Source organism: Psychromonas sp., assembly GCF_047632955.1.
Taxonomy (GTDB): domain Bacteria; phylum Pseudomonadota; class Gammaproteobacteria; order Enterobacterales; family Psychromonadaceae; genus Psychromonas.
Genome location: NZ_JBLIED010000004.1, coordinates 1 through 57,671, shown reverse-complemented (window position 1 = coordinate 57,671; position 57,671 = coordinate 1). Strand labels below are relative to the sequence as shown.

General features: G+C 41.5%; 50 protein-coding genes (1 of these 50 running past the window's edge). 21 read left to right on the top strand and 29 right to left on the bottom strand.

The features are described from left to right. The 14 genes from ACJAZP_RS04525 to gspC form a co-directional block, all read right to left on the bottom strand. Positions 1-136: the start of an SCO family protein gene (locus ACJAZP_RS04525; RefSeq protein WP_415229548.1), read on the bottom strand. The gene continues 503 nt to the left of window position 1, outside the view; 136 of the gene's 639 nt are visible here — the first part of the coding sequence; its start codon is at positions 134-136; its stop codon lies beyond the left edge, outside the window. A 94-nt stretch (positions 137-230) separates the two neighbouring features. Further along, positions 231-860, bottom strand: coding sequence for a transcriptional repressor LexA (lexA, locus tag ACJAZP_RS04520; protein WP_415229547.1), 630 nt, complete (start codon positions 858-860; stop codon positions 231-233). A 129-nt stretch (positions 861-989) separates the two neighbouring features. Beyond that, positions 990-1,742 carry a type II secretion system protein N gene (locus tag ACJAZP_RS04515; protein ID WP_415229546.1) on the bottom strand — a complete coding sequence of 251 codons (753 nt, stop codon included), beginning with the start codon at positions 1,740-1,742 and terminating at the stop codon, positions 990-992. Between the two features lie 37 nt (positions 1,743-1,779). Then, a complete protein-coding gene (locus ACJAZP_RS04510; RefSeq protein WP_415229545.1) occupies positions 1,780-2,262 on the bottom strand; it encodes a type II secretion system protein M in 483 nt (160 codons plus the stop codon). Between the two features lie 203 nt (positions 2,263-2,465). After that, on the bottom strand, positions 2,466-3,677 hold the full coding sequence (gene gspL / locus ACJAZP_RS04505; RefSeq protein ID WP_415229544.1) for a type II secretion system protein GspL: 1,212 nt from the start codon (positions 3,675-3,677) through the stop codon (positions 2,466-2,468). Positions 3,678-3,743: 66 nt separating this feature from the next. Next, positions 3,744-4,706 (bottom strand): type II secretion system minor pseudopilin GspK, encoded by a 963-nt coding sequence (gene gspK, locus ACJAZP_RS04500; RefSeq protein WP_415229543.1) that lies wholly within the window; start codon positions 4,704-4,706, stop codon positions 3,744-3,746. Next, positions 4,703-5,341, bottom strand: a complete 639-nt coding sequence (gene gspJ, locus ACJAZP_RS04495) for a type II secretion system minor pseudopilin GspJ (RefSeq protein WP_415229542.1) — start codon at positions 5,339-5,341, stop codon at positions 4,703-4,705. Before gspJ ends, gspK begins: the two co-directional genes overlap by 4 nt. After that, positions 5,328-5,690, bottom strand: a complete 363-nt coding sequence (gspI, locus tag ACJAZP_RS04490) for a type II secretion system minor pseudopilin GspI (protein WP_415229541.1) — start codon at positions 5,688-5,690, stop codon at positions 5,328-5,330. The genes gspJ and gspI overlap by 14 nt, the downstream gene beginning before the upstream one ends. Before the next feature lie 20 nt (positions 5,691-5,710). Further along, positions 5,711-6,316, bottom strand: coding sequence for a type II secretion system minor pseudopilin GspH (gene gspH / locus ACJAZP_RS04485; protein WP_415229540.1), 606 nt, complete (start codon positions 6,314-6,316; stop codon positions 5,711-5,713). Between the two features lie 8 nt (positions 6,317-6,324). Further along, a complete protein-coding gene (gene gspG, locus ACJAZP_RS04480; RefSeq protein WP_415229539.1) occupies positions 6,325-6,771 on the bottom strand; it encodes a type II secretion system major pseudopilin GspG in 447 nt (148 codons plus the stop codon). A gap of 83 nt (positions 6,772-6,854) precedes the next feature. Beyond that, on the bottom strand, positions 6,855-8,069 hold the full coding sequence (gene gspF, locus ACJAZP_RS04475; RefSeq protein WP_415229538.1) for a type II secretion system inner membrane protein GspF: 1,215 nt from the start codon (positions 8,067-8,069) through the stop codon (positions 6,855-6,857). 1 nt (position 8,070) lies between these two features. Next, entirely contained in the window at positions 8,071-9,603 is a 1,533-nt protein-coding gene (gene gspE / locus ACJAZP_RS04470; protein ID WP_415229537.1) for a type II secretion system ATPase GspE, read from the bottom strand. Beyond that, positions 9,603-11,513 (bottom strand): type II secretion system secretin GspD, encoded by a 1,911-nt coding sequence (gspD, locus tag ACJAZP_RS04465; protein WP_415229536.1) that lies wholly within the window; start codon positions 11,511-11,513, stop codon positions 9,603-9,605. Before gspD ends, gspE begins: the two co-directional genes overlap by 1 nt. 153 nt (positions 11,514-11,666) lie before the next feature. Beyond that, entirely contained in the window at positions 11,667-12,521 is an 855-nt protein-coding gene (gspC, locus tag ACJAZP_RS04460) for a type II secretion system protein GspC (protein ID WP_415229535.1), read from the bottom strand. Between the two features lie 312 nt (positions 12,522-12,833). Here gspC and hslR point away from each other — a divergent pair, with 312 nt between their 5' ends. From hslR to pckA, 3 genes are all read left to right on the top strand, one after another. Beyond that, positions 12,834-13,238, top strand: a complete 405-nt coding sequence (gene hslR / locus ACJAZP_RS04455; RefSeq protein WP_415229534.1) for a ribosome-associated heat shock protein Hsp15 — start codon at positions 12,834-12,836, stop codon at positions 13,236-13,238. 103 nt (positions 13,239-13,341) lie between these two features. After that, positions 13,342-14,202 (top strand): Hsp33 family molecular chaperone HslO, encoded by an 861-nt coding sequence (gene hslO / locus ACJAZP_RS04450; protein WP_415229533.1) that lies wholly within the window; start codon positions 13,342-13,344, stop codon positions 14,200-14,202. 235 nt (positions 14,203-14,437) lie between these two features. Further along, the gene (pckA, locus tag ACJAZP_RS04445; RefSeq protein WP_415229532.1) at positions 14,438-16,069 is read left to right on the top strand and encodes a phosphoenolpyruvate carboxykinase (ATP); all 1,632 of its coding nucleotides are present in this window, start codon (positions 14,438-14,440) and stop codon (positions 16,067-16,069) included. Between the two features lie 83 nt (positions 16,070-16,152). Here the strand turns inward: pckA and ACJAZP_RS04440 are convergent, their stop codons facing one another. Continuing rightward, positions 16,153-17,244: a hypothetical protein gene (locus ACJAZP_RS04440; RefSeq protein ID WP_415229531.1), complete on the bottom strand. Its 1,092-nt coding sequence runs from the start codon at positions 17,242-17,244 to the stop codon at positions 16,153-16,155. A gap of 529 nt (positions 17,245-17,773) precedes the next feature. Between ACJAZP_RS04440 and ACJAZP_RS04435 the strand changes: the two genes are divergently transcribed. Further along, on the top strand, positions 17,774-18,769 hold the full coding sequence (locus ACJAZP_RS04435; protein ID WP_415229530.1) for a 2-hydroxyacid dehydrogenase: 996 nt from the start codon (positions 17,774-17,776) through the stop codon (positions 18,767-18,769). Positions 18,770-19,306: 537 nt separating this feature from the next. Here ACJAZP_RS04435 and ACJAZP_RS04430 read toward each other — a convergent pair. From ACJAZP_RS04430 to ACJAZP_RS04420, 3 genes are all read right to left on the bottom strand, one after another. Further along, on the bottom strand, positions 19,307-19,846 hold the full coding sequence (locus ACJAZP_RS04430; protein ID WP_415229529.1) for an MltR family transcriptional regulator: 540 nt from the start codon (positions 19,844-19,846) through the stop codon (positions 19,307-19,309). A 53-nt stretch (positions 19,847-19,899) separates the two neighbouring features. Then, positions 19,900-21,048, bottom strand: coding sequence for a mannitol-1-phosphate 5-dehydrogenase (locus ACJAZP_RS04425; protein WP_415229528.1), 1,149 nt, complete (start codon positions 21,046-21,048; stop codon positions 19,900-19,902). A 94-nt stretch (positions 21,049-21,142) separates the two neighbouring features. Continuing rightward, positions 21,143-23,023, bottom strand: coding sequence for a PTS mannitol transporter subunit IICBA (locus tag ACJAZP_RS04420; protein WP_415229527.1), 1,881 nt, complete (start codon positions 23,021-23,023; stop codon positions 21,143-21,145). 986 nt (positions 23,024-24,009) lie between these two features. Here ACJAZP_RS04420 and ACJAZP_RS04415 point away from each other — a divergent pair. The 7 genes from ACJAZP_RS04415 to pyk all read left to right on the top strand — a co-directional run bounded on the left by ACJAZP_RS04415 (position 24,010) and on the right by pyk (position 34,788). Continuing rightward, positions 24,010-24,999 (top strand): sugar-binding transcriptional regulator, encoded by a 990-nt coding sequence (locus tag ACJAZP_RS04415; protein WP_415229526.1) that lies wholly within the window; start codon positions 24,010-24,012, stop codon positions 24,997-24,999. Between the two features lie 324 nt (positions 25,000-25,323). Continuing rightward, positions 25,324-26,274: a transaldolase gene (gene tal, locus ACJAZP_RS04410; protein WP_415229525.1), complete on the top strand. Its 951-nt coding sequence runs from the start codon at positions 25,324-25,326 to the stop codon at positions 26,272-26,274. A gap of 70 nt (positions 26,275-26,344) precedes the next feature. Beyond that, positions 26,345-28,339 (top strand): transketolase, encoded by a 1,995-nt coding sequence (gene tkt / locus ACJAZP_RS04405; protein ID WP_415229524.1) that lies wholly within the window; start codon positions 26,345-26,347, stop codon positions 28,337-28,339. A gap of 378 nt (positions 28,340-28,717) precedes the next feature. Further along, on the top strand, positions 28,718-30,820 hold the full coding sequence (locus ACJAZP_RS04400; RefSeq protein ID WP_415229523.1) for an alpha-galactosidase: 2,103 nt from the start codon (positions 28,718-28,720) through the stop codon (positions 30,818-30,820). A gap of 185 nt (positions 30,821-31,005) precedes the next feature. Next, positions 31,006-32,064 carry a UDP-glucose--hexose-1-phosphate uridylyltransferase gene (locus tag ACJAZP_RS04395; protein WP_415229522.1) on the top strand — a complete coding sequence of 353 codons (1,059 nt, stop codon included), beginning with the start codon at positions 31,006-31,008 and terminating at the stop codon, positions 32,062-32,064. Between the two features lie 42 nt (positions 32,065-32,106). Continuing rightward, complete coding sequence (galK, locus tag ACJAZP_RS04390; RefSeq protein WP_415229521.1) at positions 32,107-33,267, top strand: galactokinase; 1,161 nt, start codon at positions 32,107-32,109, stop codon at positions 33,265-33,267. Positions 33,268-33,357: 90 nt separating this feature from the next. Continuing rightward, positions 33,358-34,788 carry a pyruvate kinase gene (gene pyk / locus ACJAZP_RS04385; RefSeq protein WP_415229520.1) on the top strand — a complete coding sequence of 477 codons (1,431 nt, stop codon included), beginning with the start codon at positions 33,358-33,360 and terminating at the stop codon, positions 34,786-34,788. A 1,067-nt stretch (positions 34,789-35,855) separates the two neighbouring features. Here the strand turns inward: pyk and ACJAZP_RS04380 are convergent. Beyond that, positions 35,856-37,646, bottom strand: coding sequence for a solute:sodium symporter family transporter (locus ACJAZP_RS04380; protein WP_415229519.1), 1,791 nt, complete (start codon positions 37,644-37,646; stop codon positions 35,856-35,858). A gap of 541 nt (positions 37,647-38,187) precedes the next feature. On the opposite strand from ACJAZP_RS04380, the gene ACJAZP_RS04375 reads away from it, so the two are divergent. Both ACJAZP_RS04375 and ACJAZP_RS04370 read left to right on the top strand, forming a co-directional pair. Next, positions 38,188-40,032 carry a DUF294 nucleotidyltransferase-like domain-containing protein gene (locus ACJAZP_RS04375; protein ID WP_415229518.1) on the top strand — a complete coding sequence of 615 codons (1,845 nt, stop codon included), beginning with the start codon at positions 38,188-38,190 and terminating at the stop codon, positions 40,030-40,032. Beyond that, positions 40,032-40,745 carry an exonuclease domain-containing protein gene (locus ACJAZP_RS04370; RefSeq protein ID WP_415229517.1) on the top strand — a complete coding sequence of 238 codons (714 nt, stop codon included), beginning with the start codon at positions 40,032-40,034 and terminating at the stop codon, positions 40,743-40,745. The genes ACJAZP_RS04375 and ACJAZP_RS04370 overlap by 1 nt, the downstream gene beginning before the upstream one ends. A 36-nt stretch (positions 40,746-40,781) precedes the next feature. Here ACJAZP_RS04370 and ACJAZP_RS04365 read toward each other — a convergent pair whose 3' ends face one another. Both ACJAZP_RS04365 and glmS read right to left on the bottom strand, forming a co-directional pair. Next, complete coding sequence (locus ACJAZP_RS04365) at positions 40,782-41,852, bottom strand: LacI family DNA-binding transcriptional regulator (protein ID WP_415229516.1); 1,071 nt, start codon at positions 41,850-41,852, stop codon at positions 40,782-40,784. 695 nt (positions 41,853-42,547) lie between these two features. After that, positions 42,548-44,383 (bottom strand): glutamine--fructose-6-phosphate transaminase (isomerizing), encoded by a 1,836-nt coding sequence (glmS, locus tag ACJAZP_RS04360; RefSeq protein WP_415229515.1) that lies wholly within the window; start codon positions 44,381-44,383, stop codon positions 42,548-42,550. Between the two features lie 310 nt (positions 44,384-44,693). Between glmS and ACJAZP_RS04355 the strand changes: the two genes are divergently transcribed. Together ACJAZP_RS04355 and ACJAZP_RS04350 are read left to right on the top strand one after the other, a co-directional pair. Next, a complete protein-coding gene (locus ACJAZP_RS04355) occupies positions 44,694-45,209 on the top strand; it encodes a GNAT family N-acetyltransferase (RefSeq protein ID WP_415229514.1) in 516 nt (171 codons plus the stop codon). An 89-nt stretch (positions 45,210-45,298) separates the two neighbouring features. After that, complete coding sequence (locus tag ACJAZP_RS04350; protein WP_415229513.1) at positions 45,299-45,715, top strand: MAPEG family protein; 417 nt, start codon at positions 45,299-45,301, stop codon at positions 45,713-45,715. 69 nt (positions 45,716-45,784) lie between these two features. On the opposite strand, the gene ACJAZP_RS04345 is transcribed toward ACJAZP_RS04350, so the two are convergent. From ACJAZP_RS04345 to ACJAZP_RS04330, 4 genes are all read right to left on the bottom strand, one after another. After that, positions 45,785-46,843 carry a glycosyltransferase family 9 protein gene (locus ACJAZP_RS04345; protein ID WP_415229512.1) on the bottom strand — a complete coding sequence of 353 codons (1,059 nt, stop codon included), beginning with the start codon at positions 46,841-46,843 and terminating at the stop codon, positions 45,785-45,787. 155 nt (positions 46,844-46,998) lie between these two features. Beyond that, positions 46,999-47,730 (bottom strand): 4-hydroxy-tetrahydrodipicolinate reductase, encoded by a 732-nt coding sequence (dapB, locus tag ACJAZP_RS04340; RefSeq protein WP_415229511.1) that lies wholly within the window; start codon positions 47,728-47,730, stop codon positions 46,999-47,001. Between the two features lie 61 nt (positions 47,731-47,791). Further along, entirely contained in the window at positions 47,792-48,124 is a 333-nt protein-coding gene (locus ACJAZP_RS04335) for a DUF2956 domain-containing protein (RefSeq protein WP_415229510.1), read from the bottom strand. Between the two features lies 1 nt (position 48,125). Then, positions 48,126-48,347: a DUF1289 domain-containing protein gene (locus ACJAZP_RS04330; protein WP_415229509.1), complete on the bottom strand. Its 222-nt coding sequence runs from the start codon at positions 48,345-48,347 to the stop codon at positions 48,126-48,128. A gap of 296 nt (positions 48,348-48,643) precedes the next feature. Between ACJAZP_RS04330 and ACJAZP_RS04325 the strand changes: the two genes are divergently transcribed. Next, the gene (locus tag ACJAZP_RS04325) at positions 48,644-49,099 is read left to right on the top strand and encodes an HIT family protein (RefSeq protein WP_415229508.1); all 456 of its coding nucleotides are present in this window, start codon (positions 48,644-48,646) and stop codon (positions 49,097-49,099) included. On the opposite strand, the gene ACJAZP_RS04320 is transcribed toward ACJAZP_RS04325, so the two are convergent. Next, on the bottom strand, positions 49,083-49,643 hold the full coding sequence (locus ACJAZP_RS04320) for a GTP-binding protein (RefSeq protein WP_415229507.1): 561 nt from the start codon (positions 49,641-49,643) through the stop codon (positions 49,083-49,085). The genes ACJAZP_RS04325 and ACJAZP_RS04320 overlap by 17 nt on opposite strands. A gap of 279 nt (positions 49,644-49,922) precedes the next feature. Here ACJAZP_RS04320 and ACJAZP_RS04315 point away from each other — a divergent pair, with 279 nt between their 5' ends. The 4 genes from ACJAZP_RS04315 to ACJAZP_RS04300 all read left to right on the top strand — a co-directional run bounded on the left by ACJAZP_RS04315 (position 49,923) and on the right by ACJAZP_RS04300 (position 54,302). Then, positions 49,923-50,786: a YicC/YloC family endoribonuclease gene (locus ACJAZP_RS04315; protein WP_415229506.1), complete on the top strand. Its 864-nt coding sequence runs from the start codon at positions 49,923-49,925 to the stop codon at positions 50,784-50,786. A 265-nt stretch (positions 50,787-51,051) separates the two neighbouring features. Continuing rightward, positions 51,052-51,396 (top strand): YggL family protein, encoded by a 345-nt coding sequence (locus ACJAZP_RS04310; protein WP_415229505.1) that lies wholly within the window; start codon positions 51,052-51,054, stop codon positions 51,394-51,396. A 425-nt stretch (positions 51,397-51,821) separates the two neighbouring features. Beyond that, positions 51,822-52,424, top strand: a complete 603-nt coding sequence (locus ACJAZP_RS04305; RefSeq protein WP_415229504.1) for a PEP-CTERM sorting domain-containing protein — start codon at positions 51,822-51,824, stop codon at positions 52,422-52,424. A 453-nt stretch (positions 52,425-52,877) separates the two neighbouring features. Further along, positions 52,878-54,302, top strand: a complete 1,425-nt coding sequence (locus ACJAZP_RS04300; protein ID WP_415229503.1) for an amino acid permease — start codon at positions 52,878-52,880, stop codon at positions 54,300-54,302. Between the two features lie 123 nt (positions 54,303-54,425). Here ACJAZP_RS04300 and punC read toward each other — a convergent pair whose 3' ends face one another. Continuing rightward, entirely contained in the window at positions 54,426-55,643 is a 1,218-nt protein-coding gene (punC, locus tag ACJAZP_RS04295) for a purine nucleoside transporter PunC (RefSeq protein ID WP_415229502.1), read from the bottom strand. A gap of 102 nt (positions 55,644-55,745) precedes the next feature. Here punC and punR point away from each other — a divergent pair, with 102 nt between their 5' ends. Next, positions 55,746-56,648 (top strand): DNA-binding transcriptional activator PunR, encoded by a 903-nt coding sequence (punR, locus tag ACJAZP_RS04290; protein ID WP_415229501.1) that lies wholly within the window; start codon positions 55,746-55,748, stop codon positions 56,646-56,648. Positions 56,649-56,690: 42 nt separating this feature from the next. Here the strand turns inward: punR and ACJAZP_RS04285 are convergent, their stop codons facing one another. Beyond that, positions 56,691-57,347 carry an HAD family hydrolase gene (locus ACJAZP_RS04285; protein ID WP_415229500.1) on the bottom strand — a complete coding sequence of 219 codons (657 nt, stop codon included), beginning with the start codon at positions 57,345-57,347 and terminating at the stop codon, positions 56,691-56,693. Between the two features lie 2 nt (positions 57,348-57,349). Then, positions 57,350-57,671 (bottom strand): TOBE domain-containing protein (locus ACJAZP_RS04280; protein ID WP_415229499.1); only part of this gene is annotated, 322 nt, incomplete at its 5' end.

Genomic DNA, 57,671 nt, shown 5'->3' with positions numbered 1-57,671 from the left:
AGTCGGTTAAACTTTTCCCCTCCTTAAACAAAATCAGAGATTCATTCTTAGTTAAGTCATCGTGAAACTGTGCTCGACCTAATAATAAAAAGGATAAAAGAAACAATGGCACTATAAATAGTAATATTTTTTTCATTTTTATAATCCATTATATTAAAAATAAATTTTATCCACTCAGACTATTAGACGATTATTAATAAAACAGGCGATTGTTAATAAAACAGTCCGTTTTACATCCAGTCAGCTGTTCGAATGACACCAACGGCTATGCCTTCGATATCAAAAGATTGATATGCCAGGTCTATTTTAATCGGATCAAAGTGATTATTTTCTGCTTTTAAAATTACCTGACGACCTTCCCGATAAAAACGTTTTACGGTAACATCATCTTCAACGCGGGCGACGACAACTTGCCCATTTTTGATATCTTGGGTTTTATGTACAGCCAGAAGATCACCATCCATAATACCGATATCTTTCATGCTCTCACCCTGTACACGCAGTAAAAAATCGGCACTGGGGTGAAATAAAGCAGGATCAACGTCATAGAATGCTTCAATATGCTGCTCAGCTAAAATAGGCTCACCTGCAGCGACTTGACCAATAAGAGGTAACCCTTCTTCCTGTACTTTTTCATTATGTTGATGCTCACCCAGAAGGCGAATTCCACGAGATGTCCCGGCTAAAATTTCAATCGCACCTTTACGTGCTAAGGCTTTAAGATGCTCTTCTGCCGCATTAGCGCTTCGAAAACCAAGAATCTTGGCTAATTCAACCCGGGTCGGCGGCATTCCCGTCTTGGATATTTGCTCTTTGATCACATCCAACACTTCATTTTGACGCTTGGTTAGCTCTTTCATTATTTAATCTCCACGCTAAATTCAACTGTAATTATGAACAGTGTATATTCATACATAAAGTTAATCTAGTTACAAACTATATTTTTCAGTCAATCCATGAAAAATAATTTTTTCGTTCTTTTATTACCCCTACAAACGACCATTAAAGCGAACTACAGTAGCACCAGAGGCATTTTTTGGACCCAAATATGAGAGGGCCTGATTTATCTCAGGAGCAAGCTTATTAGTGCCTTTTACAGTTCCATCCAGCTTGTACGCTCCACCTTGTTCTAATAAGGCGTTAATGTTGCTGCTTAGCTGATCTGATTGCTGTTGTAAAATAGCCACTGCATCTCCATTATCACAACTCAAATCAATGTTCACCGTGTTCAAATCTATTTTACCAAGGTCACTGTTGACCTGTGCATTTTTCCAAACCAAAACACCATCCAATGTATCGCAATAGGGATCCCCCTGTGAAGCCTCTTTTACTACCAGGCTAACATCGCCAGAGGCATCAACAGGAACGGGTAAATCTGCATAGGAGAGCAGTTCCTGGGCGCTCATATCAAGCAGCATGTTTTCAATCATTAGCCCGGCAAAACCTAATTTAACCGACCCTTTACCTGACATGGCATTCTGACCATTATTAAATTTAACATCCAGTTTAATCTGCAGAGCAGTCAATGCAAACCAGTCAACATCCCATGAGAGCCGCTGCAGATTGATTTTTTTGTTATAGGATATAAGCGCAGCTTGGCCCTGCCATGCGGAGCCGGAAACACCACTGATTTGGAGCCCCGAACTTTGAGGAATAAAACGCAATAATGCAGTGGCAGGTAAGGTGACCAGCAACGCGAGCAGATACAAAGATACAAATAATACAATAAACTTAATTTTCATGAAGATAGGATCTCTTTAGCAGAGTTAAAGGCATTATTTAATACCCAAGGGAGAGACGATTGACTTTAATATAACCTTCTGTGCCTGCTGGTGATATATCCGCATTGATAACTGACATTGAGTATTGGGCGCTTAACTCAGACAACCAGTTAATGAAAAGATCAAATTCAACATCACTGATCTGCACTTCAACTTGCTCATTACGGTTGATAATACGCGAGAAAATGATGCCCTTTTGTCGTGCGCTTATATTGACTATCTGAGTTACATTCTGGTTTTGACTAACAGCAGACTGTTGCCCTACTCCAGCGCTAACTAACAGGGTTGCGCGTTGCTTGGTGGAGAATAATATTTGCTGGCTTCGTTGCAATTGATTTTGACTGTGCTCCAGCCCGGTAGACAACGGCTGCCATATACCCCAGTAAATAATGGCGATCAATAGCAGAAAAGCGGCAACTAATGACAATTGCTGCTCTTTTTCACTAATACTTTCCCACCAAGAGTTAAAACGCTCAACCATTATTTTTTCCTTATTATAAATACGCCATTAGCGTCAATCATATTTTCCCAACAAAAGTTAAAACGCTCAACCATTATTTATCCCTTATCATAAGTACATCACTCATACTTTCCCAACAAAAGTTAAAACGCTCAACCATTATTTTTTCCTTATCATAAGTACTTCACTCATACTTTCCGAGCAAAAATTAAAATACTCAACCATTATTTTTGCGTTATCGTTAGTACTCCACTAACGCCCGTCTTACTGTTATTTAACGCGCCTTGCTCTGCGCTTAAATGCTCAGGCAGATCCGTTGTAAACGTTTCAAAGGATTGAAAACTCGGCGCGGTGAGTGCTAGCTGCAGCTGTTGTTTTTTACTGTCAAATTTCAAACTGTTAATTTGAAATTTTTTGAGAGATGTCAGCGCAGGTGAAAGGTCATTCAGAACAGTTAAAAAATCAAACTCCCGACTGCTCCCTTGAAGTTGTTTTTGCATTACTTCAAGCTTGTGACGGATCCGTGCATATTTTAATTTACTTTCCCCAGGGAAGGCTTGACTATAAATAGTTTCAACCTGCTGCTGGATCAACTCAGTTTCGGCCTGAACCTGTAAGGTTTTGCTATAAATATTGATCACAGATACGGTAAACAGTATAGCGCCAACAATGGCCGGCACTCGCCATTTTTTAATATACGGGTTAGCCGCTTTTGCGGGTTTAAATTCACCCGTCAGCATATTAACGGTATTGTTTTTAGTTCCTACCGCTAACAACTCCATCGGTAAAATAGCATCATGAGCAGACCACTGACCCACGGCGTTTTCAATAATCGGGCTGTAACTTTCTATTCGGGGTGCAGAAACTCCATCTGCTAAATTTGTTAACTTGCTCGTTAAAATTGTATTGAGCATAGAGACATCGCAACTCCAGGTGATATCCGCAGTTTCTCTTATTAACCACTGCTCTCCAAGCTGCACCGCCTGCCAAGGTCCGGACTCAGACAGAGGTAAAGTTAACCCCTCCGGAATAAACTGTTTACACTGAACTTGTGCATTTTCTAACCATTCAAGCCAGTGATGCATTTGTTGTTTATCACAAATAGCCACATGGACAGAATGAGTCTCTTTGGCAATGACGTTAAAATGCAGTTTTTCCACATCAGAGGCTAACTCTTCTTCAACTAAATAAGGCAAAGCCTGCTGCATTTGACGATTAAAAGCGCCTTTAATGACCACTTTTTTGATACAGACATCGACTCCCGGTAATAAACAGATGACTCGTCGTTGCAATGCTTTTTCTGTCAGCGTGCTCAACTGCTCGGCATTATCCACTTCACCCGATGCAATAATTTCATTTTCACTGTCAGACCATATCAGCCAATAATTTTTTTGTGATGCACTGCTTGCTAAGCGAATAACTAATCGTTCAGTCACTAAGAACCTCCACATTATCAGTGGTCATTGGCGCATCTAATATCGATTGAATGTGTAATGCTAAATTCATTTAAATCCACCTGATTTGTAACGGATGACGGTTGCATTCTCTGATTCAATTTGGTACAAAAAATTAACCGCCATTAATCTATCTTCAAATTCAACAATTCCATTTAATTGAAAAAACTCACTACTGACAGCTAATTTTGACTTTAAAGATGACGATACAGACAAACCATCAAATAGGCTATTATCTAAAAAATCAGAAATGCTGAGCCAACCACTGATTGGCCGGTTTTCTAATAAGGTTTTAAAATCAGAAACAGCCAGATCATGATCCGCCTTAAATAAAGCGTATAAGATCTCAGACTGCTCCACACTAACAGTGTTCACATTAATTGTTTGTTTAGTAGAGGGAACAGCACATAAATAGGGCGCTATTTTTTCATATGTTTTTTGTCCTACCCCCTGCACGGCACGCAGTTCACTAATATCAACCATTAAACTGTTCGCAGCTAAATATGCAACACTCAAGCCTTGATAAAAGCTATCTTCAGCACCTTGGGATGCCTCACTTTGATCATCACTATCAATCCAATCTCGAGTTGATTCAGCAATCATCTCAGCACCATAATCATTTACGCCAAGCGCTTCTAATAAGTACTGAAACTGAGTTACCGCCACATCTGTGGTAACGTTATTGACATTAAAACAACTACGCAGATCCTTAATCTCTAATGCCAGAGAGCCGTTATCAAGCGGGAAGACAGCATTAGGTGTTGCCCATATTTGATCCAAACTAACCACGTCACTATCTGAAAAATCCTGATTTAAAATCATTTTCCCAAAGTCTGCCGAAGCCTGCCCGTACCAATAGACTTTTTGTGAAAAAACTAATCCTTCAGTACGCTTTAAACTCATGGTCAGCCGACCAGTCATAGTGCCTGCCACGGTTACCATAATCGCCAAAATCAGCATCACAGTAATAAGCGCAACACCGCTTTGCTTTTTATTTTTAGCCGGCATCATTGTTTAATAACCCCGCCTGCAGAGATTAAAAAAGCACGGCGAATTTCATCATAGCGTTTGCTGGTAAAAGTAATTTCAATACCTTCCGGAAGGCTTGTGTCAGGGCTCCAGACACTTTTCCATCCGTTATTCCAAAAACGGAAACTGAGCGTACTGATATCATTTAATAATACTTGAACTTCTGGTTCTTGCCCTGTAACCAGATCTGGATAAAGAAAATACAGACGTTGTAATTGCCCTTCTTGAAGTCGGTAACGTACCCGCACGATATTAGAGCGGGGCAGTAAATTAAGCGGATTTTGCCACCCGAGACGATTAAATTCAATGCCCTGATCTTCTGAACCATACAACGATCTACCTGCTGTGATAGCGCGTAATGTTTCATCATCGCTACTGCCGTCACGGGAAGCACGCGCAACAATCTGTGTAAAATCTTGTTCAATAATAAGCATTGCACGTTGCAATTTGGTTAATGCATCACTGTGCTCTTTACTTATTTCACTGCTACGTAATACTCCCTGTAAGACTTGATAAGCGGTCAAACTAAGCATTGCAAAAATCATGATCGCCACCAGGACTTCCAGCAGCGTAAATCCCTTTATTGACTTTTTACCTGCTCGGTTACTCTGCGACAATGTAAGTCCTAATATAAGCGAGTGCGCTCCCTTCTTTTTTAGTGCTCACTTCAATATCCAATGCTTGCAAACTATCATTACTGGTTTTCACTGTCTGATAACGTAAATACCAAGTATTTCCAGCAAACTCTTCAGTATCATTTTGCCAATCTGCAGAGGGCCAGGTTTGTTGTAATTTCAAGTCTACCAAACGGTTACTGGCAACCCACAAGGCAAACGTTTTATCCTGCAGATAAGCCTGATTATTTAATGTGCCTGAAGCCGCGTTCATCACCGCGAGTCCTGCTGTCGCTAAAATAACCAGGGCCAGCATAACCTCAAGTAAAGTCATACCTCTGTGTTTAGACATAACCGAGTATCGTTTTACCTTCATTCGGTGCTCAGCTCGGCAATAGAAATTGCACCATTCATACTCACTGAAACTGTCATTGCTTGCTCTTCAGCATCATTATCGACCTTTGAAAAGATCAATGAAAAAGGGGATACCTCACCACTGGACATCACATAGACCTGAGGCGCTAAGGTTTCCAATGTATTATCAGCTTCAATCTCAATAAGTTCTGATTCTTCAATAAAACTGTCCTGCTCAAGGTTGTTGAGATCACCCCAAACCGAATCAGACAGCCTATATTCGAGAGCAATCGACTCGGGTAATCCGATTGCTCTCTCTATTTCACCGACCCGAGCAGCTAACCAGCGTTGCTTCGCATAATTATAAACAGCAAATTGGTAACTGTTATTTTTCATCACTAACCCGAGCTCATTACCGGAAATCAGCGCCTCATCTTCGGCAAATTGTAATAACGTTGCAAAGCGCTGTGCCTGCCAGCTGACATTGTTTTCAGAGTTTAAATTATTAGGCAAAGTCATTACCACCGCAAGCGAAGCCATGCCTATTAATAACACCACCAACATCACCTCCAGCAGAGTGAAGCCGGACTGCCGAATATTTTTAAAATGCTTTTTATAGAGCAAAATCGGGCTTATTTACCATCCAAGTTCCAGTTGCCAATATCATCATCGGTGTCTTCCTCACCATCTCGGCCAACAGAAAAAACATCAATTCTTCCCTGCTCTCCGGGGCTGACCAGCAGATAATCATTACCCCATGGGTCTTGCGGTAGGCGTCTGATGTAACCATCTTCCCTATAATTACGGGGGGTTGGTGTGCCACTCGGCTCTTCGACCAAAGCATTCAACCCTTGATCCGTAGTTGGATAATAACTGTTATCTAAGCGATACATATCTAAAGCATTTTCTAGTGCAACCAGATCTGATACCACTTTTTGACGATCGGCTTTGTCTTTATTGCCCATCAGATTAGGCACTACCAGGGAGGCTAATATTCCTAAAATAACAATAACCACCATGATCTCAAGTAAGGTAAAACCTTTTTGGTTATTTCTGTGTTTTTTATTGTTGCTCTTCACTATCTTGCCCCTAAATTTTGTTATTTAAATTTAAACTTGCTGTTAGACCAGCACTATCTAGCTAAGTTCGATTCTCATCTTATTTAACCCGATACCATATTATTCAGCTGTAAAATGGGTTGCAATATTGCCATTACGATAAACAAAACGATACCAGCCATCGAGACTACCAGAGCGGGTTCAAAAATACCCAGTGCAATTGTCACCTGCGCTGCAAACTGCTTGTCCTGATTATCAGCAGATCGTTCAAGCATACTGCCAAGTTCTCCACTGCGCTCTCCACTTTTTATCATATGTAACATCATTGGCGGAAACAATTTTGTACTGTCTAAGGCTTGCCCTAGACTTGTGCCTTCGCGAACATGCTCCGTCGCCTCTCCTACTTTAAGACGTATAAATTGATTGCTTAATACATTCCCGGCTATCGACAGAGCCTCTAATAACGGCACGGCACTGCTGTTTAGAATACTCAAGGTGCGAGCAAAACGAGCGGTATTGAGTTCGTTGGCAACCCCTCCGATAACCGGAAACTTGAGCAATTTTTGATCAAATAATAGCTGGTTTTGCGGTTTTTTAAGTAATCGTTTGATAATTATCAGCGCAGCGCCTAAAAGGATCACCACGTATAACCCATAACTGTTTAAACCATCACTGGCGGCAATTAAAAATCTAGTTGAAGCCGGCAGCTCCGCGCTCATATGCTCAAACTGCCCGACCACTTGCGGGACTACCGAAGTCAATAAAATTGCCACCACAGAAATCGCAACCAGGGTTAATATCAACGGATAAATCAACGCCTGCATCATTTTGCTTTTCATCTCCTGACGTTGCTCAGCGTAATCTGCCAAACGATCCAGCACCTGGTCCAGATGTCCTGATTTTTCACCCGCCGCGACCATCGAACAAAACAGGTTATCAAAAATCAAGGGAAATGCGCGCATACTGTCTGCCAGACTATGTCCTTCAAGTACCCCGCCGCGCACAGATACTATCATGGCCTTTATTTTAGGTTTATCACACTGCTCAGCCACGGCATATAGACACTCCTCGAGGGGAATGGCTGATGCAACCAGAGTCGATAATTGACGCGTCATTAAGGCTAAATCCGCGGTTTTTATTTTATGGTTGAATAAACTTCCTGCTTTTTTTGGAGATTCACTGCTAACGACTTCAATTTCAAGGGGCGTTAAACCCGTTGTGCGTAACTGTTGCCGTAACAAGCGTGCCGAATCGGCCTCTTGTGTGCCTTTTTTCAGCTTTCCCCGTTGATCAATTGCTTTATAAGAAAACGTTGCCACATCAATCCTCTCTGCTTACACGTAGAACTTCTTCCAAGGTGGTCACTCCTGCTAACACTTTGGCTAAACCATCATCACGAATACTGGGAGTGCGTCGGCGAATTAATTTTTCGACCGCCTGCTCTCCTGCTTCAGAATGAATTAATTCGCGAACATGCTCATCAACGATTAATAACTCATGGATACCGGTACGCCCTCGATAACCCGTTTGATTACAGTAAGAGCATCCAACCGCTTGATAGATAATTGTATTATCAGTTTCCTGTAATCCTAAAATCTCATTTTCTTGGGTTGTTGTGCTGTGCGCTTGTTTACACTCAGGGCATAAACGCCTGACTAATCGTTGCGCTAAAACCCCCAATAAACTTGAAGATAATAAAAACGGTTCAACCCCCATATCACGCAAACGCGTAACCGCGCCAACAGCACTATTGGTATGCAGAGTTGATAAAACCAGATGTCCGGTTAAACTGGCTTGTACGGCGATCTGCGCAGTTTCTAAATCACGAATCTCCCCAATCATAACAACATCGGGATCCTGACGTAAAATTGCCCGCAATCCCCGCGCAAACGTCATGTCTACTTTGGTATTTACCTGGGTTTGTCCAACACCATCAATGGCATACTCAATAGGGTCTTCAACGGTGAGGATATTACGATCTTTAGAGTTTATCTCCAATAAACCGGCGTACAAGGTTGTACTTTTACCTGAACCTGTCGGTCCCGTGACCAGAATGATGCCATGGGGTTTATGGATCAGATCGCGCACCAGCTGGTGATTTTTTTCCGTCATGCCTAAGGTTGCAAGATCTAGTTTAATGACATTCTTATCTAATAAACGCAGTACAACTCGCTCCCCATGACTCGAAGGCATGGTTGAAACACGCACATCAACCGCTCGACCACCAATACGGATGGAAATACGGCCATCCTGTGGCACCCGCTTTTCAGCAATATCTAACTTCGCCATTACTTTAATACGAGAAACCAATAAGTTAGCCAACTTACGTTGCGGTTTGAGAATTTCTCGTAAAACACCATCAATACGGAAGCGGATAACTAAACTATTTTCAAAGGTTTCGATATGAATATCAGAAGCTTCTTCTTTAATCGCTTCACCCAACATGGCGTTAATTAATTTAATAATCGGAGCATCATCTTGGGTTTCTAATAAATCCTCATCCCTGGGCAATTCATCTGCCAGGGTAAAAAGATTATCACTACCAATATCTTCCATCAATTGCTGCGCTTGCGAAGAGGAAGTTTGATAAGCGATTGTCACTAACTTCTCAAAACGGACATTGTCGACCTGTTTTAAAGTAAATTCACAACCTATGGCTCGACGTACTTCAAGTATCAAATCAGCTGCAGGTGGGATCTTGTAACAAAGCTGCACATCGTCATTTTCATAAAAAAGCACTAGCTCATGTTTTTTTGAGAACTGAAAAGGTAACTGGCCACCCGGCGTGACTTCAATAAACTCAGGTTCATTAATGCTCGCCGTTTGCAGCGTTTTGTGTTCAACCTCGACCATTAGTTCACTCTTTCTGTTGTTGGTTGTGTGCTTTTACTTTCTGCCCTGTTGAAACTATCCGGGTTAATTTCATAACTTTGTCCCCATTCAGGCAGCACCGGAGGAATAGCGTTAGGCATCAAATTAACACCCACATCACGCTGCCTTTCCTGAATCGCTCGAATTAAACTGTATTTTCGCGTACTGAGCTCCATCATGGTCTGATCATCCCGAATAATAGACGCGCGCAGGAAAACCATTAGATTACGTTTCTCTGTAGTACTTTCTGTGGACCTGAACAGAAATCCCACCAGGGGGATATCCCCCAATAAAGGGACTTTCTGAACAGTCTCATTGACTTCTTCGTTAATCAAACCACCTATGACTATCGTTTCACCTGATTTTGCTAATACGGTGGTTTTCACTGAACGAGTTGCAAAAATAACATCCACCGCCGAGGTATCATTTTTAATATTTGAAACTTCCTGTTCAATGACCATCTGCACTGAATCCCCTTCATTAATTTGCGGGGTTACGGTGAGTTTGATACCGACCTCTTTGCGTTCAATTGTTTGGAATGGATTATCATTAGTTGCGCTGGAAGTTGAGCCGGTTAAAACCGGCACTTCATCACCGACAATAAAACTGGCTTCCTGATTATCCATGGTTGTGATGCTCGGGGTCGCTAATATATTGGAGGTTGTAGCTGTACTCAATGCTTGTAATACGGCACCCCAATCGTTGTCAATAAACCCAAAAATCCCTCCAGAAATTTGGGATATAGCAGAAATAGCAGAATCATCGTCCTGTGAACCCGCGACAATATCACCGGTCGTAACAGCACTATCCTGAAATTGTGTTCCACCATAGGACGATCCCCACTGAACGCCAAGATTAATGCCATCACCTTCAGAAACCTCTACGATAATCGCTTCAACTAAAACTTGTGCACGGCGAATATCTAATTGACGAATAATACTGGTTAATGATGACATCAGAGCCGGTTGTGCAGAAACAACGATCGCATTAGTTCCTTCGTGCGCTTCGATACTGAGATTCGATTGTTCCGCGGCTGTGCTTCCCTGAGGACTATCAATACTTTGGCTAACGCCCTTTAATACATCAACCACTTTTTGGGCATTCGCATATTTAAGATAAAAAACACGCGTATTACCCTCATTTAAGAGCTCAGCATCTAGTGATTTAACTAATTTAACGATCCGTGCTCGAGTTTTAGGTTCACCGCTGATAATAAGAGAGTTAGTACGTTCATCGGCCACCAGTCGAGGTTGTAAGACAGTCGGCGTAGTACTTTTTGTACCGCTTCCTGATTTTTGAATAGAATCGACAATTTTAACCATTTCCAGTGCGCTGGCATATTTAAGTTTGATGATATCAACTTCCTGGTCGCCTGCTTTATCGACCCGATTGACAATCTCTACCAAACGATTAACAACCGCAGCGCGACCGGTGATCATTAATACGTTAGAAGGGTCATAATGCACCACATTACCACCGCCGGCATTATCATTTAATTGCCGTAATAGAGGAGCTAACTCACGGACGGAAACGTTAGTAACAGGGACTACCCGCGTCACCATTTGGTCACCGGAGAACATTGTACCGTCGTCAACAACCGGAATAGCGGCTGTTTTAGCATCTTTAGATTTAACCACTTTGACTATGCCATTATCCATTTCAACAACAGCAAAACCATACACCTCTAATACATTTAAGAAAAACTGATAATACTGCTTTTCATTCAATAAATCATAACTACGAACATTGATGCTGCCACGCACCGACGGATCTAATATGATGGTTTTATTTAAATTTTTACCAACAATGTTGATAAATTCATTAATATCCGCATTTTTGAAACTGGCTGAATATTCAGTGGCAGATGCACGCCCTAAATTTAACGCGCACATCAATAAAACCAATAAACTTACAATTAATCGCTTAGATAATTTTTTTTGTATCCTGAAAGTGATCATCTTTATTAAAACTCCAAATTATTACTGTCACGGCAAATTAACGAGTTACACTCTAAAATAGAGTGCTGCAAAATCATTCTAGTATAATTATGGAATACTAAAATACAGTTCATATAACTGACCCTCGCGATCAACTGTTAAGCTAATATCTGTCATGGTTGGGAACTCTTTCATTAAAGACATCGACTCTGCCAAATTTGTCAGATCAACACCATTTAACTCGACGACTAAATCTCCAGCTTCTAAACCTGCTTGTTCAAATAATTCAGGATCTTTACCTGGATTTATGCGGTAGCCTTTAATTTCGCCATTCTCCCGCACAGGTGAAATACTCACGTAGTTAGTTAACTTACCGGGATCTTTTAATATCTCATCACGGTCTAAGTCAATGGTGTTTGATTCGCTAACGCGAGTTACTTGTTCTGCAACAGGTTGAACGTTTCGGGCTGATTGTGCTTTATCCGCTTCAAGTCCATCCAGCATTAATACCTGATAAACACCATTTTCATCGAGAACGATGTGATCCTCATAAATTTCATAAACAGAAGCGCTGGTACCTTCAATCTTGGAGTCAATAAAATAGCTGTCCTGTTTGCCTTTGTAGGAAATAATTGCACTGGAATAGCGTGGTTCAGAAGCCGCGACCACGCCGGCCAAACTTAAGTTCAGTTTCGTTACCTTCATGGTCTCAGGCGGTAATTTCTTCTTAGGCCTCACACTGGATACCACTTTTTTCCCAAAAAGCTGAAGATCCTTAATCTGCTCACTATTAACTTTATTAGCGCTGTTTAGCCCGGTGATTTGGGGAGCAGTCCACTGCACCTCATATTTTTCCACAGGCAATAAAGACCAGGTAAATAAGGCAAACTGGTATGCCAGTAAAGCTCCTAACAAGAGCAATGTCATATTTGGCAGTTTTTGTACAAAAATGGATAATGGCACTAAAATATCCTGTTTAATTTAAAATTATTGATTAGAGAAGAAAATATAAAATTAAGGATTATACCCTGCTACATTTTTATTTATAAGAGGAGCCCGCCTTCCTAAGTTAACTAATTCTCGCACGTTGTGCTTTAAAATGCATATTAACCTTATATATCATACAAGTATATAAGTGGAAAACGGCAGATAAGAAAAAGTCAAATGCACCTGAACAATAAATAGACTATGGTTTATTTATTAAGTATAGGCAAAAAAATCATGGTGAAAAATGCTAATTTGTTATACTCAATGTTCATCAACAAAGGTTGAAAAATGACTGATAAAAAGATTCGTTTAGATAAGTGGTTATGGGCAGCCCGTTTTTACAAAACCCGCAGCACGGCACGAGATATGATTCAGGGCGGCAAAGTACGCTTTAACGGACAGCGTGCTAAAGCAAGTAAGATAGTTGAACTAGATGCAATATTATCAATCCGTCAGGGAGATATAACAAAACAGGTTTCAGTGGAGATTTTGTCTGAACAACGCCGCGCAGCACCTATTGCCGAAACATTATATAAAGAAACAGCTGACAGTATAAAAAAACGTGAAGAATACCAAACCTTGCGTAAACTCAGTTTACAAAATGCACCGCATCCCGATAAAAAACCAAATAAAAAACAGCGTCGAGAGTTAATTCAGGCAAAAGTACAACGTAATACAGCTAACTTCGATTAATATTATCCGGCGATTTGCGAATACAAAGCCCAATAACAGCAGGCGCAACACCAATTTAATTCTGAGCAAATATAAAACGACTTTAACAGAGAGTAAAAAGATCATGAGTGACCAACTACAACGCTTTATTTTTGATGATTACCAAATTCGGGGTGAAATAGCCCGGGCTCATAATAGTTTTAACGAAATTATTGAAAAACATGACTATAGCGCTGAAGTCGCTAATCTTGTTGGTGAGTTATTAATCGCAACTAGCCTGATAACGGCAACATTAAAATTCGCTGGCAAAATCACCGTGCAGTTACAGGGTGATGGTCCCTTAAAGACGGCGGTTATAAACGCCAATCAAAATCTCGAAGTGCGCGGCACAGCCACTGTGACAGGCGACACTTCGGGTTTGTCTTTTAAACAACTGGTTGGTAAAGGGCATTTAATGATTACTATCTCACCTGAAGAGGGTGAGCGTTACCAAGGCATTGTTGCTTTGGAGAAAGATTCCTTAAGTACATGTTTAGAGGATTATTTTATTAAATCGGAGCAATTAGCAACGCGCATCATTTTACACGCCAGTGTTGAAGACTCAGCACAAGCTGCCGGATTATTATTACAGACATTACCTGCAGTTAATGAAAATCATGAGCAGGACTTTCAACACGTTTCTGCATTAGCTTCTACGGTGAAAGAAGAAGAACTTTATACTCTGGAAAACGATGAATTACTGTATCGTTTATACCATCAGGAAAAAGTGACCTTGTTTACAGCTCAATCAATTAGCTTTAAATGTAGCTGCTCAAAAGAACGCTGCTTAACATCGCTCGCTTCAATCACAGCGAAAGAAATCCTTGAAATGTTGAATGAACAGGGCAGTATTGATATGCACTGTGAATATTGTGCCAGCAATTATCATTTTGAGAAGGATGATTTACAAATATTGCTGCATGACCAACAGGGTATACAGCACTAATAGTCAATAACCAAGGAACAGCTGCTTTAACTGAAAAAGCAGCTGAATAACACAAAAACCGAGGAACCTTTACATTATATTGACGTAAACGCTCTTTTTTAACAAAAACCTCCCATTATTTGAACTAGATCGACTAAACACAACCTCTAATACCTTACCCTGTCAGTACCATTTTTATCCAATCTAATGGGCCGATAATATTCATTAGATAAACACTACCCGAGGGAAATTGAACATGGCAATGACGAACACATTTTCTGCTGAACAATTAAGTAAATACGGCATCACGAACGTTCCTGAAGTTATCTATAATCCGAGTTATGAAAAGATATTTGCAGAGGAGATGGCAGAACATTTACAGGGGTTTGAAAAATGTACCGTCACTTCAAATGGTACTGTAGCGGTTGATACGGGTATTTTTACTGGTCGCTCTCCAAAAGATAAATATATTGTCAAAGATGATACAACTCGCGATACGGTTTGGTGGAGTGACCAGGGTAAAAATGATAATAAAGCTATCGATCAGAGCACTTGGAATGATTTAAAAGAAATAGTAAGTAAAGATCTTTCCTCTAAACAACTCTTTGTTGTTGACGCTTTTTGCGGTGCCAATGAAAACTCCCGCTTAAAAGTTCGTTTCATTATGGAAGTTGCCTGGCAGGCACATTTTGTAACCAACATGTTCATCCGCCCTACACAAGATGAACTTGTTGATTTTGAACCTGATTTTGTTGTAATGAATGGCTCTAAAACCACCAATCCAGGGTGGCAGGCTCACGGATTAAACTCTGAGAACTTCGTTGCTTTTAATCTTACGGAAAAAATTCAATTAATAGGAGGCACCTGGTACGGCGGAGAAATGAAAAAAGGGTTATTTTCAGTAATGAATTACCTGTTACCCCTTAACGGCATGGCATCTATGCATTGTTCTGCAAATGTCGGTGAAGCCGGCGATACTGCCATTTTCTTTGGTTTATCGGGTACCGGTAAAACCACGCTGTCAACGGATCCAAAACGTAAATTAATTGGTGATGATGAACATGGCTGGGATGATCAGGGTGTGTTTAACTTTGAAGGTGGCTGTTACGCTAAAACCGTCCGTTTAAGCGAAGAAGCTGAACCTGAGATTTTTAATGCGATTAAACGTGATGCATTACTTGAAAATGTGGTTGTTGGCCCTGACGGTGTGGTCGATTATGATGATGCCAGTAAAACTGAAAATGGCCGTGTTTCATACCCCATTTATCATATTGAAAATATTGTTAAACCGGTATCGAAAGCCGGTCATGCACAGAAAGTCATTTTCTTAACTGCCGATGCTTTTGGTGTTTTACCTCCGGTTTCCAAGCTGACTAAAGAACAGGCGCAATATCACTTCCTATCGGGTTTTACCGCAAAATTAGCGGGTACCGAGCGTGGTATTACAGAACCAACACCGACCTTCTCTGCTTGTTTTGGAGCTGCATTTTTAAGCCTGCACCCAACCCAATATGCTGAGCAGTTAGTTAAACGTATGGAAGCGAGCGGTGCAGAAGCATACCTGGTTAATACCGGTTGGAATGGCTCAGGTAAACGGATCTCAATCAAAGATACGCGTGCCATTATTAGCGCTATCTTAGACGGATCAATTGAAGAAGCACCGACTAAAGTCATTCCATACTTTAACTTGGAAGTGCCGCTAGCTTTACCAGGTACACGCAGCGATATTCTTGATCCGCGCGATACCTATGCAACGCCTGCCGAGTGGGAGACAAAAGCGGAAGAGTTATCCAATCTGTTTATTACTAACTTTGCCCGTTATACCGATAAACCAGAGGGACTGGCTCTTGTTTCTGCAGGACCACAATTAAGTAAAGTATCAGCTTAATTTATAATAAAAGTTTCCATTTCAGCCAGTTAAGTTGCCAACTTAACTGGTTTTTTATTGATCAAAAAATACCAATATAATATTTACAACTGCTCAAGCAGATCACTGACTAACTGCACCGCCCCATCATCACAAGCCTGAACCGCTGGATAAGCAAGCATCTGCAATTGCTTAACGACTGTGGTTAAAGGTTCACCGCTTAGCTGCGCAAGCTTAACTTCGACAAAAGGCACCCGCGCACTTAAAAACTGGTTTAAAAAGGGTGTTTCCGGCCAGTCCGGACGTTCGAGACTAATGACCCTTGCCTTTTGATATTTAGCGAGAGCCGCAATTTCACAATAGGTACCATATCCAGGTTTAGTTAAAATAAGATCGCAGCTGCTAAGCAACCATAAAAAAGAAAAGGGTAACTCGGTTATTTGACTCATATCATCGCGTAACGGATCCGCATCTTGATCGATCAACCAATGCCACCCTGTTATACGGGGCCAATTTTCAAGATCCAGGCTAGTCGGCAAACCGCCCAGTGCCACCAAACCAATTTTATCCGTACCCGCAGGTAATTTTTGCAATAACTGCGCACCGGGGGCCGGTGGTTGGCTACAGATACTCGCTACACGTATCTCCTTTTCCAGCATAAACGGCACCGAGGGTAAAGGTTTATAAATAAAATCAACACGTTCATAAATAGAAACCATTTTATCAAAAACAGATTTTGCCTTGGATATCTCTGCTTGTTGGGGATCAAGGCAATATGCTTGATAAATTTGCGCCCAATTAAAAGGTGCCACCGAAGCAGTGGGGATATTCAATTGCAGCGCCGCATCCAAACTGACAGGTGAAATATTGCTGATCAGGCAGTCAGGTTTAATCTTTTCTAAAATCCGCTTCTCTTGCTCAACAGCTTGCTGCCAATTGTTATAAAGCGCTAAATATTTAAGTGCACTGGCTTTTACATCCACCTCAATCGGAGAAACCATCAACATACCAAAATCATTACCCTGCGGTATCAGCTCAAACTCGCAGCAGAGGCGCGATTGTAAATAAAGCTTAGAGACCAAACTGAGCACGGTGATTTTTATATCAGGATGTTGCTTTTTTACCTGGTTAATAACAGCGCATGAAATTGCTGCATGCCCAAAACCATGTGCGGTTATCGAAAAACACAGATGCATAAAAAACTCCATTTAGAATGGTTATAAAAAACGTCACAAAGTATCCCTCTGCTGGACAATAATTTCCGTAACAGCTTTACAGATAAAATTTCAGGCAGTATGGTTAGCTAAAGTATACCATTATGTTTTTATGAGGTTTACCTATCAAAAATCAGTAACATCAGGAAGCTACTCCAGAGGAGATCAGCCTGATAAACAGGCTCCTGCTCTAGACCTTCTTTTACAAATTTATTTGTTTTGCTCCATGTTCTAATAGCAAAAGGATTAATGAAGTAATCAATGATTGCGAAGGAAAAATCAGCACTAATAAGGCGAGAGCTGCATTCGATCATTGTTTTCACTTCTCAAAAATCGTATGCAACGATTTTGAACAGCTTCAGCTGGCCACTAAGTGGTGAAGAACAGGATGTTCTGAATAAAACTCACAACGCAATTAAGGACAATTTTAACCTGCAAGGCTGATCACCTTTTTAGCTTTTTTTGGTATAACAGCAGTATCTTATTTTTTATCTATCTTAGGAATTCTATTATGAAAGTTGCCATGTTCAGTACACGCAATTATGATATTAAACATTTCGATCCACTCTTAACCGTTCAACAGGATCCAATACAGATAAAGTATTTTGATACCCGCTTGGATTTTCACACCAGTCGGCTGGCTAAAGGTTATGATGCGGTCTGTGCATTCGTAAACGATGATCTTTCCGGCCCGGTATTAACTGAACTTGCAAACCTGGGTATCAAGTTAATCCTGATGCGCTGTGCAGGTTTTAACAATATAGATTTAGCGGTTAGCAAACAATTGGGCCTGACTATTATGCGCGTTCCCGCATACTCTCCGGAAGCCGTTGCCGAACACGCTATCGCCTTAATGATGACCTTAAACAGACGTATTCATAAAGCTTATCTGCGTACTCGTGATGCCAATTTTGCACTCGATGGATTGGTTGGGTTTAATATGCATGGCAAAACCGTAGGTATTATCGGCACGGGCAAAATTGGCGTTGCAACCATGCGTATCCTAAAGGGATTTGGCTGTGAGATATTAGCCTATGACCCATACCCTTGTGCACAGGCCATTGAACTTGGCGCTAACTATGTTTCACTAACAGAATTATTTACCCAAAGTGATGTAATCACTCTGCATTGTCCGTTAACTGACGATAATCATCACCTGCTGAACAGTGACTCTTTTGCACAAATGAAAGAGGGAGTGATGATCATTAATACCAGTCGCGGTGCTTTAATAAATGCCAAAGATTCAATTGATGTGTTAAAAAGTGGGCAAATAGGCGCTTTAGGTCTGGATGTTTACGAAGAAGAAGACTCTCTGTTTTTTAACGATCACTCCAATGAAATTATCACTGATGATGTGTTTCGTCGTTTATCTTCGTGTCACAACGTCATCTTTACGGGCCATCAGGCGTTTTTAACCAAAGAAGCCTTAACCAGTATTGCCCAAATAACGCTGTCGAACTTAAACTGTTTTGTTGCAGGTAAGGTTAATGGTCATGAAATAAATTAACAATGATTATCAAATCCAAATATTTCTATGCATTTATGAAGACTAAAACAGATGCTGAAGAGAGCTAAATTGATGGAATTGGTATAATACCAATTCCACTGATTAGATGATCTATTTAGGCGCCGGAAAAACGCATGAAAGTGAGGCATTGATTGCAGTAACTAGTTATACCAAACACATCAAATAAGTGATCAGCCTTGCTGGTTAAAATCAACCCTATCTTTGTTATGAGTCTTGAAAGGAGAATAACTACTTCCTGCAACTCATGCCTTGCTAGTGTTGATTTTTCCTGCGCAATACAAGATCACATCTTTAATACACTTGGTATTATTCTAAATATACAAAATCGTATGCAACGATTTTGAACAGCTTTAGCTGGCCACGAAGTGGAGAATAACAGGATGTTATGAATCAAATTAATATCAAAGACTAAAACGTAGTTTTATGTCTAGCTAGCATGTGTTTTAACAAGTATAAATGGCATGAATTTAATGGATTTGGTATAACACTAAAAATAGATATTTTTTTGCTGAGGGATTAGCTTAACGGGGTATCTCTATGCAGTTCTTTGATGATTTCAGTGATTGCCAGAATCAATGATGACTTAACGATCTGTTTATTCTGCTCCTGTTTCATTTGCACTATATAATGAGAACTTTCTTCTAATTGATTTTCACTTAAGTTGGCTGGCAGAATTTTATTCACCGCACTAATAGCATGCAAGCGTTCAATGAGTACAGATGAAAGAAACGCTATTGATTCACCTTCTGACTGAACAAACTCTTTTAACTCAATAAACTTCTCAATATCTTTATAGGAATCCTGAGATAACAGCCCCAGCCCATATAACAGTTTGATCCGGATAGGTAAATGAGCCAATGGACCATCACTGCTTAATAAAGGTTCAACAGCATATTTTACTGCATAATCATCTTTTCTAAAGACATTTTGAATTAGAATATCAACGGCATCTTCAAAGAGATCAAAACTGGCGGTAAAAAAATCATAGGCTGTTTGTGCTTCCGAAAGTGTTTCGACAATATCTATATCAAACTTTAAACGCGCAAATTTTGTCATAATTTTCTAATGGAATAAAAAAGTGCCGCAAAAGCGGCACTGGGATTGAGTCATTATTTTAAGCTTTCATAAGCTTGTTCGACTAGTTTAACAGTTTCACTGTCAACAGCCAAACCAGAATAATGTGCTAATGTTTCTGCTAATCCCTTCTCAGCAAACATCGCTTGTAACTCGACAGCTTGAGGGTCTTGATCATTTTTATAAAGGAATGCCGCAGCGATACCTTTAATCAAATGTCCATTAGGTAAGTTATACTCTAATGTGCCATTAAGCGGCTTAATTAAACGATCGTTGGCGCTTAATTTACGAATTGGCTGACGACCAACACGATCCACTTCATCGCGTAAATAAGGGTTAGCAAAACGACCTAATATTTTTTGAATATAAGCCGCATGAGCTTTAGGATCAAAATCATAGCGACGTATTAGAACTTCACCGCTTTCTTCCATGGCAGCTGTTACATCTGCACGGATAGCATCATCTTCAATCGATTCTTTAATGGTTTCGTGACCGGCAAGCACACCTAAGTACGCAGTGATTAGATGTCCGGTATTTAAAGTAAATAATTTACGCTCAACAAATGCCATTAAATTATCAGTGCATTCCATTCCTTTAATGGTTGGAATTTCACCTTTAAACTGAGTTTGATCAACAATCCATTCGCTAAAGGTTTCAACGGTCACCGCTAAAGGGTCGGTTTCTCCCGCTTCAGCTGGCGGCACAATACGGTCAACAGCACAATCAACAAAACCGATTGTCTGGTCGGATTTAGCATGCAAAGACTCAGGAAGATATTTAAATACCTCCGCTTTTAGCTGGCTAGTACCACGGACCATATTTTCACATGCAATAATATTCAACGGGGAATTATTACCGCTGTTTAAACGCAGTTCAATCGCATTAGCAATTGTTTTTGCAATAATATTCAATACGGTAGGACCTACCGCTGTGGTCACTAAATCAGACTCTGCAATAAGTTTAACAATCTCAGGACTCGTTGAATTGATTGCAGTAACATTGCTGACTTTTTCAACAACACACTCTGCACCAACAACATTTACATCATATTCATTTCGCGCTATCAGGGCATTAACAACCGTTTCATTAACATCGGCAAAGGTGACTTGAATACCAGCATCCGATAAAACTTTACCAATAAAACCACGGCCAATATTACCCGCGCCAAAATGTATCGCTTTCATAATAAATATTTCCCTAAATTTAAAATAGGCTAGAAAATCCAGCCTTGAATATTTAGTCGGCAACCTCAACTGAAGTTGCCGCCTTAAGAAGCATCTAGTTAGTTAAAATTTTCAGTACATCTTCTTTATTGACTGTTGTTTTTAAACATTCTATTGCTTCTTCATCATCAAGTGCATTGGTGATGGCAGTGATAACATGAATATGTTCATCACCCTGCGCTGCAATACCAATAACTAGAATTGCAACATCATCTTCATCTTCACCCCATTGAATGCCTGCCGGATACTGACAAAATACGATGCCGGTTTTCAGAACATGTTTTTTTGTTTCAATGGTACCGTGAGGAACCGCAATTGATTCACCTAAATAGGTTGATACTAATTTTTCTCTATTATACATGCCCTGTAAATATTCAGGCTCCACATAGTTTAAAGCAATCAACTGCTCACCGGCAAATTTAATCGCTTCTTCTTTGGTCGCAGGCTTCAGACCCAAGAAGATATTTTTTTCAGTTAACTTTAAAGGACCTTCAGACTTTTTTTCTTCACTTACCGGTGCTTTTGCGGCAGGTGCACTGTTGGCAGATTTAAGCTCTACAACCAAACCATCATACATTGCATTATCTAAAAAGTTAGTTAATGAAATATGATGTGCATTTGGTGCATGTTTACGCGCTCTGTCGGTTAAGTCTTTATGGGTAACAACAATATCAACATCACCGGGAAGATCATTGATAGCCGTATTAATAACTTCAATATTTAAATTTGCAGCCAATACTTTTTTACGTAATAGACTGGCACCCATTGCACTTGATCCCATACCGGCGTCACAAGCAACAATTATTTTGTTAACGGCAGACATATTAACACTAGCGGTTGCTTGGCCTTTAGATTCCTGCTTCATATCGCGTATTTTGTTTGCAGCTTCTTCTAATGCATCTTCTTCACCTTCAACAATTTTCTGTGTTTTCATCAACACCGAGGCGATTAAGAAGGAAACCACAGTAGCAGCAATAACAGCAAGAATAACACCCAAATATGCGCCTTTAGGCGTCATAACCAAAACGGCAAAGATAGAACCGGGAGATGCAGGAGAGATAAGACCGGCATTAAACACGGTAAGTGTGAATACACCCGTCATACCACCACCGATAACGGCTAATAGAAGACGTGGATTCATTAATACATATGGGAAGTAAATTTCGTGGATACCACCAAAGAAGTGGATGATTGCAGCACCAGGAGCAGATTGTTTTGCAGAACCTTTACCGAAAAACATATAAGCAAGTAAAAGACCTAAACCAGGACCCGGATTTGCTTCAATTAAGAAGAAAATAGATTGACCAATAGACTCTGACTGAGCAATACCCAGTGGTGTGAATATACCATGGTTAATGGCGTTATTTAGAAATAAAATCTTAGCAGGTTCAACAAATACAGAGGTCAAAGGAAGCAAGTTATTTTCAACTAAGACATTTACACCCGCAGCAAGCGCAGTAGATAACATCTTAACAGCAGGACCGACAACCATATATGCGATAATGGCAAGGATCATACCAAGGATACCGGCAGAAAAGTTGTTAACCAACATCTCAAAACCGCTTTTCACTTTACCGTGAATGGCAGCATCAAATTTCTTAATTGCCAGACCACTTAATGGACCCACAATCATCGCACCCATAAACATTGGAATATCAGTACCAACGATTACACCCATTGTCGCGATTGCACCTACAACAGCACCACGCTCTCCGGCTATAATTTTACCACCTGTATAACCAATCAAGAGTGGCAGCATGAATTTAATCATCGGCCCAACCATAGTGGCTAATGTTTCATTTGGTATCCATCCCGTCGGAATAAATAGAGCTGTTATTAAGCCCCAGGCGATAAAAGCGCCAATATTCGGCATAACCATATTTGATAATAGGCGGCCAAAGTTTTGCACTCCGACCTTAGATTTTGATGACAGCATAATTTGCTCCGTGTGTATTTTTCACCTAAATAGGCAAGTTAATTAATTTGGTTGAAACTGCACCGCTAAACTTACCACATTATTTCAATAGTGCACGGCACGCGCAACAATACGTGACAATCACCACACAACCAACACCAAAACAAGGTAAAATATAGACGCGGATCACAAATACCACAGTAAGATTAAAACATACCATCTAGAATCGACCAATACACTCCAGATTTAGTGATGCAGATCACACCAACAGAAAAGCAAACAACCAGATACAATGAGATATGCGTCACGAAAATGAGAAATAGTGCTCAAGGAACATACTTCCCATAGGATAAAAACCATGAAAAAACGCGCAAAAAACAACCCAAAACACTCGCCACGAGAAAACATGTAATTTTATTACAAAACCAGATTCTAGGATAATAACAGACTTTTTTTTGAATATGGAAACTCAGAATGGCGTATTTCCGACTATCAGACAAGAAGGAATAGACGATTTTTTAAGCGCAGTCGGGGCCTGAAAAGCAGACGCATTTTAAGCTGAAATAGGCACAAAAAAGGAGCTAAACAACTCCATTTTAATTTATGACAAAGAGATCAATTGATTAATAACAATCGCCACCTTTATCTGACGTTCTTAATGTTGTACCAAAGGACTCTGCTCGCACATCCTTATCCATTGACCGAAGGGAAATTTACGATAAGCACGAAAACAGTTGAGCTAGTATCTGCTTTTTATCTTGAGGTGAAAAAGCTTTAAATCGCGGGATTAAAAATTTGCAGCTCGCTTTTTCAGGAAGAAAGCGCATTTTATAAACTAATAAAATGCTTCAAAATCCGATTCTATCGGGCAAGAACAGACAATCTTCTAAGGTGATTTAGCCCCTATTAATCACACTGTTCTATTGCCAAACAGCACTAAACTATGGGAACATCTGTGCTAACGATGACCATTTGTATGCAATTTAATTAACTAACGAGTAATCAAAATGTCTCAAGTAAAGACCACTTCTCCTGCACCTGCTACTGACGATCGTGAAATGTTAACCGAGATTGCGATCCTCTATTATCAAGAAGGTGCGACTCAAGAAGAGATATCAAAAAAGTTTTCTCTCTCCAGAATTAAAATCGGACGCCTTCTGAAAAGAGCACGAGAAGAGGGGATTGTTGAGATTAATGTACGTTATCACCCTATCTATAGTGCCCAACTTGAGCAACGCTTAATCAATAAATTCAATCTCAAACGTGTTCTTATAGCCCTGGACCAACCCAATAACCAGGAGCAGCGCAAACAGGTCGCAGTACTTGTCTCGGCCTTTCTTGCAAGTAACCTGAAGGACAACAGCACCGTTGCGGTTGGCCAAGGGCAAAATGTCGCCGCCATTGCCGACCATGTCGGTCTGGTGACGCAACGCAAGGCACGCTTTGTTTGTGCTATTGGTGGTACTCATCGCAGCGGAGATAGTATTAATGCTGACCATATCTGTCGTCAGCTTGCGAAAAAATTTGGCGGCACAAGTGAAACATTGTATGCACCCGCTTATGTTGATAGCCCGCAGACGCGTGCCGCTTTTCTTGCCCATAACACCATTTCTGAAACATTAAAACAGGCAAGAAATGCAGATTATGCTCTGGTGGGCGTCGGTGATATGAATGAAAACAGTCATATGATTAAGCTCGGCTGGTTTACTCGGCAAGAATTTGCAGAGGCACGTATCAATGAAGGTATTATTGGTGACATTGGTGGTTTTGATTTCTTTAAATGTAACGGCCAAAGTGCGAACACTCGACTAAGAGATCGGGTAATTGGTTTGAGCACCGAGGATTTACGCCGCATTCCAAATGTCATTGCCATTGCCAGCGAAGAAAGAAAAGCCTTAGCACTGGCGGGTGCTCTGCGCACTGGCAGTATAGATATCTTAGCCACTAGCGTAAGTTGTGCAATGACCTTATTGAATATGGACGACAGCCCCTCGTAAAACTAATTTAGCGACTTTTATATTGATGAGTGTGTTTTTGCAGCACTGCCAAAGAAAATATCCAAGCTCAATATAGTGTAATTGGTATAAGGCAGAAGAGCGCACAGCAATCCAGATAATAACATGCTTAAAAAGTGACCTAGATCGTATTATCCGCTTTTTATATTGACATTTTATGATAAAAAAACGAATATCTACTAAACAAATGTTCCGTGTCTATTCATATGTTCAGCCTTCCCTGCAGGGCTGCATAATAATAAATCGCTGCTATTGAAGTAAACCCTACTGAATGTAGTTCAAGCACAATATTAAGGCAGAATAAAGATGAGCAATAAATTAGAACAACTTCGTAAATTGACCACCGTTGTCGCAGATACCGGTGATGTTGAAGAAATCGCTAAATACCAGCCTGAAGATGCGACCACCAATCCATCGTTAATTTTAAAAGCGGCACAACTGGCAGATTATAAATACCTGATCGATTCAGCTATTGCCTACGCAAAATCTAAAAGTGCAGATAAAGCGCAACAGGTTGTTGATACCTGCGACATGCTCGCGGTAAATATCGGTAAAGAAATTCTTAAAATAGTACCGGGACGCATCTCTACAGAAGTTGATGCACGCTTATCCTATGATACTGAAAAAAGTGTTATTAAAGCACGTCAGTTAATTAAAATGTATAACGATGCCGGCATAAAAAATGACCGTATTTTAATCAAACTGGCTTCCACCTGGGAAGGCATCCGTGCCGGTGAGATCCTCGAAAAAGAAGGGATCAACTGTAACCTGACACTTTTATTCTCTTTCGCTCAGGCGCGCGCCTGTGCAGAAGCGGGTGTATTCCTTATCTCTCCCTTTGTTGGCCGTATTATGGACTGGTATAAGGCAAAAGAAGGCCATGGTTTTAGCGGCGCAGACGATCCGGGTGTTATCTCAGTTTCTAATATTTACAACTACTTTAAAGAGCATGGTTACAAGACCGTTGTGATGGGTGCAAGCTTTCGAAATTTAGATGAAATCCTGGAATTAGCCGGTTGTGATCGCCTCACCATCAGCCCGCAATTTTTACAGGAACTACAAGACAGCACGGGTGACGTTGTTGAAAAACTAAGCGCCAATGTAACGCTCAAAGCGTGTCCGGAAAAAATGACTCATACTGATTTCATGTGGCAGCACAATCAAGATCCGATGGCCGTTGAAAAATTAGCCGAGGGGATTCGAAATTTTGCGGTTGATCAGGGTAAGCTTGAAACCATGATTGCAGATCTTCTTTAACAACCTCAATAACAAAGCGACTAATAAGTCGCTTTTTTTTACTTTAAATTAAGTTTGAATAGGTGCCAATATGCAACGAAAAATGTTAGCCAACGCGATCCGTGCCCTAAGTATGGATGCAGTACAAAAAGCCAATTCAGGCCATCCCGGTGCGCCAATGGGAATGGCAGATATCGCCGAAGTATTATGGAGAGATCATCTAAAACACAATCCTAATAACCCAAACTGGGCAGACAGGGACCGTTTTGTACTGTCAAACGGCCATGGTTCAATGCTTCTTTATTCGCTGCTGCACCTCACGGGTTATGATCTCTCCATTGATGATTTAAAAAACTTCCGTCAACTGCACTCCAAAACACCGGGTCACCCTGAATATGGTTATGCACCGGGCATTGAAACCACCACCGGTCCACTGGGCCAGGGTGTTGCTAATGCTGTTGGTATGGCAATAGCTGAAAAAGCCATGGCGGATCAGTTTAACCGCGATGGTCATGAAATTGTTGATCATTTCACCTACGCGTTTATGGGTGACGGCTGCATGATGGAAGGTATTTCCCATGAGGCCTGTTCACTTGCGGGTACCTTAGGGTTGGGTAAATTAATGGTTTTCTGGGATGATAACGGGATCTCAATCGATGGCAACGTTGAGGGATGGTTCACCGACGATACGCCTGCACGTTTTGCAGCTTATGGCTGGCATGTCATTCCTGCCGTCGATGGTCACAATAGTGAAGCCATTAATGCAGCCATTGAAGCTGCCAAGGCAGAGCCAAATAAACCGACTTTAATTTGTACAAAAACCATTATTGGTTTTGGTGCTCCAAACAAAGGCGGCATGCACGATTGTCATGGTGCTCCCCTCGGCGCAGATGAAATAAAAGCGGCCCGTGAATGTCTGGGTTGGGATCACCCCCCTTTTGAGATTCCAGTGAATATTAAGCAGCAATGGGACGGCAAACAGGCAGGCACTACTAAAGAGCAGGCTTGGGATAAAAAATTTAACGCCTATGCACAAGCTTATCCGAAGCTAAGCGCTGAATTTAAACGCCGTACAGCGGGAGAACTACCTGAAAACTGGGAAGCTGAAACCAGTCAAATCATTTCGGATTTACAGGCGAATCCCGCCAATATAGCATCGCGTAAAGCATCCCAAAACGCACTGGAAGCCTTTGGAAAAATAATACCTGAATTTATGGGCGGTTCGGCGGATCTTGCCCCTTCCAACCTCACTATCTGGTCTGGCTCTAAAGCGATTCAGGCGGGTGATTTCAGCGGCAATTATATTCATTACGGGGTACGCGAATTTGCCATGACCGCCATTATCAACGGTATTTCATTACACGGCGGTTTTGTACCCTACGGTGCAACATTCCTGATGTTTATGGAGTATGCGCGTAATGCAATGCGCATGGCGGCATTGATGAAAATTCAGAATATTCAGGTTTATACCCATGATTCAATTGGTCTGGGTGAAGACGGCCCTACCCACCAGCCCGTTGAGCAAATTGCCTCATTACGATTAACCCCCAATATGAGCACCTGGCGTCCCTGTGACCAGGTAGAATCAGCGGTAGCGTGGAAACTTGCCATTGAACGTAAAGATGCGCCAACGGCGTTAATCTTCTCCCGTCAAAATTTACCCCAGCAGGATCGTGATCCCAAGCAGCTGGCTAATATAGCCAAAGGCGGTTATATCCTTAAGGATTGCGCAGGCAAACCTGAGCTTATTCTGATTGCAACCGGATCTGAAGTTAGCTTAGCAACAGAAGCTTATGCGCAACTTAGCGCTGAAGGTCGTAAGGTACGCGTGGTCTCAATGCCGGCAACAGATACTTTTGATAAACAGAATGCCGCTTACCGTGAATCGGTATTACCAAAAGATGTCACTGCGCGGATCGCTGTGGAAGCTGGCATTGCTGATTTTTGGTATAAATATGTCGGCCTGGAGGGTCGTATTATCGGTATGACAACCTTTGGTGAATCGGCACCCGCTGACGCGTTATTTAAAATGTTTGGTTTTACAACTGAAAATGTTGTTAACACCGCAAAAGAGTTACTGGCTTAAATTTATTTAAAAAAGTTCCGGTGCAGTACTATTTTATAAAAATCATAAGATAGTGCTGCAATTCACCATCAAGCTTGTAATTTTTAACCCTTCTATTTGATCCATTGCGGTTCAGGTCATTAATAACAATTCCCTCTCTCTTCAATCAAACCAGCCCCTCCCGGTAGTTATTCATCGGCTGCAATCGTCTTTTTAGTGATTGCATGCAGCACTATGTTTCCGAAAACAATACGATCGAGATCTAGTCTGCACAATAGAAGTGAATAATTGACAGGCATCACATTAACAGACTGAATGACGTGCAATTGGCGGAAAATATGTCAGTGTAGATGGAAATGTTTCCGCAAACACAAAATTCCGTTACATACAGGAGCTAAAATGAACAATATTATTCACCTTACCAGTAAAAGTTGCAGCCTGGTGATAAAGGTTGATCGTAACCCTGAAATTCTTCATTGGGGACCAAAAATAAATCAGATTGATCCCGATATTATACTGTCAACAGAGCGTCCGATTTCTCAAGCACGCCTTGATGTTGATGTTCCGCTGACCTTATGCCCGGAGTTGGGTCGCGGTCATTTCAATGCCCCTGGTATTGAAGGCCATCGTGATAGTCTTGATTGGGCTCCTGTATTTGACGTTTTTGATCAACAAGTATCGAAGCAATCTGTTGTTTTTAAACTGCAGGATAAGGTTGCACAGCTGCAGTTAGATATTGAACTGCAGCTTGATTTCGAAAGTGATGTTATTCAGAAGCGCGTTAAAGTGATTAATATGGGGGAAACCAAATATTATCTAACCAAGCTTTCCTCAACATTACCAGTTGCTAACCATGCCAATGAACTGATGTCTTTCTACGGTCGCTGGAGTCGTGAATTCCAGACTCACCGCCAAAGTTTTGCTCATGGTGGTTTCATGCAGGAAAATCGTCGCGGCAGAACATCCCACGAAAACTTTCCCGGTCTGTTTGTCGGTAGCGAACACTTTAACGAGCAAAATGGCCAAGTTTGGGGCTTTCATTTAGGCTGGAGTGGTAACCACCAGTTGCGTGCCGATGTCAAAAGTGACGGTCGTCGTTTTGTTCAGGCCGGTGAACTGCTGCTTGCTGGTGAAGCTGTTTTAGAGGCGCAACAAAGTTATACCACGCCCTGGTTATACGCCACTTACAGCGGCGCAGGTCTAAACGGTATTTCTGAACGTTTCCACCGTTTTGTGCGCAGCGACATTATAAAATTCCCCGTGGATAAACCCCGTCCGGTACACCTTAATACCTGGGAAGGTATCTACTTCGAGCATGATCCCGAATATATTATGAAAATGGCAACGGAAGCCGGTCAGATGGGCGTCGAGCGCTTTATTATCGACGATGGCTGGTTTATCGGCCGCGACGGTGAACGTACCGCACTGGGAGACTGGTTCCTTGATGAAAAAAAATACCCTGATGGATTAGAGCCCGTTATTAAGCATGTTAATGATCTGGGCATGGAGTTTGGTCTTTGGGTTGAACCTGAAATGATCAGTCATGACTCCATACTTTATCGTGAACATCCTGACTGGGTTCTGGAGTTAAAGGGTTACCATCAACCATCGGGTCGCTGGCAATACCTGCTCGATCTGCAAAATCCTGATTGTTTTAACTACCTCTTTGAACGACTCCATGATCTGCTCACACGTTACAATATCTCCTACCTGAAATGGGATATGAACCGCGAGTTAGTACAACCGGGTCATCAAGGGAAACCGGCTGTTCATGGACAGACTAACGCATTATATGCATTGCTGGATAAATTATTAGCCGCACATAGCGAAGTTGAAATTGAATCATGCTCATCGGGTGGCGGTCGAATAGACTTTGAAATTCTAAAACGTACCCATCGTTTCTGGGCATCTGATTGTAATGATGCCTTAGAGCGTCAGGCAATCCAACGCGGCATGAGCTACTTCTTCCCGCCTGAAGTGATGGGCGCGCATATCGGCCCCGGAGAGAGCCATACAACACGTCGTTGTCACCATATCAACATGCGTGGTGTAACCGCATTAGGCGGTCACATGGGAGTAGAGCTGGATCCGGTTAGCGTGCCAAAAGAAGAGCGGGAAGCTTTTGCCAAATATATTGCTTTGCATAAACAGTACCGGCACTTACTCCATAGCGGCCGCAGCTTCCGCGTAGATACAGCGGATAAACGCCAGAATATTTATGGCGTGCACAGCGACGATGAAATGCTGATTACCGTATGCCAATTAACCATGCCCGATTACGCATTACCCTCACCCCTGCGCATTAGCTGCATTGATCCGGCTGCCCAGTATCAAGTTTCATTAGTTGAAAACCCTGATACCAGCTTCCAATTAATGAAACAGCGTCCGCAGTGGCTGGATAAGACATTGACCTTAAGCGGCGATAATCTGAAAGAGATCGGTCTGACCTTGCCTATTCTGGATCCTGAATCAGCACTGATGGTCTATCTAAAAAAACTCTAACAGCAACAAAATATAATTTTTACCGGCTACCTGATTAGTTCGCCGGTAAAAAAATTAGCTTAAGTGCAGCGGTTTTACCGAGCAGCACAATGATCCTAACCGCAAGCTCAGTATTTGATAGCCCGGTTATTTCATCATCATCATCAACAGTATTTACTGACAGTGTAACAATAGAAGAGAGCCCTATGACTACTGTAGCTTTTAACCCAACCGATCATCCTCACCGCCGTTATAACCCACTCACGGGTCAATGGATTTTAGTTTCACCACATCGTGCCAAACGCCCCTGGAGCGGTCAGGATGAAGCCCCTGCCACCGAAACTCTGGCAAGTTATGATAAAGAGTGTTTTTTATGCCCGACCAACACACGCATTTCCGGTGACACAAACCCGAACTACTCCGGTACTTATGTTTTTAATAATGACTTTGCCGCCTTAATGCCGGACAGTCCCGATGCGCCGGTATCAACTAACCCATTGTTTAAAACTCAAGCGGTACGCGGGTTAAGCAGGGTTATCTGTTTTTCAGCGGATCACAGTAAAACCCTTCCCGAGTTACCTGTTAATAAAATCCGCACCGTTATCGACACCTGGAATGAGCAGATTGAAGAATTAGGTAAAGATTATTTATGGGTACAGGCTTTTGAAAATAAAGGCGCTGCCATGGGCTGTTCACAGCCACATCCGCATGGCCAGATATGGGCGAATAGCTTTTTACCCAATGAGATTGAACGTAAAGAAAAATTATTAAAAGCCTATCACCAAGAGCACGGCTCAAATTTGTTAATGGATTATGTGCAGGCCGAGTTACAGGACGGTGAACGCACAGTAGTAGAAACTGAGCACTGGCTTGCGGTTGTACCCTACTGGGCTGCATGGCCCTTTGAAACCATGTTATTACCGAAAACCCATATTCGCCGCATGAGTGAATTATCCGATGCGCAGCGCGATGATTTAGCCCTGGCGATAAAAAAATTAACCAGCCGTTATGATAATTTATTTAAATGCTCCTTTCCCTATTCAATGGGCTGGCATTACGCACCTTTTTTTGAGCAGGGCACGAATATCGACCATTGGCAGCTACACGCTTTATTTTATCCCCCTCTGCTGCGCTCGGCGAGCGTACGCAAGTTTATGGTCGGTTACGAGATGCTGGCCGAGAGTCAACGTGACTTGACCGCAGAGCAGGCCGCGCAAAAACTGCGTGATGTCAGCGATCTGCATTATAAAGAAAGTGCAGACTGAGCCGTGCAGAAAATTAACAATAAAAGATAGGATACAAAGACAATGAAGACATTAATTGCAAAGGTAAAAGAGATTTTTGCGGCGCAGCTTGGCTATTCGGCAACGCACATTATTCAGGCGCCGGGGCGGGTTAATTTAATTGGCGAGCACACCGATTACAATGATGGTTTTGTACTGCCCTGTGCGATTAACTATCAAGCGATAGTTGCGGCAGCCAAACGTGATGACAACATAGTACGTATTATTTCCGTAGATTATGACAATCAGGAAAATCAGTTCGATTTAAGCAAAGAAATTGAATTTCAGAATGATTGTATGTGGTCGAACTATATCCGCGGCGTCGTAAAATGTTTATTGGACCGTGGTTACCAGTTTCAGGGTGCAGATATAGTAGTCAGCGGTAATGTCCCCCAGGGTGCGGGTTTAAGTTCCTCGGCAGCCCTTGAGGTAGTTATTGGGCAAACCTTTAAATCACTCTACGATTTAAATATCAGCCAGGTAGATATAGCGCTTAACGGTCAGCAGGCAGAAAATGAATTTGTCGGTTGTAACTGTGGCATTATGGATCAGCTTATTTCCGCATGCGGTGAAGAGCATCACGCCCTGCTGCTTGATTGTCGTTCATTGCAAACTCAGGCGGTGTCAATGCCTGAAGAGATGGCCATTGTGATCATCAACTCCAATAAAAAACGCGGCTTGGTAGACAGTGAATACAATACTCGCCGTTTACAGTGTGAAGAAGCCGCTCGAGTTTTCGGTGTACCCGCATTACGCGATGTCAGCATTAAGCAGTTTGAAACGCGCATTAACGAGCTCGATCCCGTGGTCGCCAAACGCGCACGCCACGTGATCACCGAAAATGATCGCACCGTTCAGGCAGCTGACGCACTGCGCCGGAATGACATGCAGTTAATGGGAGTGTTGATGGAACAATCGCATATTTCGATGCGTGATGATTTTGAAATTACCGTGCCGGAAATTGATCTGATTGTCGAGATTGTTAAAGCTGAAATAGGCGAATCAGGCGGCGTGCGTATGACCGGTGGCGGTTTTGGCGGCTGTATTGTCGCGCTAGTGCCTGCAACCTTAGTTGACCAGGTAAAAACAGCCGTTGAAAGCAAATATGAAGCAGCAACGGGCATCAAAGAATCAATTTACGTCTGCCAGGCGAAAGCCGGAGCCGGCTCAGTATTACCCGCTTAAATTTATAACAACTCCCACAACATCTACTAATAAAACAGTCCGGGCAGCTTCGTCGGGACTGTTTTGAAATCAATATAAACAGGAATTAAAATGACCAGACGTACTAAAATAGTAACCACCCTAGGCCCGGCAACGGATCGTGATAATAATCTCGAAAAAATCATCGTCGCAGGCGCCAATATGGTGCGCATGAACTTCTCCCACGGGGAAGCCATCGATCATGTTAAACGCGCCGATCAAGTGCGTGAAATCGCGACCCGATTGGGTGTGGAAGTCGCTATTATGGGTGACTTGCAGGGCCCTAAAATTCGCGTATCCACCTTTAAAGAAGGCAAGATACAATTGACCGTTGGTGATAAATTCACTCTTGATAGCGATCTTGAAAAAGGTCAGGGTAATCAACAGGCAGTTGGCCTTGACTATAAAACACTGCCGCAGGAAGTGAGCGCCGGTGATCTTTTATTACTTGATGATGGCCGGGTGCAGCTCCAGGTCGAAAGCGTTGCCGGCAATAAGGTACATACTATTGTGACAATCGGCGGCCCGCTATCCAATAATAAAGGCATCAATAAAAAAGGGGGCGGTTTATCAGCAGAAGCATTAACCCCTAAAGATAAAAAAGACATTATCACTGCAGCGCAAATTGGCTGTGATTATTTGGCCGTTTCTTTCCCGAGAAATGGTGCGGACATTCGTTATGCCCGTGAGTTGGCGGTTGCCGCGGGTTGTTTTGCTAAAATAGTAGCCAAGGTTGAGCGTGCAGAAGCCGTTGAAACTCAAGAAGCACTAGAGGATATCATTCTAGCATCGGATGTTGTTATGGTTGCCCGTGGTGATCTCGGTGTAGAAATTGGTGATGCGCGTTTAGTTGGCGTACAAAAGAATATGATCCGTACGACTCGCCGCTTAAATCGTGTTGTTATTACTGCAACACAAATGATGGAATCTATGGTCAGCGCACCTATGCCAACACGCGCAGAGGTAATGGATGTAGCGAATGCCGTCTTAGATGGAACAGATGCGGTGATGCTTTCTGGTGAAACCGCCGCGGGTGATTTCCCGGTGGAAACCGTTAAAGCGATGGCAGAGGTCTGTATTGGTGCAGAAAAACACCCAAGCATCAATGTTTCGAATAATCGTATGAAGTATACATTTGACGAACCAGGTGAAGCGTTAGCAATGACCACCATGTTTGCCGCCAATCATACGGTTGGTATTAAAGCCATTGTTGCGCTAACAGAATCCGGCACAACACCCCTATTGATGTCGCGTTTAAGCTCTGGTTTACCTATCTATGCACTTTCAAGTAATCCACAAACACTGAATTATTGTGCATTGTACCGTGGTGTAACGCCGGTTAAATTCAACTCGACAACAACCAATAGCAGTGAGTTTATAAAAATAGCGCTACAAACATTAAAAGATCACGGCTACTTAAAAGAAGGTGATTTAGTCCTACTCACCCATGGTGATAATATTGACACTGGTTCAACAAATACCTGTAAGATAATTAAAGTTTAATAATAAAAGTTTAATAATAAAAATGAAAAGCCTAAAAGCCCGTCTTTTAGGCTTTTAGCTTTTACGCATTTTAATCTCCCTTAGATATTTTCTTTCCGTAAGATACCAAGTTAAAGAGCCCCAAATAGCCCCGTCAATTATCCAAATGACAGCATGAACCTCAAGTATCCCCTCAAATTGTAATACCTGCCGAGGGATCGACATTTTTGAAGAAATGTTAGATCATTTCATTTTATCAATCAGTTATAGCTATCGCCATGTAGTTCCCAAACGCACCAATTGATTATCTCGATATTGAAAAATGAACATCACTGAACTTTGCAAAATGCCATCATGAAAAACGTCTCCAATCTTTATATGCTGTGGCATTAGGTTTTATAGCAAACACATCAAATAAGTGATCAGTTGCTTCAAAGGAAAAATTTACGCTCACAAAGCTAAATCTGATTACTTTATTAATGCATTTGATATGGTGTTATCGGTAGGGTGCATTCTATGCACCGCGGGCAGCGAAAATCGGTGCATAGAATGCACCCTACGAGCTATGCGTTTGTTGTCATGGTTGGTGCTAGTTGGCGTTCAAATAAGACAGCCATTAAATTTATGATCAATTTTAAATAGCAAATCAGATCACTTTATTAATGCGTTTGGTATGATCAATTCAAACGCTGGGATTGTTTCGAGCAATGCGTTTCTTTTATACTAAGGTTTGTTTTACCAAACCAATAACTTTGATTTTACTCTGCCTTATATCTGCATACCTTTATTGGGGATATATCCCCGTTGCTTAACAGCGGCATTCACTTTTATCTGCTTTCTTTCGCGACATTAAGCGAGCCATTAATGCACTAGGTTATATCAGGATAAGCTTACTTTTTTTTTATACCCAAACCACCTGAAGATGCAGGGTTCAGGTAGCTTGGGTATAAAAACTAAGACAATGAAGATCAACAAAGCTTCCTCCTCAACGGACGAAGCTTAACGAATGGCTTGTTTGCCAGCTTTTTCGAGCAAAAAAAAAGCAGAGTTATTTAACTCTGCTTTAGGGGAAAGAAAGAATTTAGCTGTTATTTAGCAGTCAGTTCTTGCAATTCAGCGGCAGCATCATCTTTCGCTATTTTTCTCATTTTCGTCTTAATTCTGCTTGCTAGACCAACAAGAAGAACAAGACCAACGATAGCATAAATGACGATTAAGCCTTTATCACCCGTTACCAGACCAAGGTCTGAGAATACGATGTACGCACCCAGTACCATGTACAGAATGATTCCTGACGCTTCAAAGCGGAATGCCCAAGGTGTGATATCAATATTGTCGTTTACAGGCATAACGTATGCAGTTTCACGAGGACGAAGTTTACCGACAATTAACATAATGCCACAACAAATAGCAAATAGTACCGCTAGTTGATGGAAGAAATGCAATTCAGCAAGCGGTCTAAGCGGACCTAATGAATCCTGAAATTCAGTCGGTGTGAACTGAATAATACCGTAGGCGACTACGAAAAATGCGAGAGAGATTTTTGCTGCAATAGCAGGAACGCGCTTAGTGACATATCCCATGAACACGATAGTGAAGATTGGCACACTAAATAGACCAGCAAGACGTTGTAGTAAATCGAACAGACCATTTGGCGCATACATGATGAACGGGGCAATAACAACCGATAAGATTGCAATGAACACACCGAACATACGACCCTTGTGTACTAACTCTTGATCAGAAAGTTTACCTTCTTTATCAAAATAAGGCTTATATACGTTTAGCGTAAAGAGTGTTGTTGATGAATTCAATACACCGTTAAAGGTAGATAGGATTGCACCAAACATCGCTGCAATAAAGAAGCCCACTAATGGCTTAGGAAGCACTTCGCCGACTAAACGTGTGTACATTGTATCCGCGTCATAGGCAACACCAGATGCATCGACACTGCCGAACAGATGGTAAGCAATAATACCAGGGATGATTAGGAATAGAGGCGTAATTACCTTAATGGCACCCGCTAGAATCACACCCTTTTGACCTTCTTTAAGGTTCTTTGCACCCAGTGCACGTTGAATGATTGCTTGGTCAGTACCCCAGTAATAGAGGTTAACAAGTAGAAGACCCGTAAACATCGTTGAGAATGGTACGTTAGGATCATCCGGTGCACCAACGGCCTGTAGTTTCTCAGTGGCAGTTGTTGTGATTGTTATAAAACCATCCGTAAAGCTACCGTCACCAAGGACAATAAGACCGAAGATTGGGATCATCATACCACCAACAATAAGGCCCACACCATTCATACTATCTGCAATAACAACGGCTTTAAGACCACCATAAATTGCGTAGAACAAACCTAAGAAGCCGATAATAGATGAGATAAGAAGCACTGACTGGAAGCGATTAATATCCAGTAGCGTTTCGATATCAAAGATACCGCCGATAATCATTGAGCCTGCATAAAGTGTATTTGGTAGCAGGTTAATGATATAGCTTAGCAGGAATAGGATAGTTACAAACTTCTTCACAGAAAGGTCATAACGCGATTCCAAGAAATCAGGAATGGTTGTAATACCTTGCTTCAAGTAGCGTGGAACGAGGAAAAGCGCAATGATTACCAGCGTAATACCAGATGCTACTTCATAGCCCATTACCGCCATATTGCCTTTAAATGCAAGCGCACTCATACCGACAAAACTAGTAGCAGAAAGGTTGGTAAGGATAAGTGAGCTTGCAATAAGACCACCAGTTAAACTACGCCCGCCTAGGAAGTAGCCATCTTTAGAATCATTTTTATCTTTCTTTACTTTCGACCATGTGTATAAAACCACAAAGCCTGTAAAGAAAAAGAATGACAAAAGAACAGTTATTGACATGATGTTTCTCCGGTTGATGTTTAAGGTTGAAAAATAAATTTACAATATTTTTTGTTTTTGCAAACAACAGATAAATCTGGGACACAGCTCGCTTTTTGTGTTTCCGAAAACAATAACTGAACACTAACAGTACAAGGGCTAAAATGTAGACACTCCACTTAAAAACGTGATCCACCTCACTTCGCATGGTTTTATAATGTGATCTAGACTGTACTCCGTTATGTTTTCGCAAACACTCGTAACACCTAATATAAGCCAAGCACTCCGTGGGTATCAAAATCCGTTATCTCTTGCGGAAAATAATTGCTTCAGTAAGGGAGAACCCCACCAGGCTTAACCGCTCATAAACCTTTGCTGACGAAAAACCAACAATACCGTAGACCAGTACTACTGGGTGCATTGACCCGCTTCTCTGGCATTGGCCTAACTTCAGAAGATCCAAGGAGTATGTGCTTAATAAAAATATTACTCAGATAAGTGTAAGCGTTGCCATTTCATGTTATAAAATATTTATTGTATTTATCTCTATCGGTTTCCTATTATGTCAGAGACACTAATTCCTAATATCGAACTTTTTATCGCAAATATTGACCCCTTTAGTCGCCTGCCGAAGGCTTTATTAAATAGAGTTACCTCAACAATCAAAATCATCTACCTTGCCAAAGGAGAGGTCATCCCTCCCCCGCAAACCGAGCAGGTTAAATACCTCTTTATTGTCAGAACAGGTGCCGTTGAGCAAAGATTGGCAGATGGAACACTCAGGGGGCGTCTGGAAGAAGATGATGTATTCGGTTTCAGCCTGTTTTCAGCCTCAGAAACACGTTACCAAATAAAAGCCATTGAGAATTCATTACTCTACTTAGTTCCAGCAGAGACTATCCATCATATTCAGTCTCAATACCCGGAATACGCGCAACACTTTACTGCAAAACCAGAAGATAGAATACGCTCAGCGGTCGAATCAACCTGGACGGATATCAATAGCAATTCCTTTTTTAATACCGTAGAGCAAGTCTCAAACAAACAATACACTCAAGTTGATGGTCATGATTCGGTTCAAATGGTTGCCAAAATAATGCGTGCCCAAGATGCTGCCTGCGCGATTGTAAAAGAGAATAATGCGTTAATCGGTATAGTCACTGACACTGACATGATCGAGCGGGTTATTGCTGACGGGAAGAGTACTGAATTGCCTATTAGCGAGATTATGAGCCCATTTCCGATCACCATTAGTGCACAGGAAACGGTTTTCGATGCAGCGATAAGCATGATGGAAAAGAATATTAAAAACCTTCCTATCGTTGAGGATGGTCAGGTCATAGGTTTACTCTCACTGCATCAGCTATTTCAAAATCAGCGCATACAGGCGGTTTATCTTATAAATAAGATAAAAAAATCAAGCAGCGAGTCCGAGTTGGCAGCTCTTATGCCTGAACGTGATCGGATCTTTCAAGAGTTGGCAAATGACAAGGTGCCAGCTGATCTGATAGGTACCATTCTCAGTACTATTATGGACGCGGTTAATCAACGCCTTATTGATATCGCCATTAAAAGACTGGGCCCTGTCCCCTGCGACTTTGCGTGGTTCGTTTCAGGCTCTCATGCCCGCAAAGAGGTCAATATTTTATCTGATCAGGATAGCGGTATAATTCTTTCCGATCAGGCGACGATAAAAGACCGGGTCTATTTTCAGCATCTTGCCATGATAGTTACAAAAGGACTGGATCTCTGTGGTTATGCGCTTTGTACTGGCAAGTTTATGGCCGTCACTGCAAAGTGGTGTCAGCCTCTCTCTATGTGGCGTGAATACTACAAAAAATGGATCAAGAATCCTGAATACGAGTGCCTCTTAAACCTCAGCGTTTTCCTTGATAACCGGGTTATTTACGGGAATAAAGAATTTATGACCCAACTGGTCAATGAATTTAAAGAGATGGCCTCACAGCGCACTTTTCTTGCCAAGTTAATTAGGGATGCTGTGGAAAACCGTACACCTTTAGGCATATTCCATAATCTGGTCTTAACCAAGAATGAAAATAACCAGAAATCACTTAATATTAAACGCTACGGTATCAATATTATTGTCGATCTCGCGAGGATTTACGCACTCTCTGCCAAGTCAGATGCCTGTAACACCAAAGACAGATTAATCGCAGTGAATAAAATGGGTATTATCAACGATGCCACACTAAAGAATATCCTTAGCGTTTATGACTTCTTGAATAGCTTTAGATTTGCCTACCAGGCTGAGATAATGAGCCAAGGAGAAGTGCCGAGCAGCCAGATAGATCCTGACTATTTTGGCAGTTTTGAACGTAAGCACATCAAGGATGCTTTTCGTCTAATTGACGATTGGCAACAGTCTACAAAAATGAGGTTTAGCTGATGCTGCGCTTGTTTAAAAAACGCGATCCACTCGCTCGCTTGCAAGAAAAGCGAACGGAGTACTTAACACACAATCCGCCAGAACTCCTGAAAGAGCACCTGTGGGCAGCGTTACCCGCTAAAAGTACGCCGGTTGAAGCGCTCTCTTTTTTGGTTGTTGATTTTGAGACGACCGGTTTTGAGGCTGAAAGTAACGATATTATCAGCATTGGATGGATAGAGATCTCGGGAATGCAGATAGATGTCGCTTCCAAGCAGCATCTCTATATCCGTAACGATAAGTTGATTAATCACGAAACCGCAGTTATCAACCATATCGTACCGAAAATGCTCAGTCAGGGGATCACTCTGGACGAGGCTATCGCGAGTCTACTGCGTTGCAGCACGGGTAAAATATTAGTGGTTCATAGCCAGGTGATTGAGAAGAGCTTTGTCGATTTTTATATGCAAAACAGCCTGGGCATTCCGGCAGCTCCCTTGCTATGGATTGACACCTTGATAATTGAAAAATGGCGCGCCATGCAGAAAGAGATGCATGTCGGGCAAGATCACCGCCTCTCCTCCGCGAGAAAGCGCTATAACCTGCCAAACTATGCAGCGCATAACGCCCTGATTGATGCGCTCTCAACCGCCGAGCTTTTACTCGCACAAATTGCACACATTTATCGCCGTCGAAAAGCAACATTTGAAGAGCTATATAGCATAAGCCAATAGCTTGCACTACGGCCTTATGCTTTGGTTATTAGCCCGCTATTCAGAAAGTAATTTTTCAAATTTTTTGAGTAAAATACGCATTTGTTGCTTATTATCTCGCCCCTGCTGGTAAAGCTGGGTGCTTTTTCTTTCAATTAATTGAGTGACAATGGATTCTTGCCGGCACTCTTTTAGCGGTTGCTCTGCCATGCTTAATGCCATTAAAACGCTGCGCTTTCCAATTAACAAAAAGTCCTGTTTGATGGTCGTCAGTGGGGGAGAAAAATAGGCACTGTCATAGGTGTCATCGAAACCAATGACAGATATTTCTTGCGGGACGGCCAAATTGAATTCGTTTAATGCCCTTAATACGCCAAGCGCCATCTGATCATTACCCACCAGCACACCGTCAAAATCAGCCCCATTACTAAGCGCTTCTCGTGCCAACAGATAACCGCTACGAGCTTGCCAGTCACCTTCAAACTGAGTGACTATCCTGGCATTCGGATCGTCCTGCAGCACATCCACCCACGCCTGCAGTCGAAGTTCCGATGCGCTGGAATGATGCGGACCGGTAATAAGCAGCAAACGCTTCCTTTGCAGGGAAAGCATCAGCTCGGCTGCCTGCCTTGCTCCGTCATAACTAGCGCCATACACAGCATGCACTTGGGCGTTTGGCGGAACATCAATAAAGACAAAATGAATAGCTGAATATTGCTCCACCAGCATTTCAGCTTCTTCTTTACTAAGCGGAATATTCAAAATAATGAACTCCACCCGTTGCGATTGAAAATCGCGTATTGCTGCGGTTATTTTTTCAAATGAATTCTCTGAAACAGCGGATAAAGAGGTTCCGTAACCAAGTTCTTTGGCTTGTTTGCGAACACCATTAGCAATAAGTGATGCGCCATGCAGAAGGATATCTAAGGTCACTAGACCAACCACTTTTGATCTTGCCCGCCCTAATATTTGCGCGCCTTGATTGGGGACATAACCAAGTTCCTTAACCGCAGCATTCACTTTTTTTCTGGTTTCTTCCGCGACATTAGGCGAGCCATTGGTCACTCGAGAAACAGTTTGAGTTGATACACCGGCTAACTTAGCCACATCTTTAAATGTCACGTTCATTATGAATCCAACTATTTTAATTGTTTTGAAAAATCATCACCGTGCGACTTTGCTGCTACACTGCATTACACTATACCCATTCTACCTCAAAAAACATCACTTCAGAGGCCCTGTGTGGGATAGTGCACTCTAATAATTTTTTTATAATAAATGGAAGATCATTGTGCAAATGCCGGTAAAGAATACGAACTTACTGATCTGCTCGTTTTTAACCATCACCGCCATCATTAAGATCCTTCGTAGTCAAGTGTTTCCGGAAACAAAACGACCGTATTAACAAAGTTTTCATCTTTCCATTTCAGTCGATTAATTATTAAATCAAATCCTTAAGATGCTCACTTTTTAATACAGCGCATATGCATATGCTCTTAGCGGTCTGCTTAAATGACGCTAATACCTCTTCATAGTGACATTTTAATAACCGTTAAAAAGAGTCGGCAATCTTCAAGGTCGAGTGTGGTTTACAGAAGATTGAACAGGTAAAACGGCTGTTGTTGATGATAGGAGTTGTTTTTAAAAAGTGATCAACGAGGCTAACGGGCCAGCGCTAAAAACCAGCCATTAGCAGCGCGGGCAGGAGTAATTTAATAGAGCATTCGCCGCTGACATAAAAAAACCTTCGGGAAATTCACTTTCACCGAAGGTTTAAAACAATCAGACTTTACTGTTACCTAACAACACTCATAACCTATTGGTTATTCAACCGTAACCGCTTTTGCAAGGTTTCGCGGTTGATCCACATCAGTGCCTTTAATTAAGGCAATATGGTAGGAAAGCAGCTGCATCGGCACGGTATAGAAGATCGGCGCAACGATTGGATCAACGTGCGGCAGAGTAATAATTTTCATTCCGTCACTCTCTTCAAAACCAGCATTTTCATCGGCGAAGACATACAGCAGACCACCACGGGCACGCACTTCTTCAATGTTTGATTTGAGTTTTTCGAGCAGATCATTAGTCGGTGCAACAACAACAACGGGCATATCCGCATCAACCAAGGCCAGCGGACCATGCTTCAACTCGCCAGCGGCATAGGCTTCAGCATGGATATATGAAATCTCTTTCAATTTAAGTGCAGCTTCCATGGCAATCGGGTAAAACTCTCCGCGCCCTAGGAATAAGGTGTGCTCTTTATCAGCAAAATCAGTTGCTAATGCTTCAATCGGTTTATCAAAGGCTAACGCTTTTTCAATTTGCGCTGGAAGCGAATGCAGTGCATGCACTATCTGCGCTTCTTTTTCTTTGTTAATCGTACCCTGTTCTTTACCAATAGCGGTGACCAAAATAAGCATCGCAGTCAGTTGAGTAGTAAATGCCTTGGTAGATGCAACACCAATCTCGGTACCTGCGCGGGTCATAAAGGCAAGATCCGATTCGCGTACCAAGGATGAGCCGGAAACATTACAAATAGACATCGCCGACATGTAACCTTTCTGCTTGGCTAAACGTAAAGCGGCCAGCGTATCTGCGGTTTCTCCCGATTGTGAAAGGGTCAGCAACAGGCTGTTTGGACGCACTACAAAATCCCGGTAACGAAATTCTGAGGCGATCTCCACATCACAACTTACGCCGGCGATAGATTCAAACCAGTAACGCGCCGCCATGCCTGAATTGTAAGACGTACCACAGGCGATAATCTGTACATGCTGTACATCTTTCAGAATTTCTTTTGCGCCAACACCAATACTTTCAACCAATACACTGTCATGACTGATTCGACCTTCCATTGCGTTCATTATCGCACTGGGTTGCTCGAAAATTTCTTTTTGCATAAAGTGGCGGTATTTACCTTTATCGGCAGCATCTTGCTCGATGGTTGATTCGTGAACTTCACGCTTAATCGCTACGCCATTAAGATCAAAAATATTAATATCGCGGCGAGTGATTTCAGCAACATCGCCTTCTTCCAGAAAGATAAAACGACGGGTAACATTTAATAAAGCCAGTTGATCTGAGGCCAGAAAATTTTCCCCGACTCCCAAGCCTATCACCAACGGACTACCTGAACGTGCGACCACTAAACGACCAGGGTCACGGCGATCCATGACCACTGTGCCATAGGCACCTTCTAGCTGAGCCACGGTTTTTTGTACGGCTTCTAAAAGTGTTTCAACACTGCGTAATTCCCATTCAACAAGATGGCAAATCACTTCTGTATCGGTTTGTGAAAGAAATTCGTATCCGCGCCCGCGTAGGGTTTCGCGTAAAATTTCGTAGTTTTCAATAATGCCGTTATGGACAATAGCAATATTATCGCCTGACATATGCGGATGCGCATTGGCTTCTGAAGGTTCGCCATGTGTTGCCCAGCGTGTATGGGCAATGCCGGTTCCACCATGGATAGGATCAGCTGCAACCGCATTGGCTAATTCTTTAACTTTTCCTAAACGACGTGTTCGTTGTAGTTGGCCATCGGCATTAATAACCGCAAGGCCTGCTGAATCATAACCACGATATTCTAAGCGTTGTAACCCTTCTAATAAAATTTCAGATACGTCTCTTTGTGCTACTGCACCAACGATTCCACACATATAATGATACTCCAGACAATATTTACAAATAAAAAAATTAATACGTACTTACAAAACAAACGATCACGAGGAAACGTGCAAACTGTTGCATTTGCATGCATCTTAATGCATGTTTGGTGGTTTTGCATGCTATTTTAAAAAAGTATTTCTTATTTAGTTGTAAAAACGCACAAACATGCACAACAATAACCGTTCAATTTAAGTTCCAATAATACTATCAATTGCAGTTATAATGATGAACTCACCGGTTTTTTTAATGTAAAATGAGAGCGGCAGCAGATTTATACGGATTGTCATACGGATGAGAACAATGCTAAACAACATTAAGATTTGTAAAAAAAATCAGCTAGATTTATTGCGTTTTGTCTCAATGGAAACCTATCGGGATACATTTTCAGAGAGTAATAGTGAAACATTAATGACTCAATATTTTCAGGATGCGCTAAATAAAGAAAAGTTGCAGGCTGAACTGAATCATCCCGACAGTGCTTTCTATTTCATTTACTTTACAGAACAAGTTGCTGGTTTTTTAAAAGTAAATGTTATGAGCGCACAAACCGATAGCAAAGATGTTAACGCATTAGAGATTGAACGTTTTTATATTCGTAAGTCTTTTTTACGTAACGGCTTAGGCAAAGAGTTAATGAATTTTGCTTGTGATTTAGCCCGGCAAAAGAATAAAAAATCTGTGTGGTTAGGTGTTTGGGAAAATAATATGCCGGCATTACACTTTTATAAAAAAATGGGATTTTATCAAATCGGCTCACACCCCTTTAATATGGCCGGTGATATTCAAACCGATTTAGTGCTGCAGAAAGATATCTAGGGTCTGTTATTCTAAAAAAAAGTAACTGCCAAATAGATGATTATGAGACTACTATTTTAAACACAGCAGATTAAAAATAAGAGGATTCTATGGATTTTACAGTGTACGGTTCAGCTTTTAGCGGGTTATTGATAGTTTTGGTGACCTTAGTGGTGCAGTCTTTTGTCGCAAATATGAGTAAAGCGAGATTACCTAACCATATTCCGGGTAAAATAGATCCTTCACTTGGTCACGAGAGTTTTGCTTACCGTGCTCATCGCACCATGGAAAACTCTTTAGAGAACCTCGGTGTTTTTCTCGGCAGTGCATTTTTAGCTATTTTCATCAACGTTGATCCCTTTTGGACTGCGCTGACTATCTGGGTTTATGCACTGGTACGGATCGTACATATGATATTGTACTACCTCATCTCTACGGAAAAAAACCCAAGCCCGCGATCTTACTTTTATCTGCTTGGCTTATTAGCTAATATCCTGTTATTAATACTGATTTTTGCGCAGTTATAAAAATAAATTAAAAACCGCCGGTTTAAGTACAACAACCGACAGGTCATTAATAATCAGCTGCGCACGCGGCTAAAAAATATTTAATTTTTTTCCTATTGCCGGCGCATCTAGGTTTTCTATATCCAAAACATTAATGGTATTTTCACCAATCACTCCAAAAACCTTCGGATTAGTATGGCTGTATAAACCAATACAGCTTGCTCCTGCTGCATCTGCCAAATGCAGCGGACCAGTATCGCAGCTTATAAAAGCATCCAACTCTTTGAGCACCGAAGCTAAGTGACGCAGATTGCTGGTCTGAAAGGTTTTGACACCTGCATTTATTGGCTTGCTGATATCCGGGCATAAAATCTCTACCCACTGCACCTGTTGATTGGTAGCTGTTTCAAATTTTGATAAAACAGTTAACCAGCTTTTCTCAGATAACAATTTATCCCCACGCGCCCCCCTAAAATAAGCAATCGTTACACGCCCTTCATTATTGCGCAGCACCTGACTGGCTTGCCGTCCCTTGTCCAACTCTTCCTGAGTAAATTCCAAAGTATGCAAAATGGGCTCAACAAGGGTATGACCTAACCCCTCTAAAATAGACAAAGAGCTAAGGGCAGCATGCTTTCTTCGGTGCTCTACATAAACAGAGTGTATACAAATTAAATTACGCTTAGGATGAAAGCTTGAGATTTTATTTCGTCCATCTAAGAGTGCCGTTATTATGGTGTCACCGGCGGAAGTCTGAGGAAGTAAAATCATATCGTAGGTGATTTTCCGTAGGGCTTTCATCATTTTTAAAAACTTAAAAATGCCCTTCAACGAAAAGTGAGAATAATGGAACTGATTAATGCCTAAATTATTAAAAACATTACTTTGCCATGATTCATTGAGCATCATATCGATACGTGCATCGGGGTAAGCAAGGCGGATTTGGCGGACAAAGGGCAATAAAAAGTAGATGTTGCCAATGCGCTTATTATTACGAATCAAGAGAATATGTTTTACTTTATCTTTTACTAATTCCTGCTTTTCTAAACTACGTTTATTACTGAAAAGTTGATAAAACGCCGTTTCAAGGCTCGACATTTTACTGCGGCGAAATTGATCAAACTTTCTCAATTTGTGTTTGAATGTCATTTTTAACTCTAGTTAGGGGGGAACTACGGTAATATAAATTATCAAAGGCTATATCTAATTGATATGATCACCAATTTTGATAAAAGTTCAATTTATAACGATGTTACCGCGCCTTCATCCCAATTAATTTACTCAGAAACAAGGCTAGCAAAAATCTAATCCATTAAATGCTCTAAACCGTAAACTAATTCGTTACGTTTTACGACCTGCTTACAGGCCAGACAAATACCAGGCATAAATGATTCGCGATGCAAAGAGTTATGCTCTATCTTTAATGTTTCACTTAAACCGCCAAAGAAAACCGTTTGTTGCGCAACCACCCCGGGTAAACGAATAGAATGCAGTTTCACACCATGCAACTCGGCTCCGCGAGCCCCCTCTATTAGCTCTTTATCGTTAAAGGCCATGGCATTCTTAGTGCGCGCTTGTGCAATTAACTCTGCGGTGCGGATACCTGTGCCGGAAGGACTTTCTTCTTTTTGCGTACTGTGTGCTTCAATAATTTCGGCATCGGGTAGATATTTAGCTGCCTCAGCAGAAAATTTCATCATCAATACCGCACCCACTGAAAAATTAGGTGCAATTACCCCCCCTAAATTTTTCTCCGTCGCTAATGCCTGCAGCTGTTTGACCTGTTCATCTTGAAAACCACTGGTACCAACCACGGGGCGAGCACCCGCATTTAAAATAGTTTTGGTATTATTAAAACCTGCGGAAGCGGCCGTTAAATCAACCACCACCTGTGCACCCGAATTGATAATAAGCTCAGTTAAATCATCACCAACATCACACTGCCCAACCAATTGCAGTTGCGGATCGTTATTTATTGCATTAACAGCTTCACTGCCCATGCGCCCTTTTGCACCATTTACGATAACTGTAACCATCTTCATTCCTTTAGTGTTTCTAATATAAATTCTATCTGATTTTTTAAGCGGAGCGTTTTACTTAATGTGTTGTTATAAAATAGACAGCCACTGCAGCCCAACTAAGCAGCAGCAACACCCAAGGCAAACGAGTATAACGATATTTCACAACAACCTCGGGTTGCAGCTCTTCCGTTGTGAGTGATTGCTTACTTTTATTCTTTTTACTGGCTTTGTCAGCTTCGCGTTGTTTACTTTTAGCATTTTTTTTATATTCAGCAATGCCTTTTTGAATACCTAAGGCAATTAAGCGCGTTTGTTCTTTGCTTTGCCCCGGCTTGTTGGTCTTTTTGGCAAAGGTCATTGCTTCATCTTGTGTTTCTGGAGAAATTGTTTTCTGGTTATTTTTAGCCATTTTATTTACACTTTTTTTGTTGGTGTTTTTGCAGCCGCAGTAATGCTTTCTTACTGACAATATCAAGGAAGACCTCTGGATCATCATAATCATATTCAATCAGGTGATTAAGTAATTGCACACCTATGGCAGACATTGATTGAATCTCCTGATGGCTACGACCACATCCCTGGCAATGGGTTCCATCTTTAGTACAATTATCTGTGCACGGGCTAAACTTCATCGTAGTTTCCTTGTGTTATAAATCAGAGCAACAGCTGCAAGCATAAAATCATATTTGCTTGTTAATCATTTTATCCAATTTCATCGGATCAAAGTAGTCAGTCTAACAACTTTAGAGAAGTGAATCATAAATTTTAAAATCCGATGCGCGCAACGTATACAATAAATGTTTATCCGTCATTAAAAATGCACAGGATTCAAGTATACTTGCCAAACTACAAGGATGGAGTCCGAAAGATTAAAAATCCAAGACTTTGATTTGACTACAATAGATAAAAACCATTAATTAGGAACAAGATGAGCATTCAATTGGATAAAAATCTACAAAAAGACTGTTATAGATTAGCTGAGAGTGATGATTGTTTATGGTTATTACTCAATAACCGCTATTTCCTATGGATGGTGATTGTACCCAACACTACTCAAACAGAATTGTACCGCTTAACCGGGCAGGAGCAGCAAAAACTCACTCAGCAAAGCAATCTTATCAGTGAATTTATCAGCCAAAACTTTGCTTGTGATAAATTAAATGTCGCCAGTATTGGCAATATAGTCGCACAAATGCACCTCCATATTATTGCCCGTACCACTGTCGATCCATGCTGGCCGGGCGTTGTTTGGGGTACCGAGCATAAGGCGCCCTATCCAATCGATGAGGTATTAAATATTCAGTCAAAACTGCAACAATTTTGCCTGGACAAAAAAATCAGCGGATATCACTTTACAACACCGGAGATTAAACCCGCTTTATAAAATCAAAATCCGCTTTGCTACCCTGTAGTAAATAAAGCGGTTGTGCATATTTATAAGCCATTTTGATGCCATGGGCAGTGCTTATACAGAGTTTATCCGCTTGAGTTATCAACGCTTGATAGCCTTGATTTCCGGCATATTTTTGATTCGACAATTGCTGCTCAGATAAGATGCAGATAATCGGTTGTAGCTGCACAACGTCTTGATAAAAAGGTCCCTGCAGCAACTGCTTAATATTATTCAAATGCCCGGCTCCCGCAGGTTCAATAAACAACCGGTCGGGCCTGACCTGTTTAATTAAATTATTAAGCGCCACGCGAAAAGGCATGCCCGCACTACAACATAAACAGCCGCCGTAAACCTCGCTAATAAATATCTTGTTGGTTTTGTAATTTTCATGAGGATAGAGATTATTGCCGGATTCATTGACTAAGACCGCCCATTTTTCATCACTCGGTTTATAACTTAATAACTGTTTGATAAAAGTAGTCTTACCCGATCCTAAAAAACCAGCAATAAGATGACAAGGAATCTCTTTTTTCATTAACTGTTTCCTGAAAATTTATATTTATACCAAATGTATTGAAGATGTGATCTTGTATTGCGCAGGAAAAATCAACACTAGCAAGGCATGAGTTGCAGGAAGTAGTTATTCTCATTTCCAGACTCAACAGGTTATCGTAGCATGTTTACGGAACACTCAGTTATACTGCTTATTCAAATTCAGAGAGGTAATTATGATCTACAGTATGACAGCATTTGCGCGCAAACAATTCAAAGGTGCACTCGGTTATACTGCATATTCAAATTCAGAGAGGTAATTATGATCTACAGTATGACAGCATTTGCACGCAAACAATTCAAAGGTGATTGGGGCACTGCAGTGTGGGAGATTCGCTCAGTTAATCAGCGTTATTTAGAGAGCTATTTTCGTCTTCCTGAACAGTTTCGCGGTCTTGAAGTTAACTTAAAAGATATTTTCCGCAAGCGCGTGCAACGGGGAAAAATTGAATGCAGCCTGCGTTTTGAAGCCAGCAGCAGCAATGATAATGCATTAAGCATGAATCAGGAATTAGCCGCGCAAGTGATCCAAAATACACAGTGGGTACTGAATAAAGCTGGCAGCGGTACTTTTAATGCCATTGATATTCTGACCTGGCCCGGCGTAATGCAGGCACCTGAACAGGATCTGGATGCCGTCACCGTTGAACTAATGGTCGGTTTTGAGCAGACACTGAATGAATTTATTGATGCACGTGCCGCAGAAGGCAGTAATCTGGGTGCATTTATCGAGCAGCGTTTAACCGCTATCGGCGAACAAGCAAACAAAGTGCGTTCATTTATGCCGGAAGTGCAGGCATGGCAGAAAGCCCGTATTCTTAAAAAATTCGAAGATGCCCGAGTCGAATTAGACAGTACCCGTGTTGAGCAGGAATTGGTAATACTGGCACAAAAAACCGATGTGGCAGAGGAACTGGATCGTTTAGATTCGCATATTTCAGAAAGCCGTAAGGTATTAAAAAAAGGCGGTCCGGTAGGACGCCGTTTAGACTTTATGATGCAGGAATTTAACCGTGAAGCAAACACTCTAGGCTCAAAAGTAATTAACAGTGAGATCACCGCCGCAGCTGTTGAGTGTAAAGTGTTAATCGAACAAATGCGCGAGCAGGTACAAAACATAGAATAATGTTTTAGCCCATTTCAGATTGTTAAATATATCTCCATAAGCCCCGTAGTTCGGGGCTTTGTTGTGCTGTAGTTCATGGCAAAGATCTTCACTGGATACCGGTTATTTCATTGTGCTACTTGAATGATATTCGGGCGGTAAAGAACGCAGTGAATGATGGTGTTAAACCAAGAGAGGTGGTTTAATCATAAGCAAAGCAAATGTTTAATACAGATATTCAGCTTTATATTGAGTGACCTAATAAATGAAAGATAAGAGAGACAAAATGAAAATTGATCAAAATGTAAAAAGAAGCCGTCGACTGCGTAAGAAGTTATACGTTAACGAATACACCGTTTATGGATTTGAAGTGTCATTAAATTTTAAAGAGATGGATGAAAGCGCTTTAGACCCTTTTCTGGATGAGATAGTAAATTTTGCTGAATCGAGAAACTTAATGATTGCTGGTGGAGGTGGGATTGATGTATTTGCTATTTTCATCTCTTCAAGTGATCGATATGGCTCAGCTACAGAAGAAGATCGTCATGCATTATCAAATTGGTTGAAGGAAAAGTCACTTATTAAAGACGTTGAGCTTGGTGATTTAGTTGATGCTAACTACAGCTTCTAACACGGTTGTAAAAATCGGCGCTGTTAACAAGAACCACCAGCATTAAGTCATTAAAAATCCCTAGACGATAAATTTTCTGGGGCGTGTTAAGGGCCCCAAATCTCATTATCAAGTTAGACGTTGTATCGGCAGGTTTAATGCGCCGCCCGTAGCGGTCATAAATTCCATGGGTAAATTGCACCTATTTACCTCTGCAGGCTTTAGGTGCCGCCTGATGATATGTTATTAAATCAACTCTCAATCGACTCATGTCCCATTGGTTAGATATTTTAGTGTCGGTATTTTTTACATTTTAAGAATTGAATATAATCCTTAATTTTTTAACAGATTGAATATTAAGGATTTAATAATAACGGTATGATTTTTGCTTTAATATAAAACATTATAGGATCATCCTGTAAAAATAAATATGTAGGGTACATAAAATGACCAGTTTTTATAAAACAGCATTATTTGTCAGTTTCTTTTTATTCGGTACGGTTAATGTTCAAGCCACCATTCTTACAACGGCTACAAATATAGACAACGGATATCAGTCATTCATAAGCACTGACGACAATGCTGCAGGCACATTATTCGGTTCAGGCGCAAGCTGGCCAACCACTTTTATTGACACGGTCTCTTTGACTGCGGGTGTCACAAACTACTTGCACATTAGTGCTTATGATCAAGGCGGCATAGCCATGTTGCTTGGTGAATTTACACTTTCAGATACTGATTTCGAGTTTGCTAATGGCACTCAATCCATGTTATCTGGTGATGCAGGTTTACTCGTTAGTCTGACAGGTTTTGGTTCGAACTATAATGCCACTACAGACTTGGGTATTAACGGCACTTCTCCTTGGGGTTTCAAATCTCAAGTTGACAGCAGCGCACGTTACGTATGGTCAGCAGATGCAAACAACGATAACCAAACATATTTCTCTGTGGCAATTAATTCCACTACTGTGCCTGAACCAACAACGCTGTCACTTTTCGCACTGGCTATAATCGGCTTAGGTTTTTCAAGACGCAAACTATCCAAGTAACAAACAGTATTAATTAATACTTACTCTCTTCCTGTTCTGCGGGAAGAGTATTCTTTACTGATGCTTATTTCCATTTTGCTCCCAGATTCGATTGCAGATGCTCTATCGGCCACAATTTATATGATCGGCTGCTTACTGCCAATCCGGTTTTTCACTCTATCAAACACTCATTCAATCGCCTGACATCTCCTGAGTAAACCGCATACCTTTAATCTCACCCTTATGTTTACCCTTAACCTCTCATATTTAATCACGGTTTGTATCATTGTATCCCTCTGTTCTAAGCAGTAAACTGACATTATTACAAAGAGATAGCACATTTACTTCTTTCACCAATGCTTTACTTAACAATAAACCATTGGTGATTTGGGTTTAAAGTGGTGCGTAGTCTTTTAGCTGTATATTTTTATATTTACGATCTGTAATCAAAGGGTGGAACGAATAGGATGAGTAATGAATGATGAAAAGATCGTTTTACAGATAGTAGAGCATCATAAAAAAAAAGAAAATAAACCAACTGGCGAAATAGGAATAACTTGGTGGCAACTAAGTCTTATTGGCATTGGGTCGATCGTCGGAGCAGGTTTTTTTTTAGGAGCCAGCGTGGCAATAAAATTAACCGGGCCTTCTGTCATTATTGCATTTTTAATTGCCGGACTTATAGCCTATATCGCCTTTAATTCACTGGCAGAAATGAAAATAAACGATCCGGAAACAGGATCTTTTAGGGATTATGCCAGAAAAGCCTTTGGCGACAATATGGGCTTTATTAGCGGCTGGATGTATTGGATTGCAGGGGTGCTGATTATGTCCAGTGAAGTCACTGCTTTATCGGTGTTTACACGCTATTGGTTCCCGCATATTCAGTTATGGATCTTCTCTGTTATCTACTCCTGTTTAGGGCTCGGCATTAATTTTCTGGGAGTAAAAGATTTTGGGAAAATTGAATCATTCTTTGCCATTGTAAAAATCACGGCTATCGTGACATTTATTGTTTTTGGTGCGTTATTCATTCTTGGCTATGCATCCCCTGAAGGTTCGGTTGACGGGGCCGCAGTAATTTCATTATCAACTCTTGATTGGTTTCCGCAGGGCATCACTGGCCTTTGGTCTGCGATGATTTTTGCACTGTTCCCCTTCGCTGGCGTAGCAGTAGTAGGCGCGGCTTCTAAAGAATTAAAGAAAAGCGAATCCTTAACCAAAGCGATTAATGCACTTATGCTGGCTTTAATATTCTTATATGTTACCTCCATTGCGATAATTTTAAAAATGACCTATTGGAATCAAATAGAGGTGAGTAAGAGTCCCTTTATTACCGCGCTCTCGGAATTTCACTTGCCTTATTTAGGCTCTATTTTGAATGTTATTATTATCAGTGCCGCATTTTCAACTTTTGTGGGTGCGCTGTTTGCCATAACAAACGTATTATTGTCCCTTGCAAAGGACGGTGAGGCTCCAAAAATCGCATTGAAAAAGGATAAAAGAGGCGTAAACGTCATCGCACTTTTAATCGGCGCCAGTGGCCTACTTGTAACCATCCTATTATCCTTTGTATTACCAAAAACCATTTACGAATATTTGACCACTTCAGCAGGGGTATTATTGATTAGTAATTGGATGATTATTTTAGCATCACAAATAAAAAACAGAAAAAATTACCAGCTTAAGAATACCTTAGTAGGGAAAAAATTTAAAATGTGGTTTGCACCCTATAGTTCATATTTGGGCATTTTTCTGATCGTCCTTACGTTGATTGGGGTGTCAGTTAATCCCATGCAGCGTATGGGATTGTTTGTCAGTATGGGTATTGTTGTGATCATTTCCATTTCGTCTCTAAAAGCACAATCAAGCAGAAAAAAGCAATTAAGAAAGCAGTGACTTGATAAGAGCGCAACGCGGTCCGGTCTTTGATTTCCAACAGTAAGCGTCTGTTCGATTATATCTAATCATGCTGATTAAGCTGAAATTGCAGCACATTTTCCTGTGCTGCTAAACGAACGACTATATGACAGCGCAGCTGTCTAGGTCCTGGTCAGTTAATTTAATGCGCTTGCTCAGCAGGTAACCTAAAACAAAAATCATTGCCGAAGCTAACATGACTGAGGTGATTGAGATTAAACCTTGCACGGCAAAGGCTGAGACAAGAGCACTGCCTGCAAAGCAGAACATGGTTTGCAAAAAGTTTAACAGGCCGGCAGCTGTGGCACTGCAGGCTTTAAAATCAGCCAATGCTTGGCTGATAATGATTGGGTAAATTGCGCCATTGGCGACGGCAACTAAACAAAATGGCAACAAAATTGGCCAGATAGTCGTGATCTCAAATGACAATGAAAGTGTAAATAATATGAGTACTGAACTGATTAATAATAATAGAGCAAAGGGTAATAGTTGTTTGCCCGTATAACGGTTGAGCAGGGCGCGGCAGCCATAACCCCCGACAATAAAACCGATAGTTTGTGGAATAAAGCTGAGCGCAATCTCTTTGGTTGAATAGCCCATGGCGTTCATCACAAATGGAGAGCCCGTTAAATAGGCAAAAAAGATAGCCGATGAACCACCAAACATCAGCATATTAGCGATGAATTTTTGTGAACTGAAGATCTGTTGATAATCATTTTTTAATTGTGTGATCAGCTTTATCGATCTGCTTTTATCTATTTGCGCGCTTTCTTTTTCTTTTAGAGACATGATTGCCAGTAGCACACCTAAGGCAACAAGAGAGACAAAGATACTGCGCCAGCCGTACGCATCTTCTAATAACACACCGGCGAGGGGTGCGAGCGCCGGAGATAAAGCCACCAGTGGCATGATGGTGGCAAATACACGTTCAGAAGTCTGGCCTTGATAGCGGTCTATGACAATCGCTTGCCAGATAACCGCAGCACTGCAAGCACCTAATGCCTGTAAAAATCGCGCAGCCAGAAACATCTCTATATTACTGGCAAACGCGCATAACAGCGAAGCCGCGCTAAACAATAGCATGCCCGCGATTAAGACTTTAATGCGCCCTAACCTATCGGAGAGGGGTCCATAAATTAATTGACCACAGGCCATGCCTAATAAATAGATAGTTAATGATAAGCCAATCAGTTTTTCTGAGGTGGCAAACTCCTGCTGCATCAGACTAAATGCAGGTAAATACATATCGGTCGCTAAAAATCCTAACATGCTTAAACAAGCAAACCAGATTAAAGTGATTTTTGAAGGGGATTGATTCATGTTTCTCAGCTGTTATTAATAAAGAGGTCACAGTTTAAAGATGGTTTTCTTGGTTGTGAAACGCTAATATTTGCACTTTGCTTTCAAAATATTTGATTTGATATGTTTTCCTATAATGATCTTAGAGTAATTGATGTGGTTGCCCGCCTTGGCAGCTTTTCAGGTGCAGCCAAAGAAATACACAAAGTGCCCAGCGCAATTAGTTATACCGTACGTTTGATGGAAGAGCGTTTATCGGTCAATTTATTTGTTCGCTTACACCGTGAAGTAAAACTCACCACGGCGGGTATTTACTTTGTTGAACAAGCAAGAGAGTTGCTCAAACAGATGGACAACATACGCTTGCAAACGCAAAGAGTCGCCAATGGCTGGACAAAAAATGTATCGATAGCATTAGATAACGTGGTGCGAGAAAGCCGCGTTTCAAAAATGGTCGGTGATTTTTACCGAGCGTTTCCTGATGTGGAGCTGCACCTGTCAATGGAAGTCTTTAATGGTGTGTGGGATGCGCTTGCCGATGGCCGTGCTGATATCGCCATTGGGGCAACGACTGCTATTCCCGTGGGGGGCTCTTTTGCGCGTCGTGATATGGGCTTGTTAACCTGGAAGTTTGTGGTCTCCGAAAATCATCCGCTGGCCAATATTAAGGGTAAATTATCTGCTCAGCAGCTGATTGAATATCCCGCGATCTGTTTAGAAGATACCTCGCGCACCTTACCGAAGCGTGTCACTTGGTTAATGGATAATCAGCGCCGCATTATGGTGCCTAATTGGTATAGTGCACTGCAATGTTTGCGAGATGCCTTAGGTATTTGTCTGGTACCATCGCATATTGCGATTCCTTTTTTACAATCCGGTGAATTAGTCGAAAAACAGTTGCAGCAACCTCCCTATCTTAGCCCTTGCTGTTTAGCATGGAACACTGAAAGCATTAACCCCGCGATGCAGTGGGTATTAGATTATTTAGGAGACAGTCAGCAACTGCATCAAGAATGGTTATGCTAGGCCAAAAGCTAAGCAACTCTAATTGTGTTTGCTAAAACTGGGTTACCAGGCAAGAATTGGCCATTGGTAGCGTTGTGCTTGTTTTTTTAATTGCGCACAGGGATTAACCATAGTGGGATTATCGACGTGCAGACACAGCGGTAAATCATTAATCGAGTCCGTATAAAAATCAATCGGTGCAAATACAGTGGGCTGCTCAGCCAACCATTGCTTAAGGCGTTTTACTTTACCACTACGGTAAGTTGCCGTGCCTGAAATCTGCGCGCTATAACAGCCATTTTCAACGACTAAATCAATGCCCATGGCATCTTTGAAAGCGAGTTTTTTGGCCACTTTTTCCACTAAAAAACTGACCGTTGCGGAGATCATCAGGGTATCGATTTTCTGCGTTTGTAAATCCGCCAACATGCTTTTTGCCTGCGGGTATAAGCGCGGTAATATTCGCTCGGTCACGCATAATTCAGCTAAACGGTCTATTTCTGCGCAGGGTAATTGACTAATCGGGCCCATCACAAAATGCAGATAGGCCTGCATATCTAACTCACCCAAAGCGTATAACGCCATTAAACGGCGGTCTTCCTGTAAAAAATCGGGGTTCGTAATAATACCTTGCTGGACCAGAAATTCATTCCAAATAAGCCCGCTATCACCGGAAATTAAAGTTTCATCTAAATCAAATATGGTTAAAGGATCACTCATTATTAGCTCACTTGCTGCAGTTCGTTGAGGTTAAAGAGTAACTCTAATTTGCTACCCGGTTGTAATAAACGCTCGGAAGAGCGGTTGAGGAGATCGACGGCAATCTCACAGCCCTTTACCTGCACCTGGTAACGGATAACATTGCCTAACAGCTGGTGGTTTTTAATAATAGCCGGGGTAGGTTTGGAGATATGCGGCGCATATTCCCGGCCACTCTCGCGTACATAAATAGATTCGGGACGAATGGCTAATTTACCTTGAATTTCTAACCCTAATAGTTGTGCTGCTTGCGGAGCGCTGAGCACGTTATAGTTGCCCATAAAA

Coding starts and splice junctions, on each gene's coding strand:
- lexA (WP_415229547.1), bottom strand. CDS start 860: ATGAAAGAGCTAACCAAGCGTCAAAATGAAGTGTTGGATGTGATCAAA.
- ACJAZP_RS04515 (WP_415229546.1), bottom strand. CDS start 1,742: ATGAAAATTAAGTTTATTGTATTATTTGTATCTTTGTATCTGCTCGCG.
- ACJAZP_RS04510 (WP_415229545.1), bottom strand. CDS start 2,262: ATGGTTGAGCGTTTTAACTCTTGGTGGGAAAGTATTAGTGAAAAAGAG.
- gspK (WP_415229543.1), bottom strand. CDS start 4,706: ATGATGCCGGCTAAAAATAAAAAGCAAAGCGGTGTTGCGCTTATTACT.
- gspI (WP_415229541.1), bottom strand. CDS start 5,690: ATGTCTAAACACAGAGGTATGACTTTACTTGAGGTTATGCTGGCCCTG.
- gspE (WP_415229537.1), bottom strand. CDS start 9,603: ATGGTCGAGGTTGAACACAAAACGCTGCAAACGGCGAGCATTAATGAA.
- gspD (WP_415229536.1), bottom strand. CDS start 11,513: ATGTGCGCGTTAAATTTAGGGCGTGCATCTGCCACTGAATATTCAGCC.
- hslR (WP_415229534.1), top strand. CDS start 12,834: ATGACTGATAAAAAGATTCGTTTAGATAAGTGGTTATGGGCAGCCCGT.
- hslO (WP_415229533.1), top strand. CDS start 13,342: ATGAGTGACCAACTACAACGCTTTATTTTTGATGATTACCAAATTCGG.
- pckA (WP_415229532.1), top strand. CDS start 14,438: ATGGCAATGACGAACACATTTTCTGCTGAACAATTAAGTAAATACGGC.
- ACJAZP_RS04440 (WP_415229531.1), bottom strand. CDS start 17,244: ATGCATCTGTGTTTTTCGATAACCGCACATGGTTTTGGGCATGCAGCA.
- ACJAZP_RS04435 (WP_415229530.1), top strand. CDS start 17,774: ATGAAAGTTGCCATGTTCAGTACACGCAATTATGATATTAAACATTTC.
- ACJAZP_RS04430 (WP_415229529.1), bottom strand. CDS start 19,846: ATGACAAAATTTGCGCGTTTAAAGTTTGATATAGATATTGTCGAAACA.
- ACJAZP_RS04425 (WP_415229528.1), bottom strand. CDS start 21,048: ATGAAAGCGATACATTTTGGCGCGGGTAATATTGGCCGTGGTTTTATT.
- ACJAZP_RS04420 (WP_415229527.1), bottom strand. CDS start 23,023: ATGCTGTCATCAAAATCTAAGGTCGGAGTGCAAAACTTTGGCCGCCTA.
- ACJAZP_RS04415 (WP_415229526.1), top strand. CDS start 24,010: ATGTCTCAAGTAAAGACCACTTCTCCTGCACCTGCTACTGACGATCGT.
- tal (WP_415229525.1), top strand. CDS start 25,324: ATGAGCAATAAATTAGAACAACTTCGTAAATTGACCACCGTTGTCGCA.
- tkt (WP_415229524.1), top strand. CDS start 26,345: ATGCAACGAAAAATGTTAGCCAACGCGATCCGTGCCCTAAGTATGGAT.
- ACJAZP_RS04400 (WP_415229523.1), top strand. CDS start 28,718: ATGAACAATATTATTCACCTTACCAGTAAAAGTTGCAGCCTGGTGATA.
- ACJAZP_RS04395 (WP_415229522.1), top strand. CDS start 31,006: ATGACTACTGTAGCTTTTAACCCAACCGATCATCCTCACCGCCGTTAT.
- galK (WP_415229521.1), top strand. CDS start 32,107: ATGAAGACATTAATTGCAAAGGTAAAAGAGATTTTTGCGGCGCAGCTT.
- pyk (WP_415229520.1), top strand. CDS start 33,358: ATGACCAGACGTACTAAAATAGTAACCACCCTAGGCCCGGCAACGGAT.
- ACJAZP_RS04380 (WP_415229519.1), bottom strand. CDS start 37,646: ATGTCAATAACTGTTCTTTTGTCATTCTTTTTCTTTACAGGCTTTGTG.
- ACJAZP_RS04375 (WP_415229518.1), top strand. CDS start 38,188: ATGTCAGAGACACTAATTCCTAATATCGAACTTTTTATCGCAAATATT.
- ACJAZP_RS04370 (WP_415229517.1), top strand. CDS start 40,032: ATGCTGCGCTTGTTTAAAAAACGCGATCCACTCGCTCGCTTGCAAGAA.
- ACJAZP_RS04365 (WP_415229516.1), bottom strand. CDS start 41,852: ATGAACGTGACATTTAAAGATGTGGCTAAGTTAGCCGGTGTATCAACT.
- glmS (WP_415229515.1), bottom strand. CDS start 44,383: ATGTGTGGAATCGTTGGTGCAGTAGCACAAAGAGACGTATCTGAAATT.
- ACJAZP_RS04355 (WP_415229514.1), top strand. CDS start 44,694: ATGCTAAACAACATTAAGATTTGTAAAAAAAATCAGCTAGATTTATTG.
- ACJAZP_RS04350 (WP_415229513.1), top strand. CDS start 45,299: ATGGATTTTACAGTGTACGGTTCAGCTTTTAGCGGGTTATTGATAGTT.
- ACJAZP_RS04345 (WP_415229512.1), bottom strand. CDS start 46,843: ATGACATTCAAACACAAATTGAGAAAGTTTGATCAATTTCGCCGCAGT.
- dapB (WP_415229511.1), bottom strand. CDS start 47,730: ATGGTTACAGTTATCGTAAATGGTGCAAAAGGGCGCATGGGCAGTGAA.
- ACJAZP_RS04335 (WP_415229510.1), bottom strand. CDS start 48,124: ATGGCTAAAAATAACCAGAAAACAATTTCTCCAGAAACACAAGATGAA.
- ACJAZP_RS04330 (WP_415229509.1), bottom strand. CDS start 48,347: ATGAAGTTTAGCCCGTGCACAGATAATTGTACTAAAGATGGAACCCAT.
- ACJAZP_RS04325 (WP_415229508.1), top strand. CDS start 48,644: ATGAGCATTCAATTGGATAAAAATCTACAAAAAGACTGTTATAGATTA.
- ACJAZP_RS04320 (WP_415229507.1), bottom strand. CDS start 49,643: ATGAAAAAAGAGATTCCTTGTCATCTTATTGCTGGTTTTTTAGGATCG.
- ACJAZP_RS04315 (WP_415229506.1), top strand. CDS start 49,923: ATGATCTACAGTATGACAGCATTTGCACGCAAACAATTCAAAGGTGAT.
- ACJAZP_RS04310 (WP_415229505.1), top strand. CDS start 51,052: ATGAAAATTGATCAAAATGTAAAAAGAAGCCGTCGACTGCGTAAGAAG.
- ACJAZP_RS04305 (WP_415229504.1), top strand. CDS start 51,822: ATGACCAGTTTTTATAAAACAGCATTATTTGTCAGTTTCTTTTTATTC.
- ACJAZP_RS04300 (WP_415229503.1), top strand. CDS start 52,878: ATGAATGATGAAAAGATCGTTTTACAGATAGTAGAGCATCATAAAAAA.
- punC (WP_415229502.1), bottom strand. CDS start 55,643: ATGAATCAATCCCCTTCAAAAATCACTTTAATCTGGTTTGCTTGTTTA.
- punR (WP_415229501.1), top strand. CDS start 55,746: ATGTTTTCCTATAATGATCTTAGAGTAATTGATGTGGTTGCCCGCCTT.
- ACJAZP_RS04285 (WP_415229500.1), bottom strand. CDS start 57,347: ATGAGTGATCCTTTAACCATATTTGATTTAGATGAAACTTTAATTTCC.